This is a genomic window from Pseudomonas sp. Pf153, from assembly GCF_001269775.1.
Lineage (GTDB): Bacteria > Pseudomonadota > Gammaproteobacteria > Pseudomonadales > Pseudomonadaceae > Aquipseudomonas > Aquipseudomonas uvaldensis.
This window is the reverse complement of sequence record NZ_LHVL01000006.1, coordinates 288,358-343,945: the sequence shown is the minus strand read 5'-3', so window position 1 is coordinate 343,945 and position 55,588 is coordinate 288,358. Positions and strand designations below refer to the sequence as shown.

Here is a 55,588-nt window from a genome sequence, read left to right as displayed (position 1 = left end):
ATTGTCCCGCCAGTCCGGCGTCTCGGTCCAGGCCATCCGGCGTTTCGAGGCCGGGGGCAACCTGCTCGACGTGACCCGCCTGGCACTGGCCTTTCGACTGGAAGCCGAAGGACTGGTGTTCTTTCCCGGCTTCGCACCGGGTCGCGGCATGAACATCAAGGGTGCCACGCCGGATCCGATGGAGCGGGCCGATTACGCGATGATCGAATGATCACGACGTCCGGTGTGGCATCGGGTGGTTACGCCATGCCTGCGTGGTCTTGATAGGCCGAGGCTTCAACGTCCAACCACCAGGCCCGGCCACGTTGCGGCTGGGACAGGTTGAAGGGCTCTCCCATTTGCGGCGTGGTGATCAGAACGTTGCGCTCCCACGCCAGGGCCAGGATACGGTCGAAGGGCTCGTACCAGGCATGCATCGACAGGTCGAACGTGCCGTTGTGGATCGGCAGCAGCCAGCGTCCCTTGAGGTCGATGTGCGCTTGCAGGGTTTGCTCGGGTTGCATGTGGATCAGGGGCCATTCGACGTTGTAGGCGCCGGTTTCCATCAGCGTCAGGTCAAAGGGGCCATATTGATTGCCGATGCGCTTGAAGCCATCGAAATAACCGGTGTCACCGCTGAAGAAGATCCGGGTGTCGCCGTCGATCATGACCCACGAGGCCCATAACGTGCTGTTGCCATCGAACAGGCCACGACCGGAAAAGTGCTGGGAGGGCGTGGCAATGAACTCGATACCGGCCACCTCCGTGCCCTGCCACCAGTCCAACTGCCGCACCTTGCTGGCGTCGACACCCCATTTGATCAGGGTATCGCCTACGCCAAGAGGCGCCAGGAAATGTTGGGTCTTGGCAGCCAACTGGATGATGGCCTGGTGATCCAGATGGTCGTAATGATCATGGGAAAGAATCACCGCCTCGATCGGCGGCAACTCTTCCAGGCTGATGGGCGGCTGATGAAAACGCTTGGGACCCGCCCATTGCACGGGGGAAGCACGTTCCGAGAAGACCGGGTCGGTCAGCCAGAATTTATCCCGAAGCTTGAGCAACACGGTGGAATGGCCGAGACGAAAGACGCTGCCATTGGGCGCAGCCAGCAGCGCGGCATGTGTCAATGGTTGAACCGGGACGGCTCCCGTGGGACGGGTGTCACGCGGCTTATGGAAGACCATGTTCCACAGGATGCGCAAGGCCTTGCCGAGCCCTTCCCGGGGTGTAGGGGCATGGTTGCGATACTTCCCCTGCTCCTGCCGGGACGAGGGAGGGACTGAAGAGCTGTCGGACGAAGAAATAGAGGGATGGGTCATGATGCGATAACTCCAAGGACGTCGCCGGCATTGCGCTTCGCCGTTGTTGAACGCTAAATGGCCGCTGCATGCACGCTCAGCCGTTCGCTGGATAGTAAAACTACACCGACCGGTGTAGGTTGCAGACTGCATGACTCCCAAGAACAAGTAAACCACTGAGTGTAACTTATCTTTTCCGGATCGATTTCTGCCCATGACCGTACCGCAACGCCTCACCGACCGAAAACGCGAAGCCATCCTGGAAGCCGCCATTGCCGAATTCCGCAGCAGCGGCTTCGATATCACCAGCATGGACAAGATCGCGGCGACGGCCGGCGTATCCAAGCGCACGGTATATAACCACTTCCCCAGCAAGGAGGAACTGTTCGCTGAAATTCTGAACCGGTTATGGAACCGTGTGACGGCAGAACAGGACGCCGCCTATACCCCCGATAAACCCTTGCGTGATCAGCTTCGCCAATTGCTGCAAGCCAAATTGCACCTGTTGGCAGAGGACAGTTTTCTCGATCTGGCGCGTATCGCCATTGCCGCCACGATTCATTCTCCCGAGCGAGCCCAGGACATGGTGTCGCGCATGGGGCAGCGCGAAGAAGGCCTGACGGTGTGGATTCGCCAGGCACAGGCCGATGGTCGTTTGAAAACCGTGGATCCGGCGTTTGCCGCCCAGCAGCTGCACGGGCTGCTGAAGACGTTTGCCTTCTGGCCGCAGATTTCCATGGGCCAGCCGAGCCTGACCCCGGCTCAGCAGATCGAGGTCATCGAATCCGCCCTCGACATGTTCCTGACCCGCTACCAGCGCTGAGGATCAACGCAACTGCAAATTGCGTCCCAACTCGTCGAACAGGGTTACCACCGAGCGCAAGGCGCGGCAGTCCGGTCGGGTCAGAAGCCACAATGCCGTGTCATACCCCCTCAACGGTTCGCCCAAGGGAACCAGGCTTTGACTGTCACCCAGAAGAAAGTCCGGCAGCGCCGCGACACCCAGACCGGCCCGCACCAGCTCGGTGACCGACAGCATGCTGTTGCAGCGATAAGCTGGCACCACATCGGGAAAGTGCTGACGGCGCCAAGTCACAGTGGGGTGGTCGGGAAGGAAATCGTCCGGCGCGATCCACGTCATTGACCTCAAGTCATCGGGGCTTATCGAACGCAAATAGGCCGGACTCGCACACACGCGATAGGCCACATCGCCCAGATGTCGACCGACCAGATGTTCCGGTGGCGTGCGGGTCAATCGCAGTGCGATGTCGGCGTCGCGCCGGCTCAGGTTGGCAAAATCATTCGAGGTGCTCAGTTCGAGGTGCAGCGCCGGATAAGCGGGCATGAACCGCGCCAGCGCCGGCAACAGCAGCGCTTGCAGGACCGAGTCGGAGCAGGTCAACCGCACCGTGCCGGTAATCACTTCGCCGCCCTGCTCCACCCCAATGCGCGCCGCCTCCAGAGCTTGCTCGGCACGCTCGGCCTGTTCGCACAGCACCCGGGCCAGGCTTGTGGGCAGATACCCGGCCCGGCTCTTTTCGAACAACGGCTGGCCCAGGGCTGCTTCGAGCCGGCGTACCGAACGAAATACCGTGGACACATCCACCTTCAGCAGCTGCGCAGCCCGAGCCAGCGAACCGCCACGAACGAGCGCCAGGATCAGAGACAGGTCGGGATAGTCCAGACGATAGTGCATCGATGCATTGATCCCTTGGGTAAATGCCCATATTGATTGCGTGAACGCCAATCTATAGTGGCAACCAGGAATCAACAAGCGATGAGCCCCATGGAAATACAACGCCCTGTTCACATTGCCTTGATTGGCGACCACGATCCGCAAATAACGGCCCATCGGGCAATCCCCATTGCGCTTGAGCTGATTGGCAAGCAAACCGGCCGGGCCATTCACTTCAAATGGCTGGCGACCGACCAGATCGCCGTCGACTGCGCCCTGGAAGACGTTCACGGTATCTGGTGCGTGCCCGGCAGCCCTTACCGAAATGAAAGCGCTGCGTTGCGGGCCATCCGTTTCGCCCGCGAGCAGCGCCGTCCGTTCCTGGGCACCTGCGGTGGCTTTCAGCATGCGGTGCTGGAATATGCCCGCCATGTCTTGGGCTGGGCCGATGCCGCTCACGGTGAAACGTTCCCGGAAGCCGAACGCGCCCTGCTGACGCCGCTGAGCTGCGCCTTGATCGAAATCATCGACAGCCTTCGGCTCGAAGCGGACTCATTGATTGCCAGGGCCTACGGTCAGCAGACGATTTTCGAGGGCTACCGCTGCCGCTTCGGCGTCAACCCTCGGTTCGAGCAGGATTTGTTGGGCGACGATTTGCACGCGGTGGCCCGCGATTCGGCGGGCGAGCTGCGAGCCGTAGAGCTGCGCGGGCATCCATTCTTCGTCGCAACGTTGTTTCAGCCTGAACGCGCAGCGCTGGAAAATCGCGTACCGCCACTGGTGCGTGCCTTCGTCGATGCCTGCGGGAGGATGACTGCGTAAGCGATCATTATTCAGCGGCGATTTTAATCGCCCAGCACACAGTCACAAACCCTGTGGGGGCCGCCATCGCAGGCAAGCCTTGCTCCCACAGAGGTATCTCATCTCCGCTCGACGCCACTCAGCTCTCTACCAACCGACGCACCGCCAGGATTTCAGGCAGGTCGCTGCGCGCCATGTACACCCGCAAGGGTTCGGTGAGGTTGATACGATCGTCGATGTTCTGGTCCAGCAACAGCTGGATCCGCTCGCGCCTCAGGGCCATGGTGCCGTCTGCCGCCTGGGTCCAGACGAATTCACTGGCGGGGATGATGCCGTCGTCGGCCACGTCCATGCCGAAGGCGTCTTCGCTGAACCGTACGATGTATTGGCCAGTCTTTCGATTCAGGCCTACGAAGCCCTTGAGCTGATCGGCGGCCTGGCAGATGAAGGTCGAAGTGGTGCGCATGGTAAACCTCATGGATGCATCCCGTGGGACGTCTGATCGATGGTTTACACGCAGGGCAAGCGGATATGAATTCAGGTTTCCCTCTGCCGGGGAAACTGCTGCCAAGCGTACTGCAAAGCCGCCTGAAAAAGCGTGGGAAAAATCTGCTTTGCATAGGTTTATGTCGGTCTGGCGATAGCGCTCAGAGCGTTCAGTTGTTAAAAGATAGGCTTTGCGAAACCTACGAAAGGATCTCGAGCATGCCTGTTACCCTCATCCGCAACGCGTTGATGCTGAGCCTGTTGCTCGGCTTCGGTCAGACACAAGCCTCTGAAACCTTGAGCCCAAAGGCGTTGGCAGCCCTTCACGGCATTCCCCATCCCGCCGTGATCGCCCACCGTGGTGCCTCGTTCGATGCGCCGGAGTCCACCGCCGCCGCTTATAAGCTGGCCCGCGACCTGGGCGCCGATTACCTGGAGCTGGACCTGCAGCGCAGCAAGGACGGCGTGCTGTTCGTGCTGCATGACGACAACCTGCAACGCACCACGGACGTCGCCACCAAGTTTCCCGAGCGCAAGGACAGCGCCGCGAATGCATTCACCATGGCCGAACTCAAGACCCTCGACGCCGGCAGCTGGTTCAACACCGCCTACCCTGACCGGGCACGCCCTTCGTTCGCGGGCCTGAAAATCCTGACCCTCGATGAAGTCATCAACATTGCCGAAGGCAACCCCAAGCAAAAACCAGGCTTGTACATCGAAACCAAGGAGCCGAAGCTCTTCCCGGGCATCGAGCGCGATTTGAAAGACAAATTGCAAGACCGTGGCTGGCTGAGCCCGGCCGGTTCCAAGCTCGCCAAGAGCCCGACCGGCGTGGGCCAGGGCAAGGGCAAAGTGGTCTTGCAAACCTTTGAAAAGAGCAGCCTGGAACTGCTGCACAAAGAGATGCCGAAAGTACCGAAGGTCCTGCTGCTGTGGGTAGGCGAAGGCAATATCGAGCCTAAATCCAAGGTGACGTTTGCCGAGTCGGGCGAAACGGACAAGGCAGCCTATTACGCCAAACAGGAACCCAGGGATCGGGCCGAATTCGAAAACTGGGTACGTTACGCCAAGGACCAGGGCGCCGTCGGCACCGGACCTTCCGCCGCGTTGACCCATGGCGGCAGCCAGAGCTATGCGGACCTGGTGCAACCGTGGATGAACCAGTACACCCATGATCAGGGTCTGCTGGTACACGTCTACACCGTGGACGAAGCCGTGGACTTCAAGAAAGTGATGGACGCCGGCGTGGATGGCATCTTCACCAACCGGGCCAGTGAATTGCTCAAATACTTCAAGCGGCCCGAAACGGGCAGCGTGACGCAACTGCTGGAGAAGAACGGCTACTGATGGATGAGCGATAAAGTCCGTGGCAGCAAACCCTCTCCGGCGGACTATGCTTGCACGATACTTACTCTGCAGTCCCCTGGGATGTTTTCAGCAGTTTTTCAAATTAAGGGTGAGTTAAGTTGCCATGGCTAACCTGAGCCCACTGAAACGACACATCCTTTAATGAAAGTACCAAGGAAAGACCCTATGAAAACTCTAACTGCCTTGTTTGCCGCTGCAGCCCTGACCCTTACCGCTGGCCTGGCCCAAGCAGATGACCTGTCACCAAGCCAGATTTCTCAGTTGGTCAAGGAAGGTAAGATCAAGTCGATGGAAGAACTGAAACAAGTAGTCGAGAAGTTGCACCCAGGCGCAACCATCGGCCTCCCTGATGTGGAAGAGAGCCGCACGGGTTACGAATATGAAGTTGAAGTCCGTTACCCCGATGGCAGAGAGTTTGACATTGAACTCAACGCCGCCACCGGCGAAGTTTCGCAAAACAGACCCGACCATTGATTAAAAAGAGCCGCGCTATCTTCGGATTGCGCGGCTTTTTTATTCTGTTTACAGAATATGATGTTCTGCGTGCCGCAGCGCCCCTGTCACAAAACCTTCAAAAAACCTTGCCATGATCTCGCCCAAGTGAACCTGTAGCTGCCACAGGCACTTCCCGCCAGCGAGCCTCCATGAACCACAGTATCGACCAAAGCCATCGCGACCCGGATCTGTTCGGCCTGCTTTATGGGTATTGCTTCCGACCCGGCGAGCGCGGACGAGAGATCGATTCGGCGCAGGCCCTGCGATGCCTGGAACAACCGCAGGACAGCGAAGAATTCCTCTGGCTGCATCTGAACCTGGCGCATGCGGCGTGCGAGCGCTGGATGAAAAGCCATCTGCGCCTGCCACAGGAGTTCTTCGAAGCCTTGCATGAAGGCTCGCGCTCGACCCGCATCGAGCATGTGGATTCGGCGCTGCTGGCGGTGGTCAACGACGTCGTATTCAACCTCAGCAGCATGGTTTCCTCGGATGTCTCCACCCTGTGGGTTTGTGTGCACAGCCGGCTGATCATCAGCGCACGCTCGCAACCTCTGCATTCAGTGGACAAGCTACGCTCATCGGTCAAGGCCGGTGAGCGCTTTCGCTCGCCACTGGAACTGCTTGTGCACCTGCTGCGTGACCAGGGTGAAGTGCTGACCCAGATCGTGCGCAAGACCAGCCTCAGCGTCGATCAGGTCGAGGATGAGTTGCTGTCTTCCCGGTTGTCCACCAACCGCGCCGAGCTGGGTGCCAACCGTCGGGTACTGGTTCGCCTGCAACGCTTGCTGGCCCTGGAACCGGGCTCGTTGCTGCGCCTGCTCAACCGTCCGCCGCAATGGTTGCAGAAAGAGGACGTCAAGGAACTGCGCAAATCCACCGAGGAGTTCGCGCTGATCATCAACGACCTCACTGCTTTGAGCGAGCGGATCAAACTGCTGCAGGAAGAAATCGCCGCCAATCTCAACGAACAGACCAACCGCTCCCTGTTCACCCTGACAGTGGTGACGGTACTTGCCTTGCCCATCAACATCATCGCCGGTTTCTTCGGCATGAACGTCGGCGGCGTGCCCCTTGCCAGCGATCCGGAGGGTTTCTGGATCCTGGTGGCGCTGGTGGCAACTTTCACACTGATCGCCGGTCGGTGGGCGTTTCGCAAACGGCGCGACTACTGACCTTTCCACCTTCCGGCGAGCGAGTATTCGTCAGGCGCTCAAGCGCGCCGTCACCTCGTTCAACTGCCCCGACAAACCATGCAGATCCCGACTGGCCGTTTCGGTGCGTTGCACGTTGTCCAGATTGGTACTGGCAATACAGGTGATCTCCGTCAGGTTGCGGGAAATGTCTTCGGCGACCGACGTCTGCTCTTCCGCAGCCGTGGCGATCTGCCGGTTCATGTCGCGGATCGCTTCGACAGCCTGAGTGATACGTTCGAGCATGGCCCCGGCCTGGGTTACCTGCTCGACGCTTTCCTCACTGCGCGACTGGCCGCTTTCGATGGCTTGGGCCGCGTCCACAGCACCGGTTTGCACAGTCTGGATGATCTGGTTGATTTCGATGATGGACGAAGCCGTGCGCTGGGCCAGGCTGCGTACTTCATCGGCGACCACTGCGAAACCGCGTCCGGCTTCACCGGCACGGGCGGCTTCGATGGCGGCATTGAGGGCCAGCAGGTTGGTCTGCTCGGCAATCCCGCGGATCACCTCGAGTACCTTGCCGATACGACCGCTGTCGGTTTCCAGGCGACGAATAACCGTTGCGGTGTTGGCGATTTCACCACGCATGCGGGTAATGGTGTGGATAGTCCCTTGCATGACCTTCTCACCCTGTTGGGCCGAGTGATCGGCATCGTCGGCCGCACGCGCCGCGTCGGCGGCATGGCGGGCAACTTCCTGGGCCGTGGCGGACATCTCGTTCATCGCGGTCGCCACCTGGTCGGTGCGTTCGAATTGCTCATTGGTGCCCTGGCTCATCAGGCCGGCGATGGCATTGAGCTCGCCGCTGGCACTGTCCAGCTCCGAGGCACTGCGCTGCAAGCGGGTGAAGGTTTCGGCGAGGAAGTCGCGCAGGGTGTTGGCCGCCAGGGCCAGGTCGCCCAGCTCATCCTGACGCGTGCTGACCACACGTTCGGCGAAACGGCCTCGACTCAGTTGGGTTACGTATGCGATCAGGCTGCGGATCGGTTGCACCAGGCTGCGATTGACCAGCCACAGGCTGAACAAGCCGATCAACAGGCCGGAAACCAGCATCACCGCAACGCCCAGCATGATGGTGTGGTCAGCCCCGGCGCTGATCAGCGCCGATTGCTCGTTGCTCGACTTGCGCAGGTCGACTACCAGCTCACTCATCTGCTCGCTGGCCGCACGGTCCACTCCCTTGACCGCCGCATCACCCGCCGAAGGGTCGCCGCCTGCTGCTACAAAGGCATCCCGGCCCTTCTGGTAGGCCGAACCCAACTGACGGTGTTCGTCTCGCAGACGTTCGATACGCGACTTGATGTGAGCTGGTAGATCTTTTTGTCCGATCAGTTCTCCCAGAATGCCCTGAACATCTTGCTGACGCCCTTCGAACTGCTTCCAGTATTTATCCAGGTCAGCCGGCTGCTTACCGCGCAGCAAGACGTTCTTCCACTCCTGAACCTGCTCTTTGAACCGCAGGTTGGCCTCGTCGATCAACTGCGACGCGCGCAATGGTCCGTCGATCAGGCTTCGATAGTTCTGGATGCCGTCGGACAGGAAATGAAAAGACGCCAGGGCGATCAGCAACATCGCCAACAGGCTACCGCTCAGCAGGGCGAGAATCTGGGCTCGCAGGGATTTTTTCAGGAACATCAAGGAAGCTCTCTAGGAGGTAAAAGCCAGGCCCACGGACTGACACGTCCAGACCTCCTTGTCTCGCGCAAACGACTTCATGACGTGAATGCATGGGATTATTACCCGCCATCGGCCCATAAGCCGTGTTCTTGAGCCTTGGCCGCCGCCGTTCGTCCGATCGCCAGCACCACGGGAGGGCCCTCGGCGTACTTGACTGGACCTGTCCGGACAACTCCTTTTGTCGGTGCAAAGGGATTTAAAAGTCTTTTTGTCATGTCCTCTGCTGTATCCTGCCCAGGCTTTTTAAAGCGCGGATCGACCAGATCTACCCACAGACTTAGCGAGGAGCGCGATATGCACGAGATTCCTAATCTCCCCTTCCCAAGCCTGCACGACACTGAGCAGACGACCACGCTACAAGCCGCAGGGCAATCCGATGCCCGGCAACCAGAGCCCAAGCAGGACACTGAACGCCGTCAGGCCGACAGCGAAGACTGAACGCAACACCAGACCGTGTGGAAAGCGCTAAGATGCGCTTCCCACACTGCCTGAACCCCGAGCCTGCCATGACCGATGACACGTCCCCTTTCAGCGATGCCCAGGCCAACGTATTGATCGGCGCTGCCGAGAAAATGGTCGACATCTGGACGCGTCTCTCTCCCGAAAAGCAGGCCGCGCTGCTGGCCCGTTTCGGCACCGAAGAAAATGCCATCGCCGCACTGATCACTACACAGTTGCTGGCCGGGCAAAATGACAACTGAGTGGCCACTCGGCGAATAGTTTTACTTTTACGCGCCTTATTACTCCGTCCGCCGTTATCATAAGCAGCCTATCTATTTCGCTGTTCCGTGGACCCTTTCCCCATGTCAGATTCCCAGCGCCCCCTGGCGGTCACGCTGCAAGTCGTTTCCATCGTCCTGTTCACCTTTATCGGTTATTTGAATATCGGCATCCCCCTGGCCGTACTGCCCGGATTCGTCCATGGCGAGCTGGGCTTCGGCGCCGTCATCGCGGGGCTGGTGATCAGCGTCCAGTACCTGGCCACCCTCCTCAGTCGTCCTTACGCGGGGCGGATCATCGACAACCTGGGTAGTAAACGCGCGGTTATCTTCGGCCTTGCCGGGTGCGGACTCAGTGGCGTGTTCATGCTCATCTCTGCCTGGACCCATGAGCTGCCGACCCTGAGCCTGATCAGCCTGCTCATTGGACGTCTGGTACTGGGCAGTGCCGAAAGCCTGGTGGGTTCGGGTTCGATTGGCTGGGGCATCGGCCGGGTCGGCGCCGCCAATACCGCCAAGGTGATTTCCTGGAACGGCATCGCCAGCTATGGCGCGCTGGCGATTGGCGCCCCCCTGGGGGTGTGGCTGGTCAAGGCCTTGGGGCTGTGGAGCATGGGCGTCAGCATCATGCTGCTGGCCGTGCTGGGGGTAGCGCTGGCCTGGCCGAAAACCGCCGCACCGATTGTCGCCGGCGAACGACTGCCGTTCATGCATGTGCTGGGGCGCGTCCTTCCCCATGGCAGCGGCCTGGCCCTGGGCTCCATTGGTTTTGGCACCATCGCCACGTTCATCACCTTATATTACGCGACGCGACACTGGGATAACGCGGTGTTGTGCCTGAGCCTGTTCGGCGCCTGTTTCATCGGAGCGCGCTTGCTGTTCGGCAATCTGATCAACCGCCTGGGAGGTTTCCGCGTGGCGATTGTCTGCTTGTCGGTGGAGACCCTGGGTCTGCTGCTGTTATGGCTGGCACCGGATGCCCACTGGGCACTGGCGGGCGCGGCATTGAGCGGTTTCGGTTTCTCCCTGGTATTCCCGGCCCTGGGGGTGGAAGCGGTCAACCTGGTGCCAGCTTCCAGTCGTGGCGCAGCGGTGGGTGCCTATTCGCTGTTCATCGATCTATCGCTGGGGATCACCGGACCGTTGGCCGGCGCGATTGCCGCGGGTTTTGGCTTTGCCTCGATCTTCCTGTTCGCCGCCCTGGCGGCCCTGGGCGGATTGGCCTTGAGTCTCTACTTGTACCGGCAGGCGCCGAGATACCGTGAGGAACGGGAAAGAACCTAGAAATCCACCTTGCCACGCCCGGCCTTGATCGAGCCACGTTTGCTCTTTGAGTCCAGGCGACGGGTTTTGGAACCCAGGGTTGGTTTGGTCGGACGGCGCTTCTTCTCGACCTTGATGGCTCCCAGGATCAGCGCAGTCAGACGCTCCAGCGCATCGGCCCGGTTCTGTTCCTGGGTGCGGTATTGCTGGGCCTTGATAATCAACACGCCATCGCTGGTGATGCGGCTGTCACGCAGCGCCAGCAAACGTTCCTTGTAGAATTCAGGCAGGGACGAGGCCGGGATGTCGAAACGCAAGTGCACGGCGCTGGACACCTTGTTGACGTTCTGCCCGCCGGCGCCCTGGGCGCGGATGGCTGTCAGCTCGATCTCGGCGTCGGGGATGTGCACGTTGTTGGAAATCGCCAGCATGAAAATATGTCCGGAATCAGGACCCTCAGAATACCGCGAATCCCCCATACAACACCCAACCCTGTGGGAGCGGGCTTGCTCGCGAAAGCGATTTCACATTCAAAATCCATGTTGCCTGACCCACCCTCTTCGCGAGCAAGCCCGCTCCCACAGGAGGTGCGGCGACTGGAAACAACAAACCCGGCACTCGGCCGGGCTCGTTGTACTCCAGTGCCCCTTACTTCGCAGCAGCCGCCACGGCCAACTCATGCTGCGCACTGCGCTTGTTCTTGATCACGTAGCAGCCCCACATGAACACCACCCAAACCGGAATCGCGTATACCGATACCTGGATGCCCGGGATCAGCAGCATCACGCCCAGGATGAAGACCACGAACGCCAGGCAGATGTAGTTGCCGTAGGGATACCACAGTGCCTTGAACAGCGGCGCCCGACGGGTCTGGTTCATGTGCTGGCGGAACTTGAAGTGCGAATAGCTGATCATCGCCCAGTTGATCACCAGCGTCGCCACCACCAGGGACATCAGCAGCTCCAGCGCATGCTGCGGGATCAGGTAGTTCAGCAGCACAGCCACCAGCGTGACCGCCGCCGAGGCGAGGATCGAAAGCACCGGCACCCCGCGCTTGTCGATCCTGGCCAGGGCCCGGGGGGCATCGCCCTGCTCGGCCATGCCCAACAGCATCCGGCTGTTGCAGTAGGTGCCGCTGTTGTACACCGACAGCGCAGCGGTCAGTACCACGAAGTTGAGGATATGCGCCGCGGTGTTGCTGCCCAGCATCGAGAACACCTGCACGAACGGACTGCCGCTATAGGCGTCACCGGCGGCATTGAGCGTGGTCAGCAGGCTGTCCCAAGGGGTCAGAGACAACAGCACCACGAGAGCACCGATGTAGAAAATCAGGATCCGGTAGATCACTTGGTTGATGGCTTTCGGGATCACGGTTTTCGGTTTGTCGGCCTCGGCCGCGGTGAAGCCGAGCATTTCCAGGCCACCGAACGAGAACATGATGATTGCCATCGCCATTACCAGCCCGCTCACGCCGTTCGGGAAGAATCCGCCGTGGGTCCACAGGTTGGTCAGCGAGGCTTGCGGCCCACCATGACCGCTCACCAGCAGGTAGCTGCCCAGGGCGATCATGCCCACGATCGCCACGACCTTGATGATTGCGAACCAGAACTCGGCCTCGCCGAAGACTTTGACGTTGGCCAGGTTGATGGCGTTGATCAGGATGAAAAATGCTGCCGCCGAGGCCCAGGTCGGGATATCGGGCGCCCAGTAGTGGATGTACTTGCCCACTGCGGTCAACTCGGACATGCCCACGAGGATGTAGAGGATCCAGCAGTTCCAGCCCGACAGGAACCCGGCGAAACCACCCCAGTATTTATGGGCAAAGTGACTGAACGAGCCGGCGACCGGCTCCTCGACGATCATCTCACCCAGCTGGCGCATGATCATGAAGGCGATGAAGCCGCAAATGGCATACCCGAGGATCATCGACGGACCGGCTGACTTCAGCACCCCCGCCGAACCGAGGAACAGGCCGGTACCGATTGCGCCGCCGAGGGCGATCAATTGAATGTGTCGATTTTTCAGGCCGCGTTTCAGCTCGCCTGAATGCGTATTTTCTACAACGGTCATGCGTCACCTATTTGTTTTTATCTGTGACGAAATCGAACCCGACACGCTCGTGGCGTGGCGGAGTGAACAAGGCGGATAACCTTGAAAGTGCGTGGGTACGCGAAGGGTCACAGTAAAACGCGGCGCATTGTACACCGCCGTCCTGCTGCTACCAGAGACCACCGGATCAGCGTCGCCCCCTACTTTTCAGGTCTGGCGGGCATCTGACCCTTCCTGCCGGTTTGAAACAAGCGCTGCCAAGTGTCGGAAAACCGCTCAAGCCGGCTTATTCGGCAGCTTTTTCTTACACTCTTTCCAGACATCAAAACCCACCGCCTCGGCAGGTCGAAATCGTCAGGATTTTTTTACAAGCCGTAACGCAGACTTGCCAAGTACGAATTTTCCGTAAGCCGCCTGCAAATTGACGGTAGCTAGCTAGCTAATTAAAAAATCCCCTAGCCAGCTGTTTTTGAATGAGTAATTTCCCCTTTCGAAAATGGAATAAAAAGTTCATACGCAAAAAATAAAAATTTTATTTTGCATTCCAAAAAACCCTCGACTAGGTTTTAGCGACTTGCCCAAGCATCCTGCCGGCAAGCCTTGCGAGGCCGTTTTCACTCACCGAATCGCCCGCAAATTTCCGTAAAAGTCATCTAGGAGATTCACTATGCAAGCACTGGACAAAGACTTGGAAACCGAACTGCAACTGGACGAATGGTTTGAAGCGCCAACCCATGAAGCCGCCGTTGAAATGATGCAAGCCGACGCCGTCGTTCCGTTCGGCACGGCGATGTGGCCTCTGTAGGCATAATCCGGCGGAGGCGGTCCGGCCGGTCGACTCCGCCACTATTGCCCGTTGTCAGGGAAGCAGATTCATTGTCAGGGAAGAATAAGCATGGACACACAACGAGCCATCTCACATTTCCTTTACTACCTCGAACACCACCCCGCCCTGGCCGGTATCCAGCCCGCCAAGGTGCTGCTCGGCCACACCGCTGACTACGAAGCCCTGACCGGTGCCATTGCCGAACAGGCCGACAGAGGCTCGCCCTTCCGGTTCAGCGCCATGCGCCTGGACCTCGAACCCACGGAACGCCTGTCCCGGGCGATTGCCGACAGCGATTTGTACATTTTCTTCTATGACTCTTCCACCCTGCCCAACCCACGTCCCGACGGCCCGGACTTTGTCCGCGCGCTGCAAGGCGTGATGGCGGAAAACTGGAAGAAGTCGCTGCTGTTCAAGGACTACGGCGATTATTTCTACGACACCTTCAGTGTCATTCCCCAACGTATCGCAGGGCTCAACAGCCACCTGATCCGACGCATCTCCCAGGCCATCACATTGAGCTTCCAGGACGATCGCGGCTCGTATTTCGACACGGCCCTGAGCAGTGTGAAGAAGTGGACCGACATCAATGGCGTCGGCAACTACGACCTGGCGCCGGGTGAGATCGCAACCCACAGCGACACGATCAATGGTCGTGTGAATTTCGTTGGCACGTTTCTCAGCACTATCCCGTTCGCTCGCAAATATGGCGTGCTGCAAGCGCCGCTGGAATTGTGGATCGAAGATTCCACCATTCAGAAGATCGCCACCGACGTGCCGGGCCTGGAACACGACTTCAACAAGTACCTGGACGCCAACCCGTCCAATCGACGCATCGAGGAGCTGGGCATTGGCACCAACGAAGGGGTCAAGAGCCTCTATGCTCGCAACGCCGGTTTCGAAGAGCGCCATTGCGGCCTGCACCTTGGACTGGGTGGCGGGGCCAAGGGCAGTCACCACTTGGACCTGATTTTCGAAAGTGGTGTGCTGGCGCTGGACAATGAGCCGATGTTCGATGGGCGGTTTGTGCTTTAGGCCAGGATGGTGGGCTACTGGCGCATCGCGAGCAGGCTCGCTCCCACAGGTAACGGTGTTGAACACAAGTCATCCATTCACCGAAGATCCCATGTGGGAGCGAGCCTGCTCGCGATGGCGAACTCACCTGCACTGCATCACTAAAGCCGGACAAAAAAACGCCAACCCAACGGTTGGCGTTTTTCTTGCCGCTTACAGCTAGCCGCTCACAGCGACCTCACTGCGGCTTACGTCGCCCAAATCCTGGACGCTGACCCGATCCGGCCGGCGCACCGCGGCGCTTGCCCGACGGCGCGTCGCGATCTACCAGGGAAATGCCGGGGCGCTTCTTCGGCGCTGGCTTGGCCGGACGCTTGACGTCAGCCGGGCGCTCGGCCACCGGCGTGCCGCGACCTTCGCCACGCTCAGTCCGACCATTGGCCGGACGTGGCGTGCGTGGGCCGCGCTCGCCGTCCTGGCGAGGCGCAGGCTTGCGGGCCGGGCGTTCGCCTTCCAGCTGCGGCTCGCGAGGCGCACGTGGGCCGGCCGCCGGGCCATCGACCGCAGGACGCAACGTGCGCACACGCTCGGTCTTGCCCATCGGGCGCGAGGACTTGCGCTGCATCCGCTCCAGCTTGTCCTTGCTCTTGGCCGTCATCTGCGGCATGGCCACAGGCTTGAGGCCTACTTCAGCGGCCAGAATATCGACTTCCTGTTGGCTCATTTCGCGCCAACGGCCCATCGGCAGGTCGGAGTTGAGGAACACCGGACCGAAACGCACGCGCTTCAGACGGCTGACCACCAGCCCCTGGGATTCCCACAACCGCCGCACTTCACGGTTACGGCCTTCCATCACCACGCAGTGGTACCAATGGTTGAAGCCTTCGCCACCCGGCGCCTGCTTGATGTCGGTGAAACGCGCCGGGCCGTCTTCCAGCACGACGCCAGCCTTCAGGCGCTCGATCATCTCATCGTCGACTTCACCGCGTACACGTACAGCGTATTCACGGTCCATCTCGTAGGACGGATGCATCAGACGGTTGGCCAGCTCACCGTCGGTGGTGAACATCAAGAGACCGGTGGTGTTGATGTCCAGGCGACCGATGTTGATCCAGCGACCTTCCTTGGGACGCGGCATCTTGTCGAACACGGTTGGGCGACCTTCCGGGTCGTCACGGGTGCAGATTTCACCGTCGGGTTTGTTGTACATGATCACGCGGCGCACCGTTTCGGCGGCCTCTTCGCGCTTGATCACCTTGCCGTCGATGGTGATGGCATCGTGCAGGTCGACGCGCAGGCCCAGGGTGGCCTCTTTGCCGTTGACCTTGATGCGGCCCTGGGTGATCCAGGTTTCCACGTCGCGGCGCGAACCGACGCCGATGCGAGCGAGGACTTTTTGCAGCTTCTCGCCGGCTGGGCCGATTTCCTGGCTGTCGTTCTGGTCTAGGTCTTTCATACTGGGCACCTCCCGGTGTGATCGGATCAGGCCTGGCCTGACACGTTGAAAACAGGTCGTTTGGCGACAGGTTCGCCAAAGGGTCGCGAATCATACGCCCGTTGAGGCGTTTGCGCATCAGAGACTAGCTGAACGCCCGGGATTCAGTTTTTTTTCCGCCGACTGGTGGCTCGCCGCCCCTCTTGTGGGAGCGGGCTTGCTCGCGAAAGCGGCGTATCAGTCGACATCCATTTTGAATGTCAGTCCGCATTCGCGAGCAAGCCCGCTCCCACAGGGGGGCTGCGGAGTTAATGCATGAAGGATCAATCGTCGAACTGGCGCCGCTCATTCTCGATCGCTTCGGCCAGGGCGCGGGCTTCGGCTTCTTCTTCGCTCAGTTCGGGTTCGGGCTCGCGTGGTTCGAGGGCGGCGACGGCGGCCAGCAACTTTTCCCGGGCTTCGGCCACGCCGAGGGGGTCATCCTCGGGTTCGGGTTCAGGTTCAGGTTCGAGTCCGGGCTCAGGCAATCCCTGCGCCTCGTTCTCAATTTCCGGACCGTCCCGCAGCAAGTCGTCAAAATCGGTCTTGAGACCTTCCTCCATGGTGTCCAGCTCCAGTAGCAGCGAGTGGAAGCTGGTTTCCTCCTTGGGCTCCTCCGGCTCGGCGCTGGCATCGGCCAGGTCCTGCAAGCCCTGGGGCACGGGGGCGTCGTCGAATTCGAGCATCGGCTCGGGCTCCAGCTCCCGCAGCTCGGCCAGCGGCGGCAATTCGTCGAGGTTCTTCAAATTGAAATGGTCGAGAAGGGCCTTGGTGGTGGCGAACATCGCCGGTTTGCCCGGCACGTCGCGATAACCCACCACCCGGATCCACTCGCGCTCCAGTAACGTCTTGACGATATTGCTGTTCACGGCCACGCCCCGCACGTCCTCGATTTCGCCCCGGGTGATCGGCTGGCGATAGGCAATCAAGGCCATGGTTTCGAGCATGGCACGGGAGTAGCGCTGCGGTCGCTCCTCCCAAAGGCGACCGACCCAGGGCGCGAATTTTTCGCGGATCTGCAGGCGGTAACCGGAGGCCACTTCCTTGAGTTCGAAGGCCCGGCCTTCGCAGGATTTGCCCAGCAGTACCAGGGCTTTCTTGAACACAGCCGGCTCGGGCCGCTCGCCTTCTTCGAAGAGTTCGAACAGGCGCTCCATCGATTGCGGCTTTCCCGAGGCCAACAGGAAAGCTTCAAGCAAGGGTGCCAGCTCGCGGGGTTCAGTCAGATTCATTGATTTGCTCGTTATTCGGCTCGGGCCCGCACGTGAATCACGGCGAACGGCTCATTTTGCACCAGCTCGACCAAGGATTCCTTGACCAATTCCAGGATCGCCATAAACGTCACCACCACTCCAAGGCGTCCTTCCTCGGCGGTGAACAGCTCGACGAAGGGTACGAAGCCGCCGCCCTTGAGCCTGTCCAGCACGTCGCTCATGCGTTCTCGGGTGGACAACGCCTCGCGGCTGACCTGGTGGCTTTCAAACATATCGCCCCGACGCAGGACCTCGGCCATGGACATCAGCAATTCCTCCAGACTCACGTCTGGCAACAACTTGCGGGCGCGGGCCTCGGGGGCATCGAGCTTGGGCACCACCACGTCACGCCCGACCCGACTCAAGCCGTCGATGCCTTCGGCCGCGGCCTTGTAGCGCTCATATTCCTGCAAGCGTCGAATCAGGTCGGCGCGGGGATCGTCCTCCTCTTCCTCGATCTCGGCCGAGCGCGGCAGCAACATCCGCGACTTGATCTCGGCCAGCATGGCCGCCATCACTAGGTATTCGGCCGCCAGCTCCAGGCGCACCGACTGCATCAACTCGACGTAGCCCATGTATTGGCGAGTGATCTCCGCCACCGGGATGTCGAGAATATTGATGTTCTGTTTGCGGATCAGGTACAGCAGCAGGTCGAGCGGCCCCTCGAAGGCTTCGAGGAACACTTCCAGGGCGTCCGGCGGAATGTAGAGGTCCAGGGGCATTTCCATGACCGCCTGGCCGTAGACCATGGCGAACGGCAGCTCCTGCTGAGCACCGGCCTGGCTGTCTGCAGGGTCCACCGCGGTTTCCACTGCGGACATTCAGGCCTCGACCATGAACGGGGTCGGGTCGCCGCAGCCGACGCGCACCACCTGCGGCTCGCCATCGGCGAGGTTGATCACGGTAGACGCCTTCATCCCGCCGAAACCGCCATCGATGATCAGGTCGACCTGATGTTCGAGCAACTGACGAATCTCATAGGGATCGGTCATCGGCTCGGTCTCGCCGGGCATGATCAGGCTCACGCTCATCAGCGGCTCACCCAGCTCCGCCAACAGCGCCAGGGAAATGGGGTGGCTGGGTACCCGCAGGCCGATGGTGCGTTTTTTCGGATGCAACAACAGTCGCGGCACTTCACGGGTGGCGTTGAGGATGAAGGTATAGGGACCAGGCAAATGGGCCTTGAGCAGCCGGAAAGTGCCGGTGTCGATCTTGGCAAACAACCCCAGTTGTGACAGATCGCTGCAGATCAGCGCGAAGTTGTGCTTGTCGTCCAGTTGACGCAGGCGTCTCACTCGCTCCACCGCGTTTTTGTCGCCAATCTGACAGCCGATGGCGTAGGAAGAATCGGTGGGATAAACCACCACGCCACCGCCACGAATGATTTCTACAGCCTGTTTGATCAGGCGCGCTTGCGGGTTTTCCGGATGAATCTGGAAAAATTGACTCACGTGTTCTACCTGTTCAGACGGAGGCGGTAACGGGATCATGTTTGAATCTACACCAAAGCGGTGGCAGATCTTCGGGCAGCGGGCGGTACTCACCTATCTCGGACCAGCCTCCCGGGCCATGGAAATCACTGCCGGCGCTCACCAACAGCCCGAACTCCCGGGCCAGGATCGCCAGGCTGCCGACCTGCTCGGCCGGTTGGTGACCGTTGACCACCTCGATGGCATGGCCCCCTGCTTGAATATAGTCGGCTATCAGACGACGACGCTTGCTACGCGTGAAATCATAGTGCCAGGGATGTGCCAGGCTGACCCAGGCGCCAGCCGCCCGCAGTGTCCCGACGGTGTCCTCCAGCGTCGGCCAATGCTGCTTGACGTCTCCCAACTTGCCGGCCCCCAGCCATTTGCGAAACGCTTCGGCGCGATCCCGAACGAAACCGGCGCGCACCATCCAGTCGGCAAAATGCGGTCGGGCCGGTGCGTTGCCGCTATCACCCAATTCCTGCTGGATCTGCCGCGCCCCGTCCAAGGCACCGGGCATGCCCTTGAGGGCGAGCTTGCGACTGATCTCTTCGGCCCGCAGCCAGCGCCCGTCGCGCAGTGCGGCAATGGCCTGGACCAGCGGCGGTGCATCGACATCGAAGCCGTAGCCCAGCACATGAATGGTCGCCCCGCCCCAGGTGCAGGACAACTCGACACCGTTGACCAACTGCATGCCCAGCGCCGTCGCCGCGCCACGGGCCTCGTCGAGGCCTTCGAGGGTGTCGTGATCGGTCAGGGCCAGGACTCGCACGCCGTGCTCGAACGCCCGCGCCACCAGAACCGCAGGCGCCAGGGCGCCATCGGAGGCCGTGCTATGGCAGTGCAAATCAACATTCACAGGGGGTCACTACCTCAAATCAGCTGGCCCTATCGCGGCCAAGGATGTTTGTTATTATGCCGCCACATCCTGCTTCTGGCTGCCATTGTGAAACAATTCATCGACTTCATCCCGCTTCTGCTGTTTTTCATCGTCTACAAACTTGACCCTCGACCCCTCGATATTGCCGGTCACTCCTTGACCGTAGGCGGTATCTACAGTGCCACGGCCGTGCTGATCGTCAGTTCCCTGGTGGTCTACGGCGCCCTTTTCATCTCCCAGCGCAAGCTGGAAAAAAGCCAGTGGCTGACCCTCATTGCCTGCCTCGTGTTCGGCAGCCTGACCCTGGCCTTCCACAGCGAAACCTTCCTGAAATGGAAAGCCCCGGTGGTCAACTGGCTGTTCGCCCTGGCTTTCATCGGCAGCCACTTCATCGGCGATCGCCTGTTGATCAAGCGCATCATGGGCCACGCAATAAGTCTGCCGGAGCTGATCTGGACCCGGCTGAACATCGCCTGGGTCGTTTTTTTCCTGTTCAGCGGTGCCGCCAACCTGTTCGTTGCGTTCACGTTCCAGGAGTACTGGGTCGACTTCAAGGTATTCGGCAGCCTGGGCATGACGCTGTTGTTCCTGATTGGCCAGGGCGTCTACCTGTCCCGTCATCTGCACGACGCCGATTCCACTACGCCAAAAACCGAGGACTGACATGCTCTACGCAATCATTGCCACCGATGTCGCCAACTCCCTGGAAAAACGCCTGGCCGCTCGCCCCGAGCATCTTGCGCGCCTGCAACAACTCAAGGCCGAAGGCCGGGTCGTACTGGCCGGTCCGCACCCGGCGGTCGATAGCAACGACCCGGGCGCCGCTGGCTTTAGCGGCAGCCTGATCGTGGCCGAGTTCCCGTCCCTGGCCGATGCCCAGGCTTGGGCCGAAGCCGATCCGTTCGTGACCGCCGGCGTCTATGCCAACGTCGTGGTCAAGCCGTTCAAGCAAGTCTTGCCGTAACCCGATACGCAATGGGCCTTCAGGGCTCATTGCGCTCAATGCTGCCAATTGCTCATTGTTCTCGTTTGCCTGCCGACAACCTGTCTAATCTGTCTAATCTCGACTGGAATTCAGGAGTGACAATGCGCAAAGGTCCGTTGTGCCTGTTATGGGTCATGTTGGCGGTCGGGTCACCCGCCCATGGCGAAGAAAACACCGAGGGCAGCCACTCGGCGCCGTTGTCGCTGAGCGCAGGCAGCCAGATCACCGAACTGCAGCAACGCTTGAAAGAAAGCGAACGCCTGCGCGAAGAACTGACACAGCAATTACAGAACGCCAACAGCGAGCGCGAGAGCGCCTTGTTGAGCCGGTTGCGTCAGGAGAATCAACGCTTGAAGCTGCAACTCAAGGAAGCCCAGGCCAGCCCGCTGCCGCGTCTGTTGACCGATCAACAGCAATGGTTCGTCATCGGTGCCGGGGTAGCGCTATTGGCCCTACTCTGCGGTATCTTTGCCAGCGGTGGACGTAGACAACGTCGGCAATGGCTAAATTGAGTGATTCATGAGCGAGCTGTTACTGATTGATGATGACCAGGAGCTGTGCGAGCTCCTCGGCAGCTGGTTGGGCCAGGAAGGGTTCCTGGTCCGGGCTTGCCACGATGGCCAAAGCGCCCGCAAGGCCCTGGCTGAAACGGCTCCGGCGGCGGTAGTGCTGGATGTGATGTTGCCCGACGGCAGTGGCCTGGAATTGCTCAAGCAGTTGCGCAGCGATCACCCGGAGCTGCCGGTGCTGATGCTCTCGGCCCGTGGCGAACCGCTGGACCGCATCCTCGGCCTGGAACTGGGTGCCGACGATTACCTGGCCAAGCCCTGCGACCCACGGGAACTGACCGCCCGCCTGCGCGCCGTCTTGCGCCGCAGCCACCCCACGGCAGTGTCCAGCCAGATCGAACTGGGAGACCTGACCTTCAGTCCGGTACGAGGCGTGGTCTGCATCGATGAACAGGAACAGACCCTCACCGTTTCCGAAAGCCGTCTGCTGGAAGCGCTGCTCAAGCAACCGGGCGAACCGCTGGACAAGCAGGAACTGGCGCAGCTCGCCCTGGGCCGCAAGCTGACCCTGTACGACCGCAGCCTGGACATGCACGTCAGCAACCTGCGCAAGAAAATCGGCCCCCACCCCGACGGCCGCCCGCGCATCGTGGCCCTGCGTAGCCGGGGTTACTACTACAGCCTCTGACCCCCAATGCCCTGTGGCAAGACTGGACTGTGGGAGCCAAGCTTGCTCGCGATGCAAGCGCCTCGGTTTCCTGGGAGATCGCGTTATCTTCATCGCGGGCAAGCCTTGCTCCTACAGAGCCGGGTGCTTGGCATTCAAGATTTGTAAGCCTTGCGCCAAAACCTCTTTACTCAAGCTTTACGCCCCCCTGACCGCCGCTGACCTTGATCTTTGTAATCTGCACACATCCGGAACTGACCGGGAACGAGACAAGGAGATACACCATGCGCAAGACCCTCATCGCTCTGATGTTCGCTGCTGCCCTGCCCACGGTCGCCATGGCCATGCCTGAAGGCCCTGGCCCGATGGGTCCGATGGACGGCCCACGCCACGGCCAGATGCACGACAGAGGTCCGTACAGCGAACTGGACCTGACCCACGAGCAGCGCCAGCAGATCCGCCGGATCATGGGCGAACAGCGCCATGAGCGGCAGGAGTTGGTAGAGAAGTACCTGGCAAAACTGTCGCCGGCCGACCAAAAGGCCATGGAGGATGAAATGAAAGCCCGGCATGAGAAAGTCGATGCCCAGATCCGGGGCCTGCTCAAGCCTGAACAGCAGAAGGAATTCGACGCGATCCAGAAGAAACAGGCCGAACGTCGTGCCGAATGGGCCGAGTTCAAAGCGTGGAAGGCGCAACAGCCGCAAAAAGCGCAATAATGCGCTGATGCATCCCAGCCCAACGGTCGATGGCCGTTGGGCTTTCTTTGTTTGCGAGGATTTACCGTGCGTTCATTGTTCTGGCGCATCCTGGCCAGTTTCTGGCTGGCGATCACCCTGGTTGCAGGACTTTCCATTCTGATGGGCCACATGTTGAACCAGGACGCGTGGATTCTCAGCCGTCACCCTGGCCTCAACACCCTGGCCGAGAAGTGGACGCAAACCTACGAAAGCCAGGGCGAAGACGCCGCCCAGGACATCCTGCAACAGCGCAAACGCCAGTATCACATCGACGTCCAGGTGCTGAACGAAAGCGGCGACCCGGTGGTGCGCGGCACTTTCCCCCAGCGTGCCGCGGCCTTCGAGGCGCGCCAGAAGAACGATGACCGGCGCCTGCCCTGGCGACGGCTGACCGATGAGTTCACCAGCACCAAGACCGGCGACACGTATCTGTTCATCTATCGCATACCCCATCCCGAACTGGACGCCTGGCACCGCGACAGCCTGCTCTGGCCCCTCAGCGCCTTGGGCATCGCACTGGTAGTGCTGACACTGTTCAGCCTGCTGGTGACTTTCTCCATCACCCGCCCGCTGAACCGCTTGCGCGGCGCCGTGCATGACCTGGGACAGACCACCTACCAGCAGAACAGCCTCGCCAAGCTGGCCAACCGCCGCGACGAGTTCGGCGTATTGGCAACCGACTTCAACCGCATGGGCGCACGCCTGCAAAGCCTGATCGGCAGTCAGCGTCAGTTGCTGCGGGACGTGTCCCACGAACTGCGCTCGCCCCTGGCCAGGCTGCGCATCGCCCTGGCATTGGCGGAACGAGCCAGCCCCCAGGAGCGGGAAAACCTATGGCCACGCTTGACCCGCGAATGCGATCGACTGGAAGCGTTGATCAGCGAAATCCTGGTGCTGGCCCGGGTCGATGCCGACAACGCCAGTGCCGAAGAGGTGGACCTCAACGGTTTATTGGTCGCCCTGCAAAAAGATGCACAGCTGGGGTCACCGGAACAAAGCGTGCAGCTGCAGGCCGAACCGAACCTCACCCTCAAGGGCTGGCCGACCATGATCGAACGGGCGGTGGACAACCTGCTACGCAACGCCCAACGTTTCAACCCGGCGGGACAGCCCATTGAAATGCGCGCGGTGCGCCAGGGAGAGCGGATCACGGTAAGCGTGCGCGATCATGGGCCGGGGGTGGACGCCGCGCACCTGGGTCAACTGGGTGAGCCGTTCTACCGTGCGCCAGGCCAGACCGCTGCCGGGCACGGCCTGGGCCTGGCCATCGCCCGTCGTGCCGCTGAGCGCCATGGCGGCACGCTGGTGTTGGCCAATCATCCTGGCGGCGGGTTCATCGCGAGCCTGGAATTACCGCTGGTGCCGGGCGCGATCGTGCAGCCGTGAAGCGGCAAATCGAAGGTGATCAACGAAACCCACGGCTCACCAGCATTCGCTCGCGCACCAGGTCATAGACCCAGTGGTAGCCATAGGTGTACGGCAGGAAAAACAACAGCACCCCAATATCCAGCACAAATGCCTGCCATAGGCTGATCTTCAGCCACCACGCCACCAACGGCACCGCGACCGCCACCAGGCCCCCTTCAAACAGCAACGCATGGACAACCCGGACCCAGGCGTTGCGCACGATCCCGAAGCGTTTGAGCAAACGGTCGAACGCACCGTTGAACAACACGTTCCACACCAGCGCCAGCGCCGCAATAGCGACCGTTGCCACTCCCATGTCGAACAGCGGTTTATCCATGATCCAAGCCAGCAACGGGGTACAAATGAAGATTGCCAACAGTTCAAAGCCAATGGCCTGGAGGACACGCTCAAATACGGTTTTCTGGACGTTCATTCCATCACCCCTGCAAAAGAAGACGTGGTGATCATCCAGCGCCGGAGCGATACTTCAAAACCATTAACCATCGATCAAGGCGATACTTTGAATGATTTCTCATGAGGTATTGACGGCGTTTGTCCAAGCCGCCGCCCAAGGTTCGTTCTCGGCCGCCGCGCGCAAGCTGGGTAAAAGCCAGTCGACCATCAGTGCCGCGGTCGCCAGCCTGGAAGACGAGCTGAACCTCGTCCTCTTCGACCGCAGCAGCCGCAAACCGACCCTGACTCCGGCAGGACATGTGGTGTTGCAACGCGCCGAGGACATACTTGCGGCCAGTCACCGCCTGGAAATGGCCGCCAGCCAGCTGTCCGAAGGCGTGGAAGCAAAATTCACCGTGGCGATCTCCGATACTTACCAATCCGATCGCTTCGAAGCAGTACTCGGCGCGCTCGAGCAACGCTATCCGGACCTGGAGCTCGAATGCCTGATTGCCGAATGCGACGATTTGATAGCGTTGGTACAACAGGGCCGGGCTCATCTCGGGCTTGCCGAAACGCAGGCGGGGTATCCGCCGGATCTCACCAGTGCGACGGTGGATGAGCGCACGGAAATCGCCTTGTTCGTTTCAAGGCAACACCCACTGGCCAAACTGGAGGCGGTAGACGAACTAGCGTTGCAACGTCATCGCCAGTTGCGCCTGGCAACCATCATCAACCCTTACGAAACTCGAGCCCTGGGTCGGGTCTGGTCCGCTCCCAGTTACCTGATGCTGCTGGAAATGGCGCTGGGGGGCTTTGGTTGGACCCCGCTGCCACGTTGGCTGGCGGCACGTTTCGGCGCCGGAAAATTGCAGGAGCTGAACGTACGTGGCTGGCCAAGGCTGGTATCGGTCGATGCCGTCTGGTCGAAACGATACCCACCGGGCCCAGCGGGAAGCTGGTTCCTGGGCAAGATGCTGGAATGAATAAGCACACTCGCTGGACCAAACGATAATTCCTCTTATTCAAACTGCCCCGCCCTGTTAGACTTTGCGCCCTCTTTTTACCCATCTCCCAGGTCGCCCGATGCCGTCGTTGCCTCTTCGTTTATGCGCACTGTTCATGGCCTTGGGCCTGAGCGCCTGCGACGATGCCCCGCGCTTTACCCAGGCCGAACCGGGTGAAGCCCGGTCCGGTGGCGCCGCGACGGTACGCAAGGCCGACCAGAATGCCTTTTCCCTGCCCTCGGCCAACCTGCCACCCTCGCGGCGCGTGGACTTCAGTGTCGGCAACAGTTTCTTTCGCAGTCCCTGGGTGATCGCACCGTCGACCACCACCGCCCGGGACGGCCTTGGACCGCTGTTCAACACCAATGCCTGCCAGAACTGCCATATCAAGGATGGCCGCGGCCATCCACCGGCACCGGACGCGACCAGCGCAGTGTCCATGCTGGTACGCCTGTCGATCCCTGACGCACCGCCCTACGCCAAGGTCATCGAACAATTGGGCGTGGTCCCGGAGCCTGTCTACGGGGGGCAGTTGCAGGATATGTCCGTGCCCGGTGTCATCCCGGAAGGCAAGGTGCGGGTCGATTACACACCTGTCCCGGTACGTTTCAAGGACGGCACGGTCGTGGAGCTGCGCAAGCCGAGCCTGCAGATCACCCAGCTGGGTTATGGCCCGATGCACCCCGATACACGTTTTTCCGCCCGCGTCGCTCCACCCATGATCGGCCTGGGTCTGCTCGAGGCCATCCCCGATGCCGCAATCCTGGCGAACGCCGATGCCCAGGCAAAGGAGAAAAACGGCATCGCGGGTCGACCGAACCAAGTCTGGGACGATGTCCAGCAAAAAACCGTCCTGGGTCGCTTCGGCTGGAAGGCCGGTCAGCCCAATCTGAATCAGCAGAACGTCCACGCCTTCTCCGGTGACATGGGTCTGACGACGAGCCTGCGGCCCTTCGACGATTGCACCGAGGCCCAGATCGATTGCAAACGCGCACCCAACGGCAACGGTCCGGATGGCGAGCCGGAAGTCAGCGACAACATCCTGCGATTGGTGCTGTTCTACAGTCGCAACCTCGCCGTGCCGGCCCGTCGCGAGGTGGACTCGCCCCAGGTGCTGGCTGGCAAGAATCTGTTTTTCCAGGCCGGTTGCCAGTCGTGCCACACGCCGCAATACACCACCTCGGCCAACGCCGCCGAGCCGGAGCTGGCGAACCAGGTCATTCGTCCCTACACCGACCTGCTGTTGCACGACATGGGCGAAGGCCTGTCCGACAATCGCAGCGAGTTCAAGGCCGGTGGCCGCGACTGGCGGACCCCGCCGCTATGGGGCATCGGTCTGACCGCGACCGTCAGCGGCCACACCCAGTTTCTGCATGACGGTCGCGCCCGCAACCTGCTCGAAGCCGTGCTCTGGCATGGCGGCGAAGCGCAAGCAGCGCAGCGTCAGGTCTTGGCGTTCAATGCCGAACAGCGCGCTGCGTTGCTGGCCTTTCTGAATTCCCTTTAAATGCCTTCTCCGAAAAACGGGAGCCCGACATGTTCCGTCCCAAGCTGTTGTTCACCAGCCTCGCCGCCCTCGCCCTCGGCGCCTGCTCGCCACAGGACCCGCAAGCGGTCACTTCGGCCGCCATCGCCAAGCAAGTGATCCTGCCGACCTACAGCCGCTGGGTCGAGGCCGACCGGCAATTGGCAACCAGCGCACTGGCGTTCTGCCAAGGCAAGGAAAACCTGGAGACTGCCCGCGCCGACTTTCTCAAGGCACAGAAAGCCTGGGCCGAGCTGCAACCGCTGCTGATCGGTCCGCTGGCCGAGGGCAATCGCGCCTGGCAGGTGCAGTTCTGGCCGGACAAGAAGAACCTGGTGGGCCGCCAGGTCGAACAACTGATCAACAGCGAGCCGCAGATCGATGCCGCCGGCCTGGCCAAGTCCAGCGTCGTGGTCCAGGGACTGTCGGCTTATGAATATTTGTTGTTCGACGCGAAAATCGACATGGCCGACAGTGCGCAGAAAGCCAAATACTGCCCACTGCTGATTGCCATTGGCGAACGCCAGAAACAACTGGCCGAAGAAATCCTGTCACGCTGGAACACCAATGACGGCATGCTCGCGCAGATGAGCAAGTTCCCGAACCAGCGCTACGCCGATTCCCACGAAGCCATCGCCGATCTGCTGCGGGTCCAGGTCACTGCATTGGACACGCTCAAAAAGAAACTCGGCACCCCTATGGGTCGTCAGAGCAAAGGCGTGCCTCAGCCTTTCCAGGCCGATGCCTGGCGTAGCCAGTCGTCGCTGCAAGGGCTGGAAGCCAGCCTGAGCGCGGCCAGGACGGTCTGGGTGGGTGTGGACAACAAAGGCTTGCGCGGCCTGTTACCAAGCGAGCAAAAAACCTTGGCCGACAAGATCGACGCCGCCTACGATGCTTCGCTGAAACTGTTCGCCAGCTCCCAGCGTTCGCTGACCGAAATGCTCAACGACGACGCCGGACGCCAACAGCTCAACGATTTGTATGACAGCCTCAACGTCGTCCACCGCCTGCACGAAGGCGAACTGGCCAAGGCGCTGGGCATTCAACTGGGCTTCAACGCCAACGACGGTGACTGATCATGTTTCGACGTCAGGTCCTGGCGCTGGGCAGCTTGCTGCTCGGTGCCGTCACCCTGAGCGGCTGGACGCTGTTCAAGCAAAAGGACAAGAGTCCGCTGCTGCTTTCGGCCCGAGACGATGGCGAGGGCAAGCATTACGCCGTGGGTTATCGACTGGATGGAACGCAGGTGTTCGCCACCCGGGTCGGCCAGCGCTGCCATGACATCATCAACCATCCGTCACAGCCGATTGCGCTGTTCGTCGCCCGGCGTCCTGGCACCGAAAGCTACCTGATCGACCTGCGCGACGGCGCCCTGCTGCAAACCGTCGCCTCGCAGCCGAACCGGCATTTTTATGGCCACGCGGTGATCCACAAGGGCGGCGAATGGTTGTATGCCACCGAGAACGACACCACCGATCCGGGACGCGGTCTACTCGGGGTCTACCGTTTCGAAGGCGAGCGACTGGTGCACAGCGGCGAAATTCCGACCCATGGCATCGGTCCGCACCAAGTGTCCTGGATGCCCGACGGCGAGACTCTGGTGGTGGCGAACGGTGGCATCCGCACCGAAGCCGAAAGCCGGGTCGAGATGAACCTCGATGCCATGGAGCCGAGCCTGGTCCTGATGCAACGCGATGGCACCCTGCTGAGCAAGGAAACCCTCGCGCAATCGATGAACAGCGTGCGGCACATGGGAATTGCCAGTGACGGCACCATCGTGACCGGCCAGCAGTTCATGGGCGATGTCCACGAATCTTCGGAGCTGCTGGCGATCAAGCGTCCGGGCCAGCCATTCCAGGCGTTCCCGGTGGCGGACCACCAGTTGCAGGCCATGGGGCATTACACCGCCAGCGTCGCCGTACACAGCGACCTGCGCCTGGTGGCCCTGACCGCACCGCGGGGCAACCGCTTTTTCATCTGGGACCTGGACAGCGGCGAAGTGCGCCTGGATGCGCCTCTTCCGGACTGCGCCGGCGTGGGTGCGGTGGCCGACGGGTTCGTCGTGACGTCGGGCCAGGGTCGTTGCCGCTATTACGATTGCCGCCAGTCACAGCTGGTTGCAAAACCGCTGGATCTGCCGGCAGGGCTCTGGGACAACCATTTGCACCTGGTATAAACGCAGGGGTGAAACCGTCCGGGGCGAGCCCCTTGAATTTAAGGACGAATCCTACGAGACAACGACCCGACAGCATCTGGAATCCACCGCACACTCGGGGTAAGGTGCCCGCCTGACTGTATCTTTCTTTTAGGCCTTTCCAAGGAAGTGGAACATGCTGCGACGCCGCATGCTGATCATGTTGGGTGTTGTCCTGCTGGTGGTGCTGTTGCTGGCCGGCTACAAGGCCTTCTCCGTTTATCAGCAAATCCAGATGTTTTCTGCGCCGAAACCGCCGATCAGCGTCGCGGTGGCTACCGCCGTCGAACAACCGTGGCAGGCACGGTTGCCCACTATCGGTAGCCTCAAGGCACTGCAAGGCGTGGACCTCAGCCTGGAGGTCGCCGGTACCGTGCAGAAGGTCCTTTTCCAGTCTGGGCAGAAGGTCAAGGCCGGCCAGCCGCTACTGCAACTGGACAGCGACGTTGAAACCGCCTTGCTGGAAACCGCCGAGGCCGACCTTGGCCTGTCGCAGCTGGACTTCGGTCGAGGCCGGCAGTTGGTGGGCAGCCAGGCGATCTCCAAGGGCGAGTTCGACCGGCTCGCGGCGCAGTTGAAAAAGAACCAGGCTACCGTCAACCAGTTGAAGGCTTCGCTGGCGAAGAAACAGATCCTCGCGCCGTTCAACGGCACCATCGGCATTCGCCAGGTGGATGTCGGCGACTATCTGGCCAGCGGCACGGTGATCGCCACCCTGCAAGACCTTGGCAGCCTCTACGTGGACTTCTACGTACCCGAGCAGAGGATCCCCAGGCTCGCCATTGCCCAGCCAGTCAATGTCAACGTATCGGCCTACCCCGGACAGACCTTCGTCGGCACCATCAGCGCCATCAACCCCAAGGTCGAGGACAGCACCCGCAACGTCCTGGTGCGCGCCACCCTGGCCAACCCCGACGGCAAGCTTCTGCCTGGCATGTTCGCCAGCCTCCAGGTCATTCTGCCGGACATGGCCGCCGGCATCGTCGTGCCGGAAAGTGCCGTGACCTACACCCTTTACGGCGACTCAATGTACGTGGTGACCCAGAAGAAAGCCGCCGATGGCAGCATCGAAAAGGATGACAAGGGCCAGCCGGTCCTGATCGCCGAGCGACGCTTCATCGAAACCGGCGAGCGCCGTGACGGGCAGGTGCTGGTAACCAAGGGCGTGAACAGTGGTGAACAGGTCGTGATCGCAGGCCAGATCAAGCTCGATAACGGTACCCCTGTCGCCATCGCCGATGACAAGACCCTGACCGAACAGAACAGTTCGCCGCGCGCGGACTGATCAAGGAACCCCAATGGCTTTTACCGATCCGTTCATTCGCCGTCCGGTGCTCGCCACCGTGGTCAGCCTCTTGATCGTACTGCTGGGCTTCCAGGCCTGGAGCAAGCTGCCCCTGCGGCAATACCCGCAGATGGAAAACGCCCTGATCACCGTGACCACCGCGTACCCAGGCGCCAACGCCGAAACCATCCAGGGCTACATCACGCAGCCGATGCAGCAGAGCCTGGCCAGCGCCGAAGGCATCGATTACATGACCTCGGTCAGCCGTCAGAATTTTTCGGTGATATCGGTCTATGCCCGCATCGGCTCCAACAGCGACCGGCTGTTCACCGAACTGCTGGCCAAGGCCAACGAAGTCAAGAACGAGCTGCCCCAGGACGCGGAGGACCCGGTGCTCAGCCGTGAAGCCGCCGATGCCTCTGCACTGATGTACATCAGCTTCTTCAGCAAGGAGCTGAACAACCCGCAGATCACCGATTACCTGTCACGGGTGGTTCAACCCAAGCTGGCGACGCTTCCCGGCATGGCTGAAGCGGAAATCCTGGGCAACCAGGTCTTCGCCATGCGCCTGTGGCTGGATCCCGTCAAGCTCGCCGGCTTCGGCCTGACCGCCGCCGACGTGACCAATGCCGTGCGTCAGTACAACTTCCTCTCGGCGGCCGGCGAAGTGAAAGGTGAATATGTCGTCACCAGCATCAACGCCAACACCGAACTCAAATCCGCCGAGGCCTTCGCCGCGATCCCGCTCAAGACCGACGGGGACAGCCGCGTACTGCTGCGGGACGTGGCCCGGGTGGAGATGGGCGCGGAAAACTACGACACCATCAGTTCCTTCGGTGGCACGCCGTCCGTATACATCGGTATCAAAGCCACCCCCGGCGCGAACCCGCTGGATGTGATCAAGGAAGTGCGCAAGATCATGCCGGAGTTGGAGGCCCAACTGCCAACGAACCTCAACGCCGAGATCGCCTACGATGCGACGCTGTTCATTCAGGCTTCCATCGATGAAGTGGTGAAAACCCTTTTCGAAGCCGTGCTGATCGTCATCGTCGTGGTCTTTTTGTTCCTCGGCGCGCTGCGTTCGGTGGTCATCCCGGTGGTGACCATCCCGCTGTCGATGATCGGCGTGATGTTCTTCATGCAGTTGATGGGCTACTCGATGAACCTTTTGACACTGCTGGCCATGGTGCTCGCCATCGGTCTGGTAGTGGACGATGCCATCGTCGTGGTGGAGAACATTCATCGCCACATCGAGGAAGGCAAGAGTCCGTTCGACGCCGCACTGGAAGGTGCCCGGGAAATCGCCATGCCAGTGGTCTCGATGACCATTACGCTGGCGGCTGTGTATGCGCCGATCGGTCTGCTGGAAGGCCTGACAGGCGCATTGCTCAAGGAGTTCGCCCTGACCCTCGCCGGAGCGGTGGTGATCTCCGGCATCGTGGCCCTGACCCTGTCGCCCATGATGTGCGCCGTACTGCTGCGGCACGACGAGAACCCCTCGGGCCTGGCCCACCGCCTGGACGTGGTGTTCGAACGCTTGAAAAGCCGTTACCAGCGCATACTCCACGGCACGCTCAATACCCGGCCGGTGGTACTGGTATTCGCCGTGATCGTATTACTGCTGATCCCGGTGCTGGTCATGTTCACCAAATCCGAACTGGCCCCGGACGAAGACCAGGGCATCATCTTCATGATGGCCAACGCGCCACAGCACACCAACCTCAATTACCTGAACACCTATACCGATCACTTCCTCACGATTTTCAAGGAATTCCCCGAGTACTATTCCTCGTTCCAGATCAATGGCTACAACGGTGTCCAGTCCGGTATCGGCGGCTTCCTGCTCAAGCCCTGGAACGAACGCAACCGTACTCAGATGGAAATCCTCCCTGACGTCCAGGCGCGGCTGGAGACGGTACCGGGCCTGCAGATATTCGGTTTCAACCTCCCCTCCCTGCCTGGCACGGGCGAGGGGTTGCCCTTTGCCTTCGTCATCAACGCGCCGAAAGACTACGCGACGCTATTGGAGATCGCCGAGCGCGTGAAGAAACGCGCGATGGAGTCCGGCAAGTTCGCCTTCATGGACATCGACCTCGCCTTCGACAAGCCAGAAGTCGTCGTGGATATCGACCGCGACAAAGCTGCCCAGATGGGTGTGTCGATGCAAGACCTGGGCGGTACGCTCGCCACGCTGCTGGGGGAATCGGAGATCAACCGTTTTACCATCGAAGGTCGCAGCTACAAGGTCATCGCCCAGGTCGAGCGCCCCTTCCGAGACAACCCGGACTGGCTGAACAACTACTACGTGAAGAACGAACGCGGCGAATCCCTGCCCTTGTCGACCCTGATCAAGGTCAGTGACCGGGCCCGTCCCCGACAGTTGAATCAGTTCCAGCAGCTCAATGCAGTCACGATCTCGGGGTTCCCCATCGTAAGCATGGGCGAGGCGATCGAAACGGTCCGTCAGATCGCCCGGGAAGAAGCACCGACAGGGTTCGCCTTCGACTATGCAGGGGCTTCACGTCAGTTCGTCCAGGAAGGCAGTGCCTTGTGGGTCACCTTTACCCTGGCCCTGGCGATCATCTTCCTGGTGCTGGCCGCTCAGTTCGAGAGCTTCCGCGATCCACTGGTCATTCTGGTAACGGTGCCGCTGTCCATTTGCGGAGCACTGATTCCGCTGTTTCTCGGTTGGTCGAGCATGAACATCTATACCCAGGTCGGGCTGGTGACGCTGATCGGCCTGATCAGCAAGCACGGTATCCTGATCGTCGAATTTGCCAACCAGTTGCGCAAGGAACAGGGCCTGACACCCAGAGAAGCAGTGGAGAAGGCCGCATCGATTCGTTTGCGGCCGGTGCTGATGACCACCGCGGCGATGGTGTTTGGCATGGTACCGCTGATCCTGGCCACCGGAGCCGGGGCGGTAAGCCGCTTCGACATCGGCATGGTGATCGCCACCGGGATGTCTATTGGCACCTTGTTCACACTGTTCGTATTGCCCTGTATCTACACCCTGTTGGCCAAGCCAGACAAAGCCGCCTGAAACTCAAAGGCCTCGCACAAGCGAGGCCTTTGAGTTTCACCTTATGAGCTTCAGCTCTGCGGTCTCATACCCTGGGAAAGGCTGAACATGAACAGCAACAGATCATGGTCCGGCCGGACAGCCTCGCTTGCCTTGGCCACCCGCGGCAAGGGGCAATGTGCATCGGAATGGGAGGCACTGAGGATCTGCGAGCGGGGCTGCTCCCAAACAGCTACCGCCATCGACGTTACTGCCAGGGCTCCCACCAGGAATACACCTCTAGCAATTTCCAGTTTCATCGTCATAAGCCTTTGATAGCGCTGCCAAACGCCGTTTCATAAAAGTAGACGAGTTTTTTCCAGTCACAATCGTTGAACGACGAGTGGCGACGCAGCTGCTTGAGATCGTGGGATGCAGCACCTCGGGCAGTCAGGCGCTGGCGGCTCTTCTCCAGGTCCAGCAGGGCCACTTCGGCGTGGGCCGACTCGCCCTCCCCCGTCACGCGTACAAACACATGCTTGGCATAGAGGCAGCCGTGCTGCCAGCGCCCCTTGTGCATCCGGGCCAGGTTTTCAGCCAGTGCCTGGAGAATGCGGTCATGCAGTGCTTCGCCATGGCGCTCGCGCTCGCCTGCGGCGTACCACTGTTCCAACTCTACGAAACCGTCCAACGCATGAGTGACCAACAATGCACGCCATTTATGAACCGGATCCCGTTGTGCGCCACAGAAGATAATCTGGGGGACGCCGACGTCCAGCCGGGTCAAGGCCAGGAGCGCGTCCTGCTCGCGCAATACGGTTGGTCGGCCAAACGGATGGAACAAGCTACGGTAGACATGGCCGATCTGACGCTTGGCATACAGCTGTTTACCGTTGCCGCTGTCAATCCGCTGCACACCACTTTCACCACCACGACGTACATTCGGAGCCTCTACCCACTCACCCTGCTGGTTCCAGAAGTGATCGAAATTGCCCGCATGAACCGTCGACGCTTCTTCTGCCTGCATCACCATGCTGTTACCTCTTGCGTAATACATAAACTCGCCACATGGCATAGAGCGGTAAGAAATCCAATCGTTCTTGAATTCGGAACCCGGCCTGTCGAAACTCATCCTCGACTGTAGCGACCGGTAACACAAATCGGTTCTGGTAGTCTTTCTGCCCACGGGTACGTTCCAAGCGCTTGCGTTTCCAGGCTTTGAAATTGCCATCAACCCACAATGAAACGATCACGCTGTCTCGGCTGACACGCTCGAATTCCCGCAAAATCGCCAGTCGGTGCGCGGACTCACCAATGTGGTGCAGCAAGCGCATGCAGAAAATGCTGTCGACGGCGTTATCGGGCAAGGCAATGTCGAACGCAGAAGTGTGCAAAGGTTGTACCCGTTTGACGACATCGGCCGGTTGCGCCCTCAACGCCGTCATGAGCATCGCCTCGGAGTTGTCCGCGCCGATGATGACCCGATTCGGTTTTTCAGCCAGCAAGGGCCAGAAACGCCCGGCACCACAGGGCAAATCCAGCACGAGACCCGGATCTCCCGCAAGCGATAATGCCCGTCGGGCCAATTGCTCGTCACGCCGATGAGAAAGGCGTCGACTCAAGCCGCTGCGGTGTTTTTGCAAGTATTCCCGAGCGTGTTGCTCGTTGTACTTTTCAGAGAAGTCGAGCTTGATGGCGTTGGACATGGTGGGAACCTCCATAACTGAATGGCTCCCACCTTAGGGTTGGGCATGTCGGCACCAAGTCATCCCTTTGTGAAAACTTCGTCGTGTAAACGGACCAATGTTTTCAAGACTTTTCCATATCCATGGGGCCGATTGCGGCATTCACGCCTTGGGACGCAGGTCCACTTGGAAATGGCAGCCGTTGGGCTCCATCGTGCTGAGGCTCACTGTCCAGCCCTGGTTCTCGCAAATCCGCTGCACCAACGACAGCCCTAACCCAAGCCCTTCGCCGCGCTTTTCGTTGCCCCGCACGAACGGCTCGAACATCGCCTCGCGCTTTTCCTCGGGAATACCGACACCACTGTCCTCGACCACAAATCCGCTGACGCCGAGAGTGAGCCGAATGAACCCCTGGTCCGTGTAGTGCAAGGCGTTGCGCAGCAAGTTGCCCATGACGGCGGTCAGGAATGTAGCGTTGTACAGCGTGTCGGTGGTTTGTCCCGGCTCGAAGATCAGTTCCAACCCTTTGGATTCGATCGGGGTTCGCCACAGTCCGATGAGGTTCTCGGCCACCTGGCCCAATGTCATGGTAGGAGACATGCCGCTGTCTTCGCGTTGTGTCCTGGCGAGCATCAGGAAAGTCTGCACCAGTTCACGCATCTCTTCACTGGCGCGGTTGATACGCTCGACCTGGGTACGGCCACGTTGATCCAATGCCGGGTTCTCCAACAACAGCTCGCAGGAGGTCGCCAGGACCATCAACGGGGTACGCAATTCGTGGCTTACATCACTGGTGAACAACCGTTCGCGGGTCAGCGCTTGGCGCAATCGCCCTAGTGTGGCGTCGAACGCCACGGCCAGCTCGCCGACCTCATCGGCGGCATAATCGGGCGCCAGCGGCGGAGCAAGCCCGAGGAGCTGATCGCGATGACGTACTTGCCGTGCCAAGCGCACCACTGGCGCCATCACCCGACGAGCCAGGACCCAGCCCAGGAATACCGCCAGCGCCAGGCTGAGTACGAAGCCCACCAGCACCACGGCGAACAGCACCCGTTCGCGCTCTTCGAAATCGCTCTGGTCCTGCAGCAGTACGTAGTGCCGACCGTCTACGATTTCCACCATGGCGTGATAAGACAATTGTTCACGAAACACTTCATGGAAACCGCGCTCCAGATGGCGCAAGTCCTTGGGCAACTCGAAGTCGCCCGGGCCCCCGCTGAAGTAGAACAACTGGTCAGGCTCCGGACGATGGCTCCAGTCCGACACGCTGTCCATCAGTAACAGACGTTGCAGGTCGCCCCCCAGCCCGGCGGAAATCAGCTTTTCTTCCACCAGATGGACCGTCGCCACGATCCCCATGGCAAACGCCCCGGCCACCAACGCGCTCATCAGCGCAAAAGCGATGATGATCCGTTGCGCAAGGCTCTGCTTAAACTCCATCTCTGCCCTCGGCCAGGCGATAACCGACGCCGTGCACAGTGTGCAGAAGCGGTTTGTCGAACGGTTTATCGATGACCTGGCGTAGCTGATGAACGTGGCTGCGCAGGCTGTCGCTGTCAGGGCAATCATCGCCCCACAACGCCTCTTCGAGAATTTCCCGGCGCAGCACATGGGGGCTTTTCTGCATCAGCACGGCCAGCAACTTCAGGCCGACCGGGTTGAGTTTGAGCAGCTTGCCTTCGCGGGTCACTTCGAGTGTGTCGAGATCGTAACTCAGGTCGCCGACCTGCAAGGCGCGCCGACCACCGCCCTGGGCCCGACGCATGACGGCTTCGATCCGTGCCGCCAGTTCCGACAGGGCGAAAGGTTTGATCAGGTAATCATCGGCCCCGGACTTGAAACCCTGCAAGCGATCATCCAGTTGATCCCGGGCAGTGAGCATGATCACCGGCGTATCGCGCCGCGCATCTTCGCGCAAGCGCTTGCACAAGGTGTAGCCGTCGATACCCGGCAGCATGATGTCCAGCACGATCAAGTCGTAGTGTTCAGTGGCGGCCAGATGCAACCCCGATAAACCGTCCTGGGCACAATCGACGGTGTAGCCTTTCAGGCCCAGGTAATCGGCCAGGTTAGCCAGGATATCGCGGTTGTCTTCGACCAATAGAATTCGCATCGGCATCTCCTCTGCTCACGGTAGACGGGCGTCGTGGCCCGCGCAGCTTAAGGCCAAGTGTGACTCTCGGCTAGAGGCATGCAGGCCCCTTGGCAGAATGGAGCGCCGGACGTTGACGAGTTTTTCACTCGGCATTCACACCTCGCCAATGCAACGTATCGGACACTGCGCGCTGAAAATTCCCACCGAAGGTACCGCCATGGTCTCCACCGTCGTCCGTCCCGCTTCTAGGCCATTGAATTTCCGGATCGTCCTGGGCGTGCCCGCAGTTGTTGCGCTGATCCTGGTATTGCTGGAACTGACGACACTGGACATGGCGCTGGCCAGGCTGTTCTACGACCCGGACGGCGGTGGTTTCATCGGCCGGCACAGTTTTTTTCTGGAAGACATCCTGCATGACCGGGCCAAACAAGTGGTCATCGGTTTTTCGGTGCTGGCGATCCTCGGCTTCATTGGCTCCTTTTCCGTCGCGCGGCTCAAACCGTTCAAGCGGGAACTGGGTTGCCTGGTGTTGTCCCTCGCACTGGCGACTTCATTCGTCACTCCGATGAAAGCCGTGACAGCGGTGCAATGCCCCTGGAGCCTGAAGGAATTTGGTGGCAAGGAAACCTACAGCGAACTTCTGAGCCCGCGTCCGGCCACCGACAAGCCCGGTCGGTGCTGGCCCGGCGGCCATGCCGCGACCGGTTTCACACTGTTTGCGCTGTTCTTCGTCCTGCGCGACCGACGTCCGCGTCTTGCTCGCCAGGCTCTGGTGTTCGCCTTCGCCCTCGGAACGGTGTTTTCCCTCAGCCGAATGATGCAGGGGGCGCACTTCTTTTCCCATAACGTGTGGACCGCGGTGTTCTGCTGGCTGATTTGCCTGGGGTGTTACTACTTCATCCTGTACCGACCGGCCGCCACGATCGACCGCGTCGTCCTGCCCGACCCTGCCAGGGCCTGAGGCCATTTCAGAGGTGGGCGGGCCTGCAATGAAGATGTTGGGGCTGAAGGCCCTTCGCGAGCAGGTTCGCTCCCACAGTTGATCTTCAGTGGTCACTGGCCTTGGAGCCCACTACAGTCTCTGCAAACCAATAAAAAACCCCGCCTGCTGACGCAGGCGGGGTTTTTCAGTACAGGGGTAAGGCTGGCTTACATCATGCCGCCCATGCCACCCATGCCGCCCATGTCTGGCATACCGCCGCCAGCAGCACCTTCTTTCTTCGGTGCATCAGCCACAGCGGCTTCGGTGGTCAGGATCAGACCGCCGATGGAAGCGGCTGCTTGCAGGGCCGAACGGGTGACCTTGGTTGGGTCCAGGATACCCATTTCGATCATGTCGCCGTATTCGCCAGTCGCGGCGTTGTAGCCGAAGCTGCCTTCGCCGTTCTTGACCTTGTCGACCACGACGCTTGGCTCGTCGCCGGAGTTGGCAACGATCTGACGCAGCGGCGCTTCAACAGCGCGACGCAGCACAGCGATACCCACGTCCTGATCGGCGTTGTCGCCTTTCAGTTGGGTCAGTGCTTCCAGAGCACGGATCAGGGCTACGCCACCGCCAGGTACCACGCCTTCTTCGACAGCTGCGCGGGTTGCGTGCAGGGCGTCTTCAACGCGGGCTTTCTTCTCTTTCATTTCAACTTCGGAGCCAGCGCCAACCTTGATCACTGCAACGCCGCCGGACAGCTTGGCCAGACGCTCTTGCAGTTTTTCACGGTCGTAGTCCGAGGAAGTGTCGGCAATCTGGGCACGGATCTGCGCGATACGTGCTTCGATGTCGCCTTGTACGCCAGCACCGTCGACGATGATGGTGTTTTCCTTGGACAGGGTCACGCGCTTGGCGTTACCCAGGTGCTCCAGGGTGGTGCTTTCCAGGCTCAGGCCGATCTCTTCGGAGATGACGGTACCGCCGGTCAGTACGGCGATGTCCTGCAGCATGGCCTTGCGACGGTCGCCGAAGCCTGGTGCCTTGACGGCTGCCACTTTGACGATACCGCGCATGTTGTTCACAACCAGGGTCGCCAGGGCTTCGCCTTCGACGTCCTCAGCCACGATCAGCAGTGGGCGGCCGGCTTTGGCAACGGCTTCCAGCACTGGCAGCATTTCGCGGATGTTGGAGATCTTCTTGTCGACCAGCAGGATCAGCGGGCTGTCCAGCTCGGCAACCATGGTGTCCGGCTTGTTGACGAAGTATGGGGACAGGTAGCCGCGGTCGAACTGCATACCTTCGACAACCGACAGTTCGTTTTCCAGGCCCGAGCCTTCTTCAACGGTGATCACGCCTTCCTTGCCGACTTTTTCCATGGCTTCGGCAATGATGTCACCGATGGAGTTGTCGGAGTTGGCGGAAATGGTGCCTACCTGGGCGATGGCCTTGGAGTCGGCGCAAGGCTTGGACAGACCCTTGAGTTCCTTGACGATAGCGATGGTCGCTTTGTCGATACCGCGCTTGAGGTCCATCGGGTTCATGCCGGCAGCAACGGCCTTCAGGCCTTCGTTGACGATCGACTGAGCCAGAACGGTCGCGGTGGTGGTGCCGTCGCCTGCATCATCGTTGGCACGGGAGGCAACGTCCTTGACCAGCTGCGCGCCCATGTTTTCGAAACGGTCTTCCAGCTCGATTTCCTTGGCTACGGAAACGCCGTCCTTGGTGATGGTCGGAGCGCCAAAGCTCTTCTCGATGATCACGTTACGGCCTTTCGGGCCCAGGGTCGCTTTTACCGCGTCCGCCAGGACGTTGACACCAGTGAGCATTTTCTTGCGGGCGGAATCGCCGAATTTAACTTCTTTAGCAGCCATGATCGATATTCCTTAAATACTGTGTAGTAGCGGGAAATTGAGCGGGGAATCAGCCTTCGATAACAGCGAGGATTTCGCTCTCGCCCATTACCAGCAGGTCTTCGCCGTCGACTTTTACAGTGTTGCTGCCGGAGTAAGGGCCGAACACAACCTTGTCACCCACTTTCACGGCCAGCGCACGTACTTCACCGTTTTCCAGTGCCTTGCCTGGGCCTACAGCGAGAACTTCACCGTGGTTGGCTTTTTCAGCAGCCGAACCTGGCAGGACGATACCGCCAGCGGTTTTCTTCTCTTCTTCGCTGCGACGGATGACGACGCGGTCATGCAGAGGACGAAGCTTCATTGTCGATCTCTCCTAATTATGGTTTTCATCGGCCGGTGTAGTCCCGGCGGGTTTAACAAAAGCCGGCAGAGCCGGGTGCGGTTCGTCAGTCGAACCGCGGAAGTCTGTCCGGTGTTGCCACCGGTAACCTTGCGGTGACCGATACATAAGGGCGCACAAGTGGATTACAAGGGCCGGGACGAAAAAATTTCTTCAGCCGTCCCAAAAACGAACACGGCACCCGAAGGTGCCGTGCGGTGGTGTCATTTGGAGTCCCGGTGCTCGAACTCGCCTTCGATCACATTGGGCTCTCGGCCAAGCGGCTCTCGTGGGGCCGGGCCGCCACGAGGCTGGAGATCATCCGCGAAGGCCCGCTGGCGCATGGCCTGCTCTTCGGCACGCTGGCGCATCTTGTTGGCCAGCAAGCGACGGGTGAACGGCAACAGCATGACCAGCCCCAGCACATCGCTGATAAAGCCTGGCAGGATCAACAGACCGCCGCCCAGGGCCAGCATCAGGCCTTCGAGCATGGTCTGGGCAGGCAGCTCGCCACGGCTGAGGCTTTCACGGGCACGCAGTGCAGTGGCGAGACCGGCGATGCGCAGCACGAACACGCCGAGCATGGAGCCGAGAATGATCAGCAGCAGGGCCGGGAAAAAACCGATCGCACCGCTAACCTTGACGAATACGAACAGCTCCAACACCGGAAACAGCAGAAAGAGCAACAAAAAAGGGCGCATCAAAGGGTTCCTCAACGCAAGAATGCCTTGCTATGAAACCCTAAATGACGTCGTCCTTTCGTGAATTCAAGCGCCGACCTCGGTATTTTTCGGCCATTGTTCGGCGTGGGCCAGGTAAACCAAGGCTTCGCGCACTTGTGTCGGAGTGTTGCAAGGCTCTTGGAACGCCAGCCAGTGCAGCCCCTGGCCGATACGCAGGTGCATGCCTTCGCTGTCGATGCCCACCAATTGCGCCGGCTCGGTCCGGGGCAGGTCGGCCAATTCCACATAATGAGCAATGGCCTTGGCGTGATCGGCGTTCATGTGTTCGATCATGCTGGCCTCGGCCTTGCCGGCGAAGGGATTCGGCAGGGTAATCCGCTCGATCCAATGAATGGCGCCGAAGCCACCGATGTAGCGATGACGCACCGGGTCAAGCACCCAGAAATCGAAATCGTGGGCCTTGTGGTAGTTCCGGGATTCGGGGAAGTAGCGGTAATAACGTTCGGCAGCAGCGTCGATGGCGTCACTGTCTTCCAGTTTCCGCGCCTCGGCCAGGTAAGTGAGGCGGCCTACGGCTTGCACGTCTTCGGCGCCCCGCTCGCCCACCAGCATCGAGCACTTGGGATCTTTCTGCAGATTATGGGTGTGCTGGGCGATACGGCTGATCAGGATCAGCGGCCGGCCCTGCTCGTCCAGGCAGTAAGGCACCACGGAACCGAATGGGAAACCGGGCATGGACTTGGAATGGGTGGAGAGCATTCCACGGTATTCCTTGAGCAGTAATTCTCGGGCATGCTTGGCAGCGTCAGCGCTCAATTTATGACTCCTTTGATGAGATCCGTTTAAAAAACGATCAAGCTTCCTCAACCGTTCCGTCACCAGGACATGCGAATGCAACTCACCGACAAAGTAATCATTATCACCGGCGGTTGCCAGGGCCTGGGCCGCTCCATGGCCGAGTATTTCGCCGACAAAGGCGCGAAGCTCGCCTTGGTCGACCTCAACCAGGAAAAACTCGATCAGGCGGTCGCCGCTTGCAAGGCCAAGGGCGTCGAGGCCCGGGCGTACCTGTGTAACGTGGCCAATGAAGAACAAGTGAGCGATATGGTTGCCCGGGTAGCCGAAGATTTCGGGGCGATCCACGGTTTGATCAACAACGCCGGGATCCTGCGCGACGGCCTGCTGCTCAAGGTCAAGGACGGTGAGATGACCAAGATGAGCCTGGCTCAGTGGCAAGCGGTGATCGATGTGAACCTGACCGGCGTGTTCCTGTGCACCCGCGAAGTGGCCGCGAAGATGGTCGAGCTGAAAAACAGCGGTGCCATCATCAACATCTCCTCCATTTCCCGCGCCGGCAACATCGGCCAGACCAACTACTCGGCCGCCAAGGCCGGCGTGGCCGCCGCCACCGTGACCTGGGCCAAGGAACTGGCACGCTATGGCATCCGTGTCGCCGGCATCGCTCCGGGCTTCATCGAAACCGAGATGACCCTGGGCATGAAACCCGAGGCCCTGGAGAGAATGACCTCCGCGATTCCGCTCAAGCGCATGGGCCGGGCCGAGGAGATCGCCCATTCGGCGGCTTATATTTTCGAGAACGACTACTACACCGGACGGATTCTTGAGATGGATGGCGGGTTGCGGATGTAAAACCCTGCACACATCCCCCCCTTGTGGGAGCGAGCCTGCTCGCGATAGCGGTATGTCAGCCGCATCGAGGCTGACTGAACCGACGCTATCGCGAGCAGGCTCGCTCCCACAGGGGTTACCGCTTGGTTTTTAATCGTCGCTGATGGTGATGTTCGGCATCGCCGGCGCGGCGGCTTCCTGCAAGACGATCCGTGCGCCCACATGACGGGCCAGTTCCTGGTAGACCATGGCGATCTGACTTTCCGGCTCGGCGATGACCGTTGGCTTACCGCCGTCGGATTGCTCGCGGATCAGCATGGACAGTGGCAGCGAAGCCAGCAGTTCGACGCCGTACTGGTTCGCCAGTTTTTCCCCGCCCCCTTCGCCAAACAGATGTTCCGCATGGCCACAGTTCGAGCAGATGTGAACAGCCATGTTCTCCACTACACCCAATACCGGGATGTTCACCTTGCGGAACATTTCCACCCCTTTGCGGGCGTCCAGCAGCGCCAGGTCCTGCGGCGTAGTGACGATCACCGCGCCGGCCACCGGGACCTTCTGCGCCAGGGTCAGTTGGATATCGCCGGTGCCGGGCGGCATGTCGATCACCAGGTAATCCAGGTCGCCCCAGGCAGTTTGCGTGACCAATTGCAGCAAGGCGCCGGATACCATCGGCCCGCGCCAGACCATCGGCGTGTTGTCGTCGGTCAGAAACGCCATGGACATGACTTCCACGCCATGGGAACGGATCGGCACGAACCACTTCTGGTCCTTGACCTGCGGCCGGGTGCCCTCGGCAATGCCGAACATGATGCCCTGGCTCGGCCCGTAGATGTCCGCGTCGAGCATCCCGACCTTCGCGCCCTCGCGGGCCAGGGCCAGGGCCAGGTTCGCGGCGGTGGTGGACTTGCCCACACCGCCCTTGCCCGACGCCACGGCGATCACGTTCTTCACGTTTGCCAGGCCGGGGACCTGCGCCTGGGCCTTGTGGGGGGCGATCACGCTGGTGATCTCGACTTTGGCGGCGCTCACTCCGTCCAGGGCTTCGATCGCCATTTGCAGCATCTGCGCCCAACCGCTCTTGAACAGGTCGGCGGCGTAGCCGATTTCCAGCTGGACGCTGACACGCTCGCCCTGGATATCGATATCGCGCACGCATCCGGCGCTGACCGGATCCTGGTTCAGGTAGGGGTCGGTGTATTGACGAAGGACGGCTTCCACCGTTGCGCGATTGACGGCGCTCATGGGCAACTCCGATGACAGGACTTGAAAACAGGCCGCTATCCTAGACCCGATTACCCGCATGTGAATACTTTTGTGGCAAGGGGATTTATCCCCGCTGGGCCCGGAGCGCCCCAAAGGGTGAAAAAAACCCGCTGGCGCTTTATAGTGGCCGACCTCCGTTTCATCAAGTAGCCGAGCCCCATGTCCGAGCCACGCAAGATCCTCGTCACCAGCGCCCTGCCCTATGCCAATGGTTCGATTCACCTCGGCCATATGCTGGAATACATCCAGACCGATATGTGGACGCGCTTCCAGAAACATCGCGGCAACCAGTGCATCTATGTCTGCGCCGACGACGCCCACGGTTCGGCCATCATGCTGCGCGCGGAAAAGGAAGGCATCACCCCGGAACAACTGATCGCCAACGTCCAGGCCGAACACAGCGCCGACTTTGCCGAGTTCCTGGTGGACTTCGACAACTTCCACTCCACTCACGCAGAAGAAAACCGTGAGCTGTCGAGTCAGATCTATCTGAAGCTGCGTGACGCCGGGCATATCGCCACCCGTTCCATCACCCAGTATTTCGACCCGGAAAAGAAAATGTTCCTGGCCGACCGCTTCATCAAGGGCACGTGCCCGAAATGCGGCACCGAAGATCAATATGGTGACAATTGCGAGAAATGCGGCGCCACCTACGCACCGACCGATCTGAAGGACCCGAAGTCAGCCATTTCCGGGGCGACGCCGGTGCTCAAGGACTCGGAGCATTTCTTCTTCAAGCTGCCGGATTTTCAGGAGATGCTGCAAACCTGGACCCGCAGCGGCACGTTGCACGACGCGGTGGCCAACAAGCTCGCCGAATGGCTCGACTCCGGCCTGCAAGAGTGGGACATTTCCCGCGATGCGCCGTACTTCGGCTTCGAAATCCCTGGTGAGCCCGGCAAGTATTTCTACGTTTGGCTGGATGCGCCTATCGGCTACATGGCGAGCTTCAAGAACCTTTGCGATCGCACGCCTGAGCTGGACTTCGACGCGTTCTGGGGCAAGGACTCCACGGCCGAGGTGTATCACTTCATCGGCAAGGACATCGTCAATTTCCACGCCCTGTTCTGGCCCGCAATGCTCGAAGGCGCCGGCTTCCGCAAGCCAACCGGCATCAACGTCCACGGCTACCTGACCGTCAACGGCCAGAAAATGTCCAAGTCCCGCGGCACCTTCATCAAGGCCCGGACCTACCTGGACCACCTGTCGCCGGAATACCTGCGCTACTACTACGCCTCCAAGCTGGGCCGCGGCGTCGACGACCTGGACCTGAACCTCGAAGACTTCGTGCAGAAGGTCAACTCCGACCTGGTGGGCAAGGTGGTCAACATTGCCAGCCGTTGCGCCGGGTTCATCCACAAGGGCAATGCCGGGTTGCTGGTGGCGGGTAATGCCGCGCCGGAACTGACCGACGCCTTCCTGGCGGCCGCACCCAGCATCGCCGAAGCCTATGAATCCCGCGATTTTGCCCGTGCAATGCGTGAAATCATGGCCTTGGCCGACCGCGCCAACGCCTGGATCGCCGACAAGGCGCCCTGGTCGTTGAACAAGCAGGAAGGCAAGCAGGACGAAGTCCAGGCGATCTGCGCCCTGGGCATCAACCTGTTCCGCCAGTTGGTGATCTTCCTCAAGCCGGTGCTGCCGCTGCTGGCCGCCGATGCAGAAGCGTTCCTGAACGTTGCGCCGTTGACCTGGAACGATCATCAGACGCTGCTGAGCAACCATCAACTGAACGAATTCAAGCCGTTGATGACCCGCATCGACGCCGCCAAGGTACAAGCCATGATCGACGCCTCCAAGGAAGACCTGGTCGCCAGCCAGACCGACACCGGCGCTCCCGCCGGCAATGGCGAACTGGCCAAGGACCCGCTGTCGCCGGAAATCGACTTCGACACCTTTGCCGCCGTCGACCTGCGCGTCGCCCTGATCGTCAAGGCGGAAGCCGTCGAAGGTGCCGATAAACTGCTGCGCCTGACCCTGGACATCGGCGACGAGCAACGCAACGTGTTTTCCGGTATCAAGAGTGCCTACCCGGACCCCGCCAAGCTCGAAGGCCGGTTGACGATGATGATCGCCAACCTCAAGCCTCGCAAAATGCGCTTCGGTGTCTCGGAAGGCATGGTGATGGCGGCCGGCCCGGGCGGCGAAGAAATCTACCTGCTGAGCCCCGACAGCGGCGCCAAGCCGGGTCAGCGAATCAAGTAAACGCGACTGCGCGCTGTAACCGATCCCACAGTCGCCTTGCCGGCGGCTGTGGGATTTTCGTATTCGGTCACGTGCCGGATAATGCTTATACCTGTAACAGACTCCTTGTTCCCTACATACCATGTCCGACCTTTTCCTTACACTGCTCGGCACTGCCCTGATCAACAACCTCGTGTTGCATTGGTCGCTGGGCGTCGATCCGTTGTTGGCGGTGGAAGGAAGAAAGCAGGTGCATGCACTGGGCCTGGCGTCGACCTGCCTGATGCTTACGGTCGGCACCCTGGGTCATGCCATCGATCATTGGTTGCTGGTACCGGCCAACCTCACCTTCCTGCGCCTGTTCGTCTGGCTACCCTTGAGCGTGCTGCTGATCGGGCCGTTGCTGCGCCTCTTGTCAGGCTGGTTGCCAGCGCTGTCGTTCGAGGGCCTTTGGCCATTGCTGCTTGGCAACGCCGGTATACTGGGCGTCGCGCTGCTCAACAGCCAGGACCATCAAGGACTGCTCCACGCCATGGCCTTGAGCTTGGGCGCCGGGCTGGGGTTCTGGCTGGTGTTGAGCCTGTTCGAGGATTTGCGCCAGCGCACTGTCGATAACGATATTCCCCTGCCCTTCCGTGGCCTGCCGATTCAGTTGATCGGTGCCGGACTGATGGCGGTGGCGTTCCTTGGATTGCGCGGGCTGGTCAAGACATGACTCTGATTCAACGTATCGACGCCCTGCTGCCACAGACCCAATGTGGCAAGTGCGGCCATCCGGGCTGCAAACCCTACGCCGAAGGCATCGCCGCCGGAGAGCCGATCAATAAATGCCCACCCGGCGGAACCGAAACCATCTCGGCCCTGGCCGAACTGATGAACGTGCCCGTGGTGGAACTGGACGCCAGTCGCGGCACAGCTCCGGCGCAAGTTGCGTTCATTCGTGAGGCCGAATGCATCGGCTGCACCAAATGCATCCAGGCTTGCCCGGTAGATGCCATCGTCGGGGCGGCCAAGCTGATGCACACCGTGCTCGTCGAGGAATGCACCGGCTGCGACCTTTGCGTGGCGCCTTGTCCGGTCGACTGCATCGAGATGCGACCACTGCCGGCCACGACCGTGCTGCCGATCATTGGAGGCCTGGCTTTCAGCGTCGAAGAACGGTTGGCGCGAACCGCCAAGCGCAATCACGCCAGGCACCGTTTCGAACAGCGCAACGCACGCCTGCGTCGCGAAGAAGAACAGCGTCAGGCCGAACGTCTGGCCCGTACCCAGCGCACGACAAAGGTTGCGCAGCAGACGCTTGACCCTGTGCAAGCCGCACTTGAACGGGTGCGTGCACAAAAAGCCGCCAGTGCCGACGCTGCGTTGAAAAAAGCCAAGATCGACCTGGCGATGAGCCGGGCGCAGTTGAACAAGTCCCTGAAAGCGTTCGGTCATCCCCCGACCTTTGAACAGCAGTCGCAGCTGATCCTGCTGCAACGTCAATTCGAAGCAGCGGAACAGGCCCTGGCGCAACTGGAGAACGCCGCGCCACCCTTGGCACCGGCACCGGATGCGGAGTTGAAACGGGCGAAGATTCAATTGGCGATGCGGCGTGCCGAGCTGAGCAAAGCCCGGGCGGCGGCCGTCGCGGATCAGGAGCTGGAAGTCCTGGAAAAAGCGGTGAAGGAAGCCGAACACCAGGTGGATGCTCATGCCCGGTCCTGACGCCTCGCAGCATGCGCTGCGACAAGCGATGAGGCGCGTGCTGCTGGCGACCCTGCCCGGGATACTGGCATTGATGTGGGTTTACGGTTGGGGCATTGCGCTCAACCTGCTGTTATCCGGGCTCACCGCGATGGGCGTCGAAGCATTGGTCCTGCGCTTGCGACGTCGACCGCTCACACCCGAACTCAATGATGGCAGCGCGCTGGTCAGCGCCACACTGCTCGCATTGGCGCTGCCGGCGTACTGCCCTTGGTGGCTGACCGTGACCGCGGCCGCCTGCGCCCTGTTGTTCGGCAAACACCTGTGGGGCGGCATTGGCAACAATCCGTTCAACCCGGCGATGCTCGGGTATGCCCTGGTACTGGTGGCGTTTCCCTCCCATATGAGCCAATGGCCAACGCCCCCCGGCATCGGTTTGCTCGAGGGCCTGCAACAGGTCTTCGGCATTCATCCACCAGCCGATGCGTGGGCCGGCGCGACAGCGCTGGACAGCCTGCGCATCAACAGCAGCCTGACCATAGACGAACTGTTCGCCAGCCACCCGGCGTTCGGACGCTTTGGTGGAAAAGGCATCGAATGGGTCAACCTGGCTTTCCTGGCAGGCGGCCTGTTTCTACTGCAGCAACGCGTGTTCAGCTGGCATGCGCCGGTTGGCATGCTGGCCAGCCTGTTCATCATCAGCCTGCTGTGCTGGAACGGTTCGGGCTCGCAATCCCATGGCTCGCCGCTGTTTCACTTGCTCACCGGTGCGACTTTTCTGGGTGCGTTCTTTATCGTGACCGAACCCGTATCGGGGGCCAAGGCTCCGCTTGCCCGTCTGCTGTTTGGTGCGGGCGTGGGGCTGCTGGTCTACCTGATCCGCACTTGGGGAGGCTACCCCGACGGCGTAGCGTTTGCAGTGCTGCTGATGAATCTTGGCGTGCCGGCGCTGGAGCGTTTCGCCGAGGCAAGGCAAAGGCGGCAGGCGACATGAACAATTCCCGTGGTATTACGATCCTGATCCTGTTGACCGTGCTGGGCGTCGGGGCTACCTGCCTCATGCAGATCGGCACCGTCGAGCGCATCGAAGCCCGACGCCAGGCCAACGCCAACAGAACCTTGCTCGACGTACTGCCAGCCGACCTTTACGACAATCAACCATTGGCGCAACCGGTCTTGATGAAGCCCGTCCCCCTGACGCATAGCACGTTGCTGGGTGGCTACCTTGCGACCCGTTCCGGCCAACCCTCTGCCATCCTGTTTCGCACTCAGGCGTTGGGCTATGAAGGCACCCTTGAGCTGATGATCGCCATCGACACTTCGGGTCGGTTGCTGGGCATCAAGACCCTCCATCAGACTGAAACACCTGGCCTGGGCGCGGCGATTGCCGATTGGCCCAATGCCTGGCTGCGGACTTTCAACGGCAGATCGCTCCAGTCCACCCTCCACAGCGACTGGGCGTTGAAAAAAGAGCAGGGCCAATTCGACCAATTGGCGGGCGCAACGGTGACGTCTCGGGCAGTCCTCCAGGCGGTGCACGACACATTGCGTTATTTTGACGAGCACAAGGCTGCATTGACCGCCGGGGCTACACAATGACCGTCTCATCACAACTGGCACGCGGCCTGTTACTGGTTCCCCTGATCGGCGCCAGCCATGCGTTGAGCAGTGCGCTGGGCCTATGGCTGGCATGGACGTTGGTCAGCATCGCCCACGGCTTGGCCATAACCCCTGTGCGACCTCGCCTGACGACCTGGCAGCGGCGGCTGGCCTCCGTCGTGCTGGCCGCCACCTTTACCGCTTGCGCAAGCCTTGCCGCACAAGCTTGGGCGCCGGCGGCCTATCAACCATCAAGCCTGTACATCGGCTGGATAGCCCTGAGCTGCGTGGTGCTGGAAAACGATCACGTCTTCGTCGAGTCTCGCTTGCCAGGCCTGGCTCGACTCGCCGGACTGTTCGGCTTGTTGATGGTCGGCCTGGGTGCCCTGCGCGAATTGATCGGCCACGGCACGCCACTGGCCCAACTGGCCCCAGGCGGGTTCCTCCTGCTCGGCTTGCTGCTAGCGGCCCTGGAATCCGCGAAATCCCCATCATCGCCCAAGGAAATGCCGCGCCCATGAATGCCGCAAAGCGCCTGGAAATATTTCGCCGTTTTCACGAAGACAACCCGGAACCGAAAACCGAACTGGCCTACTCTTCGCCGTTCGAGTTGTTGATTGCGGTGATTCTGTCAGCCCAGTCCACCGATGTCGGCGTCAACAAGGCTACCGCCAAGCTGTTCCCCGTTGCCAATACCCCGGAGGCGATCTACGCCTTGGGCGTCGAAGGGTTGTCCGAATACATCAAGACCATCGGGCTGTTCAACAGCAAGGCAAAAAACGTGATTGAAACCTGCCGCCTGCTGATCGAACGCCATGGAAGCGTCGTTCCTCAGACCCGCGAAGCCCTGGAAGCCCTTCCGGGTGTCGGTCGCAAGACCGCCAACGTGGTGCTCAATACAGCATTTCGTCAGCTGACCATGGCGGTTGACACCCATATCTTCCGTGTCAGCAACCGGACTGGCCTGGCCCCCGGAAAAAACGTGGTGGAGGTGGAAAAGAAACTGATGAAGTTCGTGCCCAAGGAGTACCTGCTCGACTCCCATCATTGGCTGATCCTTCACGGGCGCTATGTCTGCCTGGCGCGTAAGCCCCGCTGCGGCAGTTGCAGGATCGAGGACTTATGCGAGTACAAGCACAAGACCTCTGACGATTGAAGCTCTATTAGTTTTATTGATCCGCCGATTGAAAAAATCTTTTTTACCCGCTGGTTGTTTATCGATATAAGGAGCGCCAAAGGCAGCCTTAGCCTGGAGTCGAACCCATGAGTACTGGTAAAGAACAGCTGGATGTAGAAGATGATTTCATCGCCGCTGAAGCCGAAGACATCGAACCGGTGGTGGTGGAAGTCCCCAAGACCAACCTGAGCAAACGCCGCACCATCGATAATCTGCTGGACGAGCGTCGCCTGCAGAAGCAATTGGCCGATTACGACTTTGATCTCTGACACGTAAAAGCCTCCCTGATGGAGGCTTTTTACCGAGTACGCCTCACCGCAAGCCTCACACCAGCCCGTTACGTTGCGCCAGCTCGATCAGATCGACCAGCGAACGGGCATTGAGTTTCAACAACAAGCGGGTCTTGTAAGTACTGACGGTCTTGTTGCTCAAGAACATCCCATCTGCAATTTCCTTATTGGTTTTTCCACGCGCCAGTTGTTGCAGCACCATCATTTCCCGCCCGGACAGACGGTCCACCATATCCGACTCACTGGCATTTCCCAGACTTGAGCGAACCGTATGCAGTGCCTGGTTAGGAAAATAACTGTAGCCGGACAATACCGCCTTGATTGCACTCAATAACTCGGTAAGGTCCTGTTGCTTGCACACGTAACCGGCCGCGCCCGTCTGCATGCAACGCATCGAAAAATGCCCGGGGGATTGGGAGGTCAATACCAATACTTTAAGGGGCGAAGGATTGGAGGCCAGGCGTGCAATAACCTCCAGCCCATCCAGCTTAGGAATGCCAATATCGAGAATAACGATATCCGGTGACTGCTCTCGGGCAAGTTGAAGGGCATCGACACCGTTATCCGTTTCGGCAACCACTTCATATCCATGACGCTCCATCAGTAAACGTACAGCAAGACGAATGACGGGATGATCATCCACGATCAGCACTTTATTCATGGGCAAATCCAACTTCGCTGTTCGAGTTTTTAGAGCACGCACAATAGCCTAGTCATTTCTACCTTGGCATGCTGCCCCCCCTGACCGCTCACACCGAAAGACACAACCTACAAGCAATACAGAAAATTCCTACAAATTAGCCTGGAAATAATGTGCCAAGAATTTGTCCAGCGGCAGAGGATCGCTTTTCCGACAGAGCAAGCGCCCCCAAGAACGGCTGGGCTTTAGTTCAGCGAGACGCTTGATCCTTGGCTGCAACGGCCTGAGACTCATAAAAAGTTACTGAATTATTTATCAATAAATCAACGCCCATTGCGCACCGATACATCTGGATTTATATAAGAAGACCCGCCAAAGTCATTCCGACGAACATAACAAGATACGGCCTTGTTCGGTCAACCCAGACAACTCCGAAACTTTATAAAACTTCATCCAACATCTATCACCGAGCCTAAATATTCCATGAGCCGCCACCATGAACAAACCCTTGAAAACCATTACTAACCCAATGACATTGATTGCCATATTCGCGACATTATCCGAGACCTCCGCAGCCATCTCTTTGCCGTTCCTGGATGATCAGGATCGCGAATATTATCTGTGGTTCCTGATCAGCTTTCCCTTTTATCTGCTGCTGCTCTTCTTCGTTACACTCAACTTCAACTACCGCTCGTTATATTCACCCTCAGATTTCCGCAAGAACAAACACTTCGTCAAGACGATGGACGATTCGACAGGTCGACACAAACGCGTATGGCATCAGCCACGCAAGACTAGGGTTTGGCTGATGCATCTGCACAGAGAGAGCCCCCCGACACAACGTGTGATGTTCTTCCTGTGCAGCCATCCGGAACTTCGGGTCGAGGCTCGTCGGTCAAAACGAACCAAGCACGCCTCAAGGGCTGGGGAAATCACCCTATACGTTGTCTACAGCCACGATAAGCCACCGCTCCGAGCAGGCGGACAGGAGGAATGAGAGACACGCAGAAGCGTCTGCGACAGGCGCGCGACACGAATCAGGAAGAGGAAAGTAAAAAAAGGCCTGCACATGGCAGGCCTTTTTCTGGATCAGAACAGCTTGCGGCCCTTGTTCGCCGCAATGCGCATGCGCAAGGCATTGAGCTTGATGAAGCCGGCCGCGTCGGCCTGGTTATAGGCGCCACCGTCTTCTTCGAACGTCGCGATATTGGCATCGAACAGCGAGTCATCGGACTTGCGCCCGGTGACGATCACGTTGCCCTTGTAGAGCTTCAAGCGCACGACACCATTCACGTTGACCTGGGAGGCATCAATCATCTGTTGCAGCATCAGACGCTCCGGGCTCCACCAGTAACCGGTGTAGATCAGGCTGGCGTACTTGGCCATCAGCTCGTCTTTCAGGTGAGCCACTTCACGATCCAGGGTGATCGATTCGATTGCCCGGTGAGCGCGCAACATGATGGTACCGCCCGGGGTTTCGTAGCAGCCACGGGACTTCATGCCGACATACCGGTTCTCGACGATATCGAGACGACCGATACCGTGTTCGCCGCCGATGCGGTTCAGGGTCGCCAGCACGGTGGCCGGGCTCATTTCCACGCCGTCCAGCGCGACGATGTCGCCGTTGCGATAGGTCAGTTCCAGGTACTGCGGGGTATCGGGGGCCTTTTCCGGGGAAACGGTCCAGCGCCACATGTCTTCTTCGTGCTCGGTCCAGGTGTCTTCCAGCACGCCGCCTTCATAGGAGATGTGCAGCAGGTTCGCATCCATCGAGTACGGGGATTTTTTCTTGCCGTGACGCTCGATCGGAATCCCGTGCTTCTCGGCGTAGTCCATCAGTTTTTCACGGGACAGCAAGTCCCATTCGCGCCAAGGAGCGATGACTTTAACGCCGGGCTTGAGAGCGTATGCGCCCAGCTCGAAACGCACCTGGTCGTTGCCTTTGCCGGTGGCACCGTGGGAAATGGCGTCAGCGCCTGTTTCGTTGGCGATTTCGATCAGGCGCTTGGCGATCAGCGGACGGGCGATGGACGTACCAAGCAGGTACTCGCCTTCGTAGACGGTGTTGGCGCGGAACATCGGGAACACGAAGTCGCGGACGAACTCTTCGCGCAGGTCATCGATGTAGATCTCTTTGACGCCCATGGCCTGAGCCTTGGCGCGTGCAGGTTCGACTTCTTCGCCCTGCCCCAGGTCAGCGGTGAAAGTCACCACTTCGCAGTTATAAGTGTCCTGCAGCCACTTGAGGATCACCGAAGTGTCCAGGCCGCCGGAATACGCCAGAACGACCTTGTTTACGTCCGCCATGCCATCACTCCACGGGTTGTACGGAAAGCCGTGAAGTCTAACGTCCGGCGCGGATAATTTACAGAGGCGCGACAGCTTATGACGACGAAGCGACAGATTATGTCGAGCGCGCGACGACCCTATTGAGTCAGGAGGTTCGTGCAGTTGCCGGAACGGGCGCCGGTGCCGCGGTCTTGGCCGGAGCGGCGGCCGGTGCCGGAGCCTTGGTCGGAGCAGCCGTGGGGGCGGGTTTCTGGACAGGAGGCGCGGCAGGCACGGATGGTGCAGGCTGAGCGGCCGGTTGGGGTGTCAGCGCTTCGGTCGGGGATACGCGCGACAACTGGACGACCACGCGGCGGTTCTTGGCGCGGTTAGCCGCATTGGTATTGGGAACCAGAGGATAGCGCTCGCCATGAAATCGCACGGTAATCTGCGATTCCTGGAAACCATTGGCCTTGAAAAACTCCTGTACGGCCAGAGCCCTGCGGCGTGACAGCTCACGGTTAGTCAAGCGGTTGCCACTGTTGTCGGAATGACCGTCAAGCTCGACGTGATTGACGCTCGGGTCAGCCTTGATGAAATCGAGCATCACCTGCAACTGAGCCTTGGCACGCGCATCGAGTTCGACTTCTTCGCCAGGAAAGCCGATCTGGGTCTGCTTGATCTGCTCGAAGTTCTTGGGCAGCAGCTTCGCCACGCAGCCTTGATAGTCGCTGAAAGCCTTGTTGAAGCGTACCGGCAGCAACCGGACTTCCGATACCCGCCCGTCCTCGGTGTTACGGCGCACCACTGGGCTACGGCCTTCCATCAACCCGCTGATCAGCCGACCCGCCTGGACCTGGGAACTGTTGAACAGCACATCGCCACTGCCGAGCCTGACCGAGCCGAGATTGATGTCGCCTCGTCCCGGTTGCCACGGCGCAGCGGCGGCCAGCAAGGTCGCGGATCCGCCACCGAGCATCGGGTTATAGACCTTGAGCCGGAACGTGGCCTGTTCACCAGCCCGGCGCACGAACTCGCCGCTGCCGAAATCGGTGATCGGCTGGCTGAGCCGGCACTCGAACTTGTCACCTTCGACCGTCCACTCAATGCTCTCCAGACGAGTCTGGAAAGTGAGCGCCATGGCGGGAAGGCTGGCAAACACACTGAGCAAGGCTAGATAACGCTGGCGCACGGGAGGCTCCACTGGCTTTTATACAAAATCGATACACGCTAAGGGCATGGCCGGGCCGGCACACTGCACGAATTAATGACATACCTGGAAGGGCTATCGGTAACTTGTGGCAAAACTTGATAGCGGGTGCCTGTATCTGTCTTTTCCGGTAGCATTCCCCACAGTTTGACCCGCCTGGAAGCCCCCCATGTCCGACCGCCTGACCCTGCTGCGTCCCGACGACTGGCATATTCATCTTCGCGATGGTGCTGTGTTGACCCATACCGTCGCCGATGTCGCGCGCACCTTCGGGCGCGCGATCATCATGCCTAACCTGGTTCCGCCCGTGCGCAACGCCACCGAGGCCGATGGCTATCGCCAGCGTATCCTCGCAGCACGCCCGGCCGGCAGCCGCTTCGAGCC

The 55,588-nt window shown here is 60.2% G+C and carries 60 protein-coding genes and 1 pseudogene (2 of these 61 running past the window's edge); 35 read left to right on the top strand and 26 right to left on the bottom strand.

What is annotated here, in order from left to right:
- A protein-coding gene (locus tag AD666_RS02405) for a helix-turn-helix transcriptional regulator (RefSeq protein WP_053147187.1) crosses the window boundary here: on the top strand, positions 1-211 show its 3' portion. 107 nt of this gene lie to the left of the window's left edge; the window shows 211 of its 318 coding nt (coding positions 108-318); the start codon falls outside the window, past its left edge; the stop codon is at positions 209-211.
- A 28-nt stretch (positions 212-239) separates the two neighbouring features.
- On the opposite strand, the gene AD666_RS02400 is transcribed toward AD666_RS02405, so the two are convergent.
- Positions 240-1,301 carry an MBL fold metallo-hydrolase gene (locus tag AD666_RS02400; RefSeq protein ID WP_053147186.1) on the bottom strand — a complete coding sequence of 354 codons (1,062 nt, stop codon included), beginning with the start codon at positions 1,299-1,301 and terminating at the stop codon, positions 240-242.
- Positions 1,302-1,494: 193 nt separating this feature from the next.
- Between AD666_RS02400 and AD666_RS02395 the strand changes: the two genes are divergently transcribed.
- Positions 1,495-2,103 carry a TetR/AcrR family transcriptional regulator gene (locus AD666_RS02395; RefSeq protein ID WP_053147185.1) on the top strand — a complete coding sequence of 203 codons (609 nt, stop codon included), beginning with the start codon at positions 1,495-1,497 and terminating at the stop codon, positions 2,101-2,103.
- A 3-nt stretch (positions 2,104-2,106) separates the two neighbouring features.
- On the opposite strand, the gene AD666_RS02390 is transcribed toward AD666_RS02395, so the two are convergent.
- Entirely contained in the window at positions 2,107-3,054 is a 948-nt protein-coding gene (locus AD666_RS02390) for a LysR family transcriptional regulator (RefSeq protein ID WP_082339644.1), read from the bottom strand.
- Between the two features lie 12 nt (positions 3,055-3,066).
- On the opposite strand from AD666_RS02390, the gene AD666_RS02385 reads away from it, so the two are divergent.
- Entirely contained in the window at positions 3,067-3,777 is a 711-nt protein-coding gene (locus AD666_RS02385) for a CTP synthase (protein WP_053147446.1), read from the top strand.
- A 118-nt stretch (positions 3,778-3,895) separates the two neighbouring features.
- Here AD666_RS02385 and AD666_RS02380 read toward each other — a convergent pair whose 3' ends face one another.
- On the bottom strand, positions 3,896-4,222 hold the full coding sequence (locus AD666_RS02380) for a DUF2025 family protein (RefSeq protein WP_053147183.1): 327 nt from the start codon (positions 4,220-4,222) through the stop codon (positions 3,896-3,898).
- A 239-nt stretch (positions 4,223-4,461) separates the two neighbouring features.
- Between AD666_RS02380 and AD666_RS02375 the strand changes: the two genes are divergently transcribed.
- The 3 genes from AD666_RS02375 to AD666_RS02365 all read left to right on the top strand — a co-directional run bounded on the left by AD666_RS02375 (position 4,462) and on the right by AD666_RS02365 (position 7,277).
- Complete coding sequence (locus AD666_RS02375; protein WP_053147180.1) at positions 4,462-5,589, top strand: glycerophosphodiester phosphodiesterase; 1,128 nt, start codon at positions 4,462-4,464, stop codon at positions 5,587-5,589.
- Between the two features lie 186 nt (positions 5,590-5,775).
- On the top strand, positions 5,776-6,084 hold the full coding sequence (locus AD666_RS02370) for a PepSY domain-containing protein (protein ID WP_053147178.1): 309 nt from the start codon (positions 5,776-5,778) through the stop codon (positions 6,082-6,084).
- A 170-nt stretch (positions 6,085-6,254) separates the two neighbouring features.
- Positions 6,255-7,277, top strand: a complete 1,023-nt coding sequence (locus AD666_RS02365; RefSeq protein WP_053147176.1) for a transporter — start codon at positions 6,255-6,257, stop codon at positions 7,275-7,277.
- 30 nt (positions 7,278-7,307) lie between these two features.
- Here the strand turns inward: AD666_RS02365 and AD666_RS26955 are convergent, their stop codons facing one another.
- Together AD666_RS26955 and AD666_RS26950 are read right to left on the bottom strand one after the other, a co-directional pair.
- Positions 7,308-8,012, bottom strand: a complete 705-nt coding sequence (locus AD666_RS26955) for a methyl-accepting chemotaxis protein (RefSeq protein WP_371259561.1) — start codon at positions 8,010-8,012, stop codon at positions 7,308-7,310.
- 228 nt (positions 8,013-8,240) lie between these two features.
- Positions 8,241-8,351: pseudogene (locus AD666_RS26950) on the bottom strand (hypothetical protein); the annotation flags it as partial.
- A 918-nt stretch (positions 8,352-9,269) separates the two neighbouring features.
- On the opposite strand from AD666_RS26950, the gene AD666_RS26590 reads away from it, so the two are divergent.
- From AD666_RS26590 to AD666_RS02350, 3 genes are all read left to right on the top strand, one after another.
- A complete protein-coding gene (locus tag AD666_RS26590; RefSeq protein ID WP_172679578.1) occupies positions 9,270-9,413 on the top strand; it encodes a hypothetical protein in 144 nt (47 codons plus the stop codon).
- A 32-nt stretch (positions 9,414-9,445) separates the two neighbouring features.
- Entirely contained in the window at positions 9,446-9,676 is a 231-nt protein-coding gene (locus AD666_RS02355; protein WP_082339643.1) for a hypothetical protein, read from the top strand.
- Positions 9,677-9,778: 102 nt separating this feature from the next.
- Positions 9,779-10,978 carry an MFS transporter gene (locus tag AD666_RS02350; RefSeq protein ID WP_053147171.1) on the top strand — a complete coding sequence of 400 codons (1,200 nt, stop codon included), beginning with the start codon at positions 9,779-9,781 and terminating at the stop codon, positions 10,976-10,978.
- Here AD666_RS02350 and arfB read toward each other — a convergent pair.
- The gene (arfB, locus tag AD666_RS02345) at positions 10,975-11,388 is read right to left on the bottom strand and encodes an alternative ribosome rescue aminoacyl-tRNA hydrolase ArfB (RefSeq protein WP_053147169.1); all 414 of its coding nucleotides are present in this window, start codon (positions 11,386-11,388) and stop codon (positions 10,975-10,977) included. The two genes, AD666_RS02350 and arfB, sit on opposite strands and share 4 nt — an antisense overlap.
- A gap of 217 nt (positions 11,389-11,605) precedes the next feature.
- Positions 11,606-13,027, bottom strand: a complete 1,422-nt coding sequence (locus tag AD666_RS02340) for an amino acid permease (RefSeq protein ID WP_053147166.1) — start codon at positions 13,025-13,027, stop codon at positions 11,606-11,608.
- Positions 13,028-13,673: 646 nt separating this feature from the next.
- Here AD666_RS02340 and AD666_RS26585 point away from each other — a divergent pair.
- Both AD666_RS26585 and AD666_RS02330 read left to right on the top strand, forming a co-directional pair.
- Positions 13,674-13,811: a hypothetical protein gene (locus tag AD666_RS26585; protein WP_003178782.1), complete on the top strand. Its 138-nt coding sequence runs from the start codon at positions 13,674-13,676 to the stop codon at positions 13,809-13,811.
- Between the two features lie 90 nt (positions 13,812-13,901).
- A complete protein-coding gene (locus AD666_RS02330; RefSeq protein ID WP_053147165.1) occupies positions 13,902-14,867 on the top strand; it encodes a leucyl aminopeptidase in 966 nt (321 codons plus the stop codon).
- 217 nt (positions 14,868-15,084) lie between these two features.
- Here AD666_RS02330 and rluB read toward each other — a convergent pair whose 3' ends face one another.
- The 5 genes from rluB to AD666_RS02305 all read right to left on the bottom strand — a co-directional run bounded on the left by rluB (position 15,085) and on the right by AD666_RS02305 (position 19,901).
- Entirely contained in the window at positions 15,085-16,302 is a 1,218-nt protein-coding gene (gene rluB, locus AD666_RS02325) for a 23S rRNA pseudouridine(2605) synthase RluB (RefSeq protein WP_053147162.1), read from the bottom strand.
- A 302-nt stretch (positions 16,303-16,604) separates the two neighbouring features.
- Positions 16,605-17,552, bottom strand: coding sequence for an SMC-Scp complex subunit ScpB (gene scpB, locus AD666_RS02320; protein ID WP_053147160.1), 948 nt, complete (start codon positions 17,550-17,552; stop codon positions 16,605-16,607).
- 11 nt (positions 17,553-17,563) lie between these two features.
- The gene (locus AD666_RS02315; protein WP_172679585.1) at positions 17,564-18,262 is read right to left on the bottom strand and encodes a ScpA family protein; all 699 of its coding nucleotides are present in this window, start codon (positions 18,260-18,262) and stop codon (positions 17,564-17,566) included.
- 132 nt (positions 18,263-18,394) lie between these two features.
- Positions 18,395-19,024, bottom strand: a complete 630-nt coding sequence (locus tag AD666_RS02310) for an L-threonylcarbamoyladenylate synthase (RefSeq protein ID WP_053147156.1) — start codon at positions 19,022-19,024, stop codon at positions 18,395-18,397.
- 13 nt (positions 19,025-19,037) lie between these two features.
- On the bottom strand, positions 19,038-19,901 hold the full coding sequence (locus tag AD666_RS02305) for a PHP domain-containing protein (RefSeq protein ID WP_053147154.1): 864 nt from the start codon (positions 19,899-19,901) through the stop codon (positions 19,038-19,040).
- 87 nt (positions 19,902-19,988) lie between these two features.
- On the opposite strand from AD666_RS02305, the gene AD666_RS02300 reads away from it, so the two are divergent.
- From AD666_RS02300 to AD666_RS02275, 6 genes are all read left to right on the top strand, one after another.
- Positions 19,989-20,585, top strand: coding sequence for a septation protein A (locus AD666_RS02300; protein ID WP_053147443.1), 597 nt, complete (start codon positions 19,989-19,991; stop codon positions 20,583-20,585).
- A 1-nt stretch (position 20,586) separates the two neighbouring features.
- Positions 20,587-20,886, top strand: coding sequence for a YciI family protein (locus tag AD666_RS02295; protein ID WP_053147152.1), 300 nt, complete (start codon positions 20,587-20,589; stop codon positions 20,884-20,886).
- A gap of 122 nt (positions 20,887-21,008) precedes the next feature.
- Positions 21,009-21,419 carry a translation initiation factor 2 gene (locus AD666_RS02290; RefSeq protein WP_053147150.1) on the top strand — a complete coding sequence of 137 codons (411 nt, stop codon included), beginning with the start codon at positions 21,009-21,011 and terminating at the stop codon, positions 21,417-21,419.
- A 7-nt stretch (positions 21,420-21,426) separates the two neighbouring features.
- A complete protein-coding gene (locus AD666_RS02285; protein ID WP_053147148.1) occupies positions 21,427-22,104 on the top strand; it encodes a response regulator transcription factor in 678 nt (225 codons plus the stop codon).
- A 263-nt stretch (positions 22,105-22,367) separates the two neighbouring features.
- A complete protein-coding gene (locus AD666_RS02280) occupies positions 22,368-22,802 on the top strand; it encodes a Spy/CpxP family protein refolding chaperone (protein WP_053147146.1) in 435 nt (144 codons plus the stop codon).
- 66 nt (positions 22,803-22,868) lie between these two features.
- Positions 22,869-24,209, top strand: a complete 1,341-nt coding sequence (locus AD666_RS02275; RefSeq protein WP_053147144.1) for a HAMP domain-containing sensor histidine kinase — start codon at positions 22,869-22,871, stop codon at positions 24,207-24,209.
- A 19-nt stretch (positions 24,210-24,228) separates the two neighbouring features.
- On the opposite strand, the gene AD666_RS02270 is transcribed toward AD666_RS02275, so the two are convergent.
- Positions 24,229-24,663 (bottom strand): multidrug/biocide efflux PACE transporter, encoded by a 435-nt coding sequence (locus tag AD666_RS02270; RefSeq protein WP_053147142.1) that lies wholly within the window; start codon positions 24,661-24,663, stop codon positions 24,229-24,231.
- A gap of 91 nt (positions 24,664-24,754) precedes the next feature.
- On the opposite strand from AD666_RS02270, the gene AD666_RS02265 reads away from it, so the two are divergent.
- The 6 genes from AD666_RS02265 (at position 24,755) to AD666_RS02240 (ending at position 33,677) form a co-directional block, all read left to right on the top strand.
- Positions 24,755-25,609 carry a LysR family transcriptional regulator gene (locus AD666_RS02265; protein WP_053147140.1) on the top strand — a complete coding sequence of 285 codons (855 nt, stop codon included), beginning with the start codon at positions 24,755-24,757 and terminating at the stop codon, positions 25,607-25,609.
- Between the two features lie 100 nt (positions 25,610-25,709).
- A complete protein-coding gene (locus AD666_RS02260; RefSeq protein WP_053147138.1) occupies positions 25,710-27,137 on the top strand; it encodes a di-heme oxidoredictase family protein in 1,428 nt (475 codons plus the stop codon).
- 29 nt (positions 27,138-27,166) lie between these two features.
- Positions 27,167-28,231: an imelysin family protein gene (locus AD666_RS02255; RefSeq protein ID WP_053147136.1), complete on the top strand. Its 1,065-nt coding sequence runs from the start codon at positions 27,167-27,169 to the stop codon at positions 28,229-28,231.
- Between the two features lie 2 nt (positions 28,232-28,233).
- Positions 28,234-29,331, top strand: a complete 1,098-nt coding sequence (locus tag AD666_RS02250; RefSeq protein ID WP_053147134.1) for a DUF1513 domain-containing protein — start codon at positions 28,234-28,236, stop codon at positions 29,329-29,331.
- 154 nt (positions 29,332-29,485) lie between these two features.
- Positions 29,486-30,634 carry an efflux RND transporter periplasmic adaptor subunit gene (locus AD666_RS02245; RefSeq protein WP_053147132.1) on the top strand — a complete coding sequence of 383 codons (1,149 nt, stop codon included), beginning with the start codon at positions 29,486-29,488 and terminating at the stop codon, positions 30,632-30,634.
- A 13-nt stretch (positions 30,635-30,647) separates the two neighbouring features.
- Positions 30,648-33,677, top strand: a complete 3,030-nt coding sequence (locus AD666_RS02240; RefSeq protein WP_053147131.1) for a multidrug efflux RND transporter permease subunit — start codon at positions 30,648-30,650, stop codon at positions 33,675-33,677.
- Positions 33,678-33,727: 50 nt separating this feature from the next.
- On the opposite strand, the gene AD666_RS26745 is transcribed toward AD666_RS02240, so the two are convergent.
- From AD666_RS26745 to colR, 5 genes are all read right to left on the bottom strand, one after another.
- Positions 33,728-33,955 carry a hypothetical protein gene (locus AD666_RS26745; RefSeq protein WP_053147129.1) on the bottom strand — a complete coding sequence of 76 codons (228 nt, stop codon included), beginning with the start codon at positions 33,953-33,955 and terminating at the stop codon, positions 33,728-33,730.
- A gap of 2 nt (positions 33,956-33,957) precedes the next feature.
- The gene (locus AD666_RS02230; RefSeq protein WP_053147127.1) at positions 33,958-34,668 is read right to left on the bottom strand and encodes a lipopolysaccharide kinase InaA family protein; all 711 of its coding nucleotides are present in this window, start codon (positions 34,666-34,668) and stop codon (positions 33,958-33,960) included.
- A gap of 4 nt (positions 34,669-34,672) precedes the next feature.
- Positions 34,673-35,341, bottom strand: a complete 669-nt coding sequence (locus tag AD666_RS02225) for a class I SAM-dependent methyltransferase (RefSeq protein ID WP_053147125.1) — start codon at positions 35,339-35,341, stop codon at positions 34,673-34,675.
- Positions 35,342-35,482: 141 nt separating this feature from the next.
- Positions 35,483-36,760: a HAMP domain-containing sensor histidine kinase gene (locus AD666_RS02220; RefSeq protein ID WP_053147123.1), complete on the bottom strand. Its 1,278-nt coding sequence runs from the start codon at positions 36,758-36,760 to the stop codon at positions 35,483-35,485.
- Positions 36,750-37,433, bottom strand: a complete 684-nt coding sequence (colR, locus tag AD666_RS02215) for a two-component system response regulator ColR (RefSeq protein ID WP_025215158.1) — start codon at positions 37,431-37,433, stop codon at positions 36,750-36,752. Before colR ends, AD666_RS02220 begins: the two co-directional genes overlap by 11 nt.
- A gap of 199 nt (positions 37,434-37,632) precedes the next feature.
- On the opposite strand from colR, the gene AD666_RS02210 reads away from it, so the two are divergent.
- Positions 37,633-38,376, top strand: coding sequence for a phosphatase PAP2 family protein (locus tag AD666_RS02210; protein ID WP_053147441.1), 744 nt, complete (start codon positions 37,633-37,635; stop codon positions 38,374-38,376).
- A gap of 188 nt (positions 38,377-38,564) precedes the next feature.
- On the opposite strand, the gene groL is transcribed toward AD666_RS02210, so the two are convergent.
- The 4 genes from groL to AD666_RS02190 all read right to left on the bottom strand — a co-directional run bounded on the left by groL (position 38,565) and on the right by AD666_RS02190 (position 42,071).
- A complete protein-coding gene (groL, locus tag AD666_RS02205; RefSeq protein ID WP_053147121.1) occupies positions 38,565-40,211 on the bottom strand; it encodes a chaperonin GroEL in 1,647 nt (548 codons plus the stop codon).
- A 49-nt stretch (positions 40,212-40,260) separates the two neighbouring features.
- A complete protein-coding gene (locus tag AD666_RS02200) occupies positions 40,261-40,554 on the bottom strand; it encodes a co-chaperone GroES (RefSeq protein WP_053147119.1) in 294 nt (97 codons plus the stop codon).
- A 242-nt stretch (positions 40,555-40,796) separates the two neighbouring features.
- Entirely contained in the window at positions 40,797-41,273 is a 477-nt protein-coding gene (locus AD666_RS02195) for an FxsA family protein (protein ID WP_053147117.1), read from the bottom strand.
- A gap of 66 nt (positions 41,274-41,339) precedes the next feature.
- A complete protein-coding gene (locus AD666_RS02190; protein ID WP_053147115.1) occupies positions 41,340-42,071 on the bottom strand; it encodes a HugZ family protein in 732 nt (243 codons plus the stop codon).
- Between the two features lie 75 nt (positions 42,072-42,146).
- On the opposite strand from AD666_RS02190, the gene AD666_RS02185 reads away from it, so the two are divergent.
- Complete coding sequence (locus AD666_RS02185; RefSeq protein ID WP_053147113.1) at positions 42,147-42,905, top strand: SDR family oxidoreductase; 759 nt, start codon at positions 42,147-42,149, stop codon at positions 42,903-42,905.
- Between the two features lie 129 nt (positions 42,906-43,034).
- Here the strand turns inward: AD666_RS02185 and apbC are convergent, their stop codons facing one another.
- Positions 43,035-44,129, bottom strand: a complete 1,095-nt coding sequence (apbC, locus tag AD666_RS02180; protein ID WP_053147111.1) for an iron-sulfur cluster carrier protein ApbC — start codon at positions 44,127-44,129, stop codon at positions 43,035-43,037.
- A gap of 180 nt (positions 44,130-44,309) precedes the next feature.
- Between apbC and metG the strand changes: the two genes are divergently transcribed.
- The 8 genes from metG to AD666_RS02140 all read left to right on the top strand — a co-directional run bounded on the left by metG (position 44,310) and on the right by AD666_RS02140 (position 51,065).
- Complete coding sequence (metG, locus tag AD666_RS02175) at positions 44,310-46,355, top strand: methionine--tRNA ligase (protein WP_053147109.1); 2,046 nt, start codon at positions 44,310-44,312, stop codon at positions 46,353-46,355.
- A 121-nt stretch (positions 46,356-46,476) separates the two neighbouring features.
- On the top strand, positions 46,477-47,049 hold the full coding sequence (locus AD666_RS02170) for an Rnf-Nqr domain containing protein (RefSeq protein WP_053147107.1): 573 nt from the start codon (positions 46,477-46,479) through the stop codon (positions 47,047-47,049).
- Complete coding sequence (gene rsxB / locus AD666_RS02165; protein WP_053147105.1) at positions 47,046-48,041, top strand: electron transport complex subunit RsxB; 996 nt, start codon at positions 47,046-47,048, stop codon at positions 48,039-48,041. Before AD666_RS02170 ends, rsxB begins: the two co-directional genes overlap by 4 nt.
- Positions 48,028-49,014 carry an RnfABCDGE type electron transport complex subunit D gene (locus AD666_RS02160; RefSeq protein WP_053147439.1) on the top strand — a complete coding sequence of 329 codons (987 nt, stop codon included), beginning with the start codon at positions 48,028-48,030 and terminating at the stop codon, positions 49,012-49,014. Before rsxB ends, AD666_RS02160 begins: the two co-directional genes overlap by 14 nt.
- A complete protein-coding gene (locus AD666_RS02155) occupies positions 49,011-49,619 on the top strand; it encodes an RnfABCDGE type electron transport complex subunit G (protein WP_053147103.1) in 609 nt (202 codons plus the stop codon). The genes AD666_RS02160 and AD666_RS02155 overlap by 4 nt, the downstream gene beginning before the upstream one ends.
- Positions 49,616-50,140: an Rnf-Nqr domain containing protein gene (locus AD666_RS02150; RefSeq protein ID WP_053147101.1), complete on the top strand. Its 525-nt coding sequence runs from the start codon at positions 49,616-49,618 to the stop codon at positions 50,138-50,140. Before AD666_RS02155 ends, AD666_RS02150 begins: the two co-directional genes overlap by 4 nt.
- Positions 50,137-50,775: an endonuclease III gene (gene nth, locus AD666_RS02145; protein ID WP_053147100.1), complete on the top strand. Its 639-nt coding sequence runs from the start codon at positions 50,137-50,139 to the stop codon at positions 50,773-50,775. The genes AD666_RS02150 and nth overlap by 4 nt, the downstream gene beginning before the upstream one ends.
- 107 nt (positions 50,776-50,882) lie before the next feature.
- Entirely contained in the window at positions 50,883-51,065 is a 183-nt protein-coding gene (locus AD666_RS02140) for a PA3496 family putative envelope integrity protein (RefSeq protein ID WP_053147098.1), read from the top strand.
- A gap of 55 nt (positions 51,066-51,120) precedes the next feature.
- Here the strand turns inward: AD666_RS02140 and AD666_RS02135 are convergent, their stop codons facing one another.
- Entirely contained in the window at positions 51,121-51,747 is a 627-nt protein-coding gene (locus AD666_RS02135) for a response regulator transcription factor (protein WP_053147095.1), read from the bottom strand.
- Between the two features lie 475 nt (positions 51,748-52,222).
- On the opposite strand from AD666_RS02135, the gene AD666_RS26740 reads away from it, so the two are divergent.
- On the top strand, positions 52,223-52,723 hold the full coding sequence (locus AD666_RS26740) for a hypothetical protein (protein WP_053147090.1): 501 nt from the start codon (positions 52,223-52,225) through the stop codon (positions 52,721-52,723).
- A 92-nt stretch (positions 52,724-52,815) separates the two neighbouring features.
- Here the strand turns inward: AD666_RS26740 and AD666_RS02125 are convergent, their stop codons facing one another.
- Positions 52,816-54,033, bottom strand: coding sequence for an argininosuccinate synthase (locus tag AD666_RS02125; protein WP_053147088.1), 1,218 nt, complete (start codon positions 54,031-54,033; stop codon positions 52,816-52,818).
- 127 nt (positions 54,034-54,160) lie between these two features.
- Positions 54,161-55,186 (bottom strand): OmpA family protein, encoded by a 1,026-nt coding sequence (locus tag AD666_RS02120; protein ID WP_053147086.1) that lies wholly within the window; start codon positions 55,184-55,186, stop codon positions 54,161-54,163.
- A gap of 187 nt (positions 55,187-55,373) precedes the next feature.
- On the opposite strand from AD666_RS02120, the gene pyrC reads away from it, so the two are divergent.
- Positions 55,374-55,588, top strand: the start of a protein-coding gene (gene pyrC, locus AD666_RS02115) for a dihydroorotase (RefSeq protein WP_053147084.1). It continues 832 nt past the right edge of the window; only the first 215 of its 1,047 coding nucleotides appear in the window; the start codon lies at positions 55,374-55,376; its stop codon lies beyond the right edge, outside the window.

Coding starts and splice junctions, on each gene's coding strand:
- AD666_RS02400 (WP_053147186.1), bottom strand. CDS start 1,301: ATGACCCATCCCTCTATTTCTTCGTCCGACAGCTCTTCAGTCCCTCCC.
- AD666_RS02395 (WP_053147185.1), top strand. CDS start 1,495: ATGACCGTACCGCAACGCCTCACCGACCGAAAACGCGAAGCCATCCTG.
- AD666_RS02385 (WP_053147446.1), top strand. CDS start 3,067: ATGGAAATACAACGCCCTGTTCACATTGCCTTGATTGGCGACCACGAT.
- AD666_RS02380 (WP_053147183.1), bottom strand. CDS start 4,222: ATGCGCACCACTTCGACCTTCATCTGCCAGGCCGCCGATCAGCTCAAG.
- AD666_RS02375 (WP_053147180.1), top strand. CDS start 4,462: ATGCCTGTTACCCTCATCCGCAACGCGTTGATGCTGAGCCTGTTGCTC.
- AD666_RS02370 (WP_053147178.1), top strand. CDS start 5,776: ATGAAAACTCTAACTGCCTTGTTTGCCGCTGCAGCCCTGACCCTTACC.
- AD666_RS02365 (WP_053147176.1), top strand. CDS start 6,255: ATGAACCACAGTATCGACCAAAGCCATCGCGACCCGGATCTGTTCGGC.
- AD666_RS26955 (WP_371259561.1), bottom strand. CDS start 8,012: ATGTCCGCCACGGCCCAGGAAGTTGCCCGCCATGCCGCCGACGCGGCG.
- AD666_RS26590 (WP_172679578.1), top strand. CDS start 9,270: ATGCACGAGATTCCTAATCTCCCCTTCCCAAGCCTGCACGACACTGAG.
- AD666_RS02355 (WP_082339643.1), top strand. CDS start 9,446: ATGCGCTTCCCACACTGCCTGAACCCCGAGCCTGCCATGACCGATGAC.
- AD666_RS02350 (WP_053147171.1), top strand. CDS start 9,779: ATGTCAGATTCCCAGCGCCCCCTGGCGGTCACGCTGCAAGTCGTTTCC.
- arfB (WP_053147169.1), bottom strand. CDS start 11,388: ATGCTGGCGATTTCCAACAACGTGCACATCCCCGACGCCGAGATCGAG.
- AD666_RS02340 (WP_053147166.1), bottom strand. CDS start 13,027: ATGACCGTTGTAGAAAATACGCATTCAGGCGAGCTGAAACGCGGCCTG.
- AD666_RS26585 (WP_003178782.1), top strand. CDS start 13,674: ATGCAAGCACTGGACAAAGACTTGGAAACCGAACTGCAACTGGACGAA.
- AD666_RS02330 (WP_053147165.1), top strand. CDS start 13,902: ATGGACACACAACGAGCCATCTCACATTTCCTTTACTACCTCGAACAC.
- rluB (WP_053147162.1), bottom strand. CDS start 16,302: ATGAAAGACCTAGACCAGAACGACAGCCAGGAAATCGGCCCAGCCGGC.
- scpB (WP_053147160.1), bottom strand. CDS start 17,552: ATGAATCTGACTGAACCCCGCGAGCTGGCACCCTTGCTTGAAGCTTTC.
- AD666_RS02295 (WP_053147152.1), top strand. CDS start 20,587: ATGCTCTACGCAATCATTGCCACCGATGTCGCCAACTCCCTGGAAAAA.
- AD666_RS02290 (WP_053147150.1), top strand. CDS start 21,009: ATGCGCAAAGGTCCGTTGTGCCTGTTATGGGTCATGTTGGCGGTCGGG.
- AD666_RS02285 (WP_053147148.1), top strand. CDS start 21,427: ATGAGCGAGCTGTTACTGATTGATGATGACCAGGAGCTGTGCGAGCTC.
- AD666_RS02280 (WP_053147146.1), top strand. CDS start 22,368: ATGCGCAAGACCCTCATCGCTCTGATGTTCGCTGCTGCCCTGCCCACG.
- AD666_RS02270 (WP_053147142.1), bottom strand. CDS start 24,663: ATGAACGTCCAGAAAACCGTATTTGAGCGTGTCCTCCAGGCCATTGGC.
- AD666_RS02265 (WP_053147140.1), top strand. CDS start 24,755: ATGATTTCTCATGAGGTATTGACGGCGTTTGTCCAAGCCGCCGCCCAA.
- AD666_RS02260 (WP_053147138.1), top strand. CDS start 25,710: ATGCCGTCGTTGCCTCTTCGTTTATGCGCACTGTTCATGGCCTTGGGC.
- AD666_RS02255 (WP_053147136.1), top strand. CDS start 27,167: ATGTTCCGTCCCAAGCTGTTGTTCACCAGCCTCGCCGCCCTCGCCCTC.
- AD666_RS02250 (WP_053147134.1), top strand. CDS start 28,234: ATGTTTCGACGTCAGGTCCTGGCGCTGGGCAGCTTGCTGCTCGGTGCC.
- AD666_RS02245 (WP_053147132.1), top strand. CDS start 29,486: ATGCTGCGACGCCGCATGCTGATCATGTTGGGTGTTGTCCTGCTGGTG.
- AD666_RS02240 (WP_053147131.1), top strand. CDS start 30,648: ATGGCTTTTACCGATCCGTTCATTCGCCGTCCGGTGCTCGCCACCGTG.
- AD666_RS26745 (WP_053147129.1), bottom strand. CDS start 33,955: ATGAAACTGGAAATTGCTAGAGGTGTATTCCTGGTGGGAGCCCTGGCA.
- AD666_RS02230 (WP_053147127.1), bottom strand. CDS start 34,668: ATGGTGATGCAGGCAGAAGAAGCGTCGACGGTTCATGCGGGCAATTTC.
- AD666_RS02225 (WP_053147125.1), bottom strand. CDS start 35,341: ATGTCCAACGCCATCAAGCTCGACTTCTCTGAAAAGTACAACGAGCAA.
- AD666_RS02220 (WP_053147123.1), bottom strand. CDS start 36,760: ATGGAGTTTAAGCAGAGCCTTGCGCAACGGATCATCATCGCTTTTGCG.
- colR (WP_025215158.1), bottom strand. CDS start 37,433: ATGCGAATTCTATTGGTCGAAGACAACCGCGATATCCTGGCTAACCTG.
- AD666_RS02210 (WP_053147441.1), top strand. CDS start 37,633: ATGGTCTCCACCGTCGTCCGTCCCGCTTCTAGGCCATTGAATTTCCGG.
- groL (WP_053147121.1), bottom strand. CDS start 40,211: ATGGCTGCTAAAGAAGTTAAATTCGGCGATTCCGCCCGCAAGAAAATG.
- AD666_RS02200 (WP_053147119.1), bottom strand. CDS start 40,554: ATGAAGCTTCGTCCTCTGCATGACCGCGTCGTCATCCGTCGCAGCGAA.
- AD666_RS02195 (WP_053147117.1), bottom strand. CDS start 41,273: ATGCGCCCTTTTTTGTTGCTCTTTCTGCTGTTTCCGGTGTTGGAGCTG.
- AD666_RS02185 (WP_053147113.1), top strand. CDS start 42,147: ATGCAACTCACCGACAAAGTAATCATTATCACCGGCGGTTGCCAGGGC.
- apbC (WP_053147111.1), bottom strand. CDS start 44,129: ATGAGCGCCGTCAATCGCGCAACGGTGGAAGCCGTCCTTCGTCAATAC.
- metG (WP_053147109.1), top strand. CDS start 44,310: ATGTCCGAGCCACGCAAGATCCTCGTCACCAGCGCCCTGCCCTATGCC.
- AD666_RS02170 (WP_053147107.1), top strand. CDS start 46,477: ATGTCCGACCTTTTCCTTACACTGCTCGGCACTGCCCTGATCAACAAC.
- rsxB (WP_053147105.1), top strand. CDS start 47,046: ATGACTCTGATTCAACGTATCGACGCCCTGCTGCCACAGACCCAATGT.
- AD666_RS02160 (WP_053147439.1), top strand. CDS start 48,028: ATGCCCGGTCCTGACGCCTCGCAGCATGCGCTGCGACAAGCGATGAGG.
- AD666_RS02155 (WP_053147103.1), top strand. CDS start 49,011: ATGAACAATTCCCGTGGTATTACGATCCTGATCCTGTTGACCGTGCTG.
- AD666_RS02150 (WP_053147101.1), top strand. CDS start 49,616: ATGACCGTCTCATCACAACTGGCACGCGGCCTGTTACTGGTTCCCCTG.
- nth (WP_053147100.1), top strand. CDS start 50,137: ATGAATGCCGCAAAGCGCCTGGAAATATTTCGCCGTTTTCACGAAGAC.
- AD666_RS02140 (WP_053147098.1), top strand. CDS start 50,883: ATGAGTACTGGTAAAGAACAGCTGGATGTAGAAGATGATTTCATCGCC.
- AD666_RS02135 (WP_053147095.1), bottom strand. CDS start 51,747: ATGAATAAAGTGCTGATCGTGGATGATCATCCCGTCATTCGTCTTGCT.
- AD666_RS26740 (WP_053147090.1), top strand. CDS start 52,223: ATGAACAAACCCTTGAAAACCATTACTAACCCAATGACATTGATTGCC.
- AD666_RS02125 (WP_053147088.1), bottom strand. CDS start 54,033: ATGGCGGACGTAAACAAGGTCGTTCTGGCGTATTCCGGCGGCCTGGAC.